50 protein-coding genes and 2 pseudogenes (2 of these 52 only partly in view) are annotated in these 56395 nt (G+C 69.7%); 35 read left to right on the top strand and 17 right to left on the bottom strand.

Annotated features, from left to right (window positions below; genetic code table 11):
- The 5 genes and pseudogenes from NMK44_RS05830 to NMK44_RS05810 form a co-directional block, all read left to right on the top strand.
- A pseudogene (locus tag NMK44_RS05830) lies at positions 1–29 on the top strand (amino acid adenylation domain-containing protein); its annotated part reaches 8977 nt to the left of the window's first position; the annotation flags it as partial.
- 85 nt (positions 30–114) lie between these two features.
- A complete protein-coding gene (locus tag NMK44_RS05825) occupies positions 115–336 on the top strand; it encodes an MbtH family protein (RefSeq protein ID WP_254738969.1) in 222 nt (73 codons plus the stop codon).
- 8 nt (positions 337–344) lie between these two features.
- Positions 345–1859 carry an MFS transporter gene (locus tag NMK44_RS05820; RefSeq protein WP_254738967.1) on the top strand — a complete coding sequence of 505 codons (1515 nt, stop codon included), beginning with the start codon at positions 345–347 and terminating at the stop codon, positions 1857–1859.
- Between the two features lie 58 nt (positions 1860–1917).
- Positions 1918–3000, top strand: coding sequence for a MupA/Atu3671 family FMN-dependent luciferase-like monooxygenase (locus NMK44_RS05815; RefSeq protein WP_254738965.1), 1083 nt, complete (start codon positions 1918–1920; stop codon positions 2998–3000).
- Positions 2997–3554: an NADPH-dependent FMN reductase gene (locus NMK44_RS05810; RefSeq protein WP_254738963.1), complete on the top strand. Its 558-nt coding sequence runs from the start codon at positions 2997–2999 to the stop codon at positions 3552–3554. The genes NMK44_RS05815 and NMK44_RS05810 overlap by 4 nt, the downstream gene beginning before the upstream one ends.
- A gap of 98 nt (positions 3555–3652) precedes the next feature.
- On the opposite strand, the gene NMK44_RS05805 is transcribed toward NMK44_RS05810, so the two are convergent.
- Positions 3653–4135: a VOC family protein gene (locus NMK44_RS05805; protein WP_254738961.1), complete on the bottom strand. Its 483-nt coding sequence runs from the start codon at positions 4133–4135 to the stop codon at positions 3653–3655.
- 83 nt (positions 4136–4218) lie between these two features.
- The gene (locus tag NMK44_RS05800) at positions 4219–5019 is read right to left on the bottom strand and encodes a glycine betaine ABC transporter substrate-binding protein (RefSeq protein WP_254738959.1); all 801 of its coding nucleotides are present in this window, start codon (positions 5017–5019) and stop codon (positions 4219–4221) included.
- 143 nt (positions 5020–5162) lie between these two features.
- On the opposite strand from NMK44_RS05800, the gene NMK44_RS05795 reads away from it, so the two are divergent.
- Positions 5163–6092, top strand: coding sequence for a LysR family transcriptional regulator (locus NMK44_RS05795; protein ID WP_254738957.1), 930 nt, complete (start codon positions 5163–5165; stop codon positions 6090–6092).
- Positions 6093–6135: 43 nt separating this feature from the next.
- Here NMK44_RS05795 and NMK44_RS05790 read toward each other — a convergent pair whose 3' ends face one another.
- Positions 6136–7464, bottom strand: a complete 1329-nt coding sequence (locus tag NMK44_RS05790; RefSeq protein WP_302887835.1) for an MFS transporter — start codon at positions 7462–7464, stop codon at positions 6136–6138.
- Between the two features lie 252 nt (positions 7465–7716).
- Here NMK44_RS05790 and NMK44_RS05785 point away from each other — a divergent pair, with 252 nt between their 5' ends.
- The 5 genes from NMK44_RS05785 to NMK44_RS05765 all read left to right on the top strand — a co-directional run bounded on the left by NMK44_RS05785 (position 7717) and on the right by NMK44_RS05765 (position 12025).
- Positions 7717–9189 (top strand): 2-hydroxymuconic semialdehyde dehydrogenase, encoded by a 1473-nt coding sequence (locus NMK44_RS05785; protein ID WP_254738955.1) that lies wholly within the window; start codon positions 7717–7719, stop codon positions 9187–9189.
- A gap of 87 nt (positions 9190–9276) precedes the next feature.
- On the top strand, positions 9277–10041 hold the full coding sequence (locus tag NMK44_RS05780) for a 2-keto-4-pentenoate hydratase (protein WP_374215237.1): 765 nt from the start codon (positions 9277–9279) through the stop codon (positions 10039–10041).
- Positions 10041–10511: a RidA family protein gene (locus NMK44_RS05775; protein WP_254738953.1), complete on the top strand. Its 471-nt coding sequence runs from the start codon at positions 10041–10043 to the stop codon at positions 10509–10511. Before NMK44_RS05780 ends, NMK44_RS05775 begins: the two co-directional genes overlap by 1 nt.
- Positions 10508–11029 (top strand): 3-hydroxyanthranilate 3,4-dioxygenase, encoded by a 522-nt coding sequence (locus NMK44_RS05770; protein ID WP_254738951.1) that lies wholly within the window; start codon positions 10508–10510, stop codon positions 11027–11029. The genes NMK44_RS05775 and NMK44_RS05770 overlap by 4 nt, the downstream gene beginning before the upstream one ends.
- A 3-nt stretch (positions 11030–11032) precedes the next feature.
- Positions 11033–12025, top strand: a complete 993-nt coding sequence (locus NMK44_RS05765) for an amidohydrolase family protein (protein WP_254738949.1) — start codon at positions 11033–11035, stop codon at positions 12023–12025.
- Here the strand turns inward: NMK44_RS05765 and NMK44_RS05760 are convergent.
- Both NMK44_RS05760 and NMK44_RS05755 read right to left on the bottom strand, forming a co-directional pair.
- On the bottom strand, positions 12010–13035 hold the full coding sequence (locus NMK44_RS05760) for a LysR substrate-binding domain-containing protein (RefSeq protein ID WP_254738947.1): 1026 nt from the start codon (positions 13033–13035) through the stop codon (positions 12010–12012). The genes NMK44_RS05765 and NMK44_RS05760 overlap by 16 nt on opposite strands.
- Before the next feature lie 39 nt (positions 13036–13074).
- Positions 13075–13803 (bottom strand): IclR family transcriptional regulator, encoded by a 729-nt coding sequence (locus NMK44_RS05755; RefSeq protein WP_254739447.1) that lies wholly within the window; start codon positions 13801–13803, stop codon positions 13075–13077.
- A gap of 150 nt (positions 13804–13953) precedes the next feature.
- Between NMK44_RS05755 and NMK44_RS05750 the strand changes: the two genes are divergently transcribed.
- The 8 genes from NMK44_RS05750 to NMK44_RS05715 all read left to right on the top strand — a co-directional run bounded on the left by NMK44_RS05750 (position 13954) and on the right by NMK44_RS05715 (position 23305).
- Positions 13954–14772: a 2-keto-4-pentenoate hydratase gene (locus NMK44_RS05750; RefSeq protein ID WP_254738945.1), complete on the top strand. Its 819-nt coding sequence runs from the start codon at positions 13954–13956 to the stop codon at positions 14770–14772.
- Complete coding sequence (locus NMK44_RS05745) at positions 14769–15731, top strand: acetaldehyde dehydrogenase (acetylating) (RefSeq protein ID WP_254738943.1); 963 nt, start codon at positions 14769–14771, stop codon at positions 15729–15731. The genes NMK44_RS05750 and NMK44_RS05745 overlap by 4 nt, the downstream gene beginning before the upstream one ends.
- Positions 15728–16783 (top strand): 4-hydroxy-2-oxovalerate aldolase, encoded by a 1056-nt coding sequence (gene dmpG / locus NMK44_RS05740; RefSeq protein WP_254738941.1) that lies wholly within the window; start codon positions 15728–15730, stop codon positions 16781–16783. The genes NMK44_RS05745 and dmpG overlap by 4 nt, the downstream gene beginning before the upstream one ends.
- Before the next feature lie 120 nt (positions 16784–16903).
- Positions 16904–17434: an EF-hand domain-containing protein gene (locus NMK44_RS05735; RefSeq protein WP_254738939.1), complete on the top strand. Its 531-nt coding sequence runs from the start codon at positions 16904–16906 to the stop codon at positions 17432–17434.
- Positions 17435–17518: 84 nt separating this feature from the next.
- A complete protein-coding gene (locus NMK44_RS05730) occupies positions 17519–19306 on the top strand; it encodes an acyl-CoA dehydrogenase family protein (protein WP_254739445.1) in 1788 nt (595 codons plus the stop codon).
- Positions 19307–19393: 87 nt separating this feature from the next.
- Positions 19394–20731, top strand: a complete 1338-nt coding sequence (locus NMK44_RS05725) for a cytochrome P450 (protein WP_254738937.1) — start codon at positions 19394–19396, stop codon at positions 20729–20731.
- A 636-nt stretch (positions 20732–21367) separates the two neighbouring features.
- Complete coding sequence (locus NMK44_RS05720; RefSeq protein WP_254738935.1) at positions 21368–22276, top strand: NADP-dependent oxidoreductase; 909 nt, start codon at positions 21368–21370, stop codon at positions 22274–22276.
- A 75-nt stretch (positions 22277–22351) separates the two neighbouring features.
- Positions 22352–23305, top strand: a complete 954-nt coding sequence (locus NMK44_RS05715; RefSeq protein ID WP_254738933.1) for an NAD(P)-dependent alcohol dehydrogenase — start codon at positions 22352–22354, stop codon at positions 23303–23305.
- Between the two features lie 51 nt (positions 23306–23356).
- Here the strand turns inward: NMK44_RS05715 and NMK44_RS05710 are convergent, their stop codons facing one another.
- A complete protein-coding gene (locus NMK44_RS05710; RefSeq protein WP_254738931.1) occupies positions 23357–24172 on the bottom strand; it encodes a DUF899 domain-containing protein in 816 nt (271 codons plus the stop codon).
- Positions 24173–24341: 169 nt separating this feature from the next.
- Here NMK44_RS05710 and NMK44_RS05705 point away from each other — a divergent pair, with 169 nt between their 5' ends.
- Genes NMK44_RS05705 through NMK44_RS05685 form a run of 5 tightly spaced genes read left to right on the top strand, consistent with a single transcriptional unit; the run spans position 24342 to position 27916 of the window.
- Positions 24342–24836, top strand: a complete 495-nt coding sequence (locus tag NMK44_RS05705; RefSeq protein WP_254738929.1) for a MarR family winged helix-turn-helix transcriptional regulator — start codon at positions 24342–24344, stop codon at positions 24834–24836.
- Positions 24833–25300 (top strand): winged helix DNA-binding protein, encoded by a 468-nt coding sequence (locus tag NMK44_RS05700; RefSeq protein WP_254738927.1) that lies wholly within the window; start codon positions 24833–24835, stop codon positions 25298–25300. The genes NMK44_RS05705 and NMK44_RS05700 overlap by 4 nt, the downstream gene beginning before the upstream one ends.
- Before the next feature lie 45 nt (positions 25301–25345).
- The gene (locus tag NMK44_RS05695; RefSeq protein ID WP_254738925.1) at positions 25346–25903 is read left to right on the top strand and encodes a GNAT family N-acetyltransferase; all 558 of its coding nucleotides are present in this window, start codon (positions 25346–25348) and stop codon (positions 25901–25903) included.
- 55 nt (positions 25904–25958) lie between these two features.
- Positions 25959–27158 (top strand): acyl-CoA dehydrogenase family protein, encoded by a 1200-nt coding sequence (locus NMK44_RS05690; RefSeq protein WP_254738923.1) that lies wholly within the window; start codon positions 25959–25961, stop codon positions 27156–27158.
- Positions 27158–27916 carry an SDR family NAD(P)-dependent oxidoreductase gene (locus NMK44_RS05685; protein WP_254738921.1) on the top strand — a complete coding sequence of 253 codons (759 nt, stop codon included), beginning with the start codon at positions 27158–27160 and terminating at the stop codon, positions 27914–27916. Before NMK44_RS05690 ends, NMK44_RS05685 begins: the two co-directional genes overlap by 1 nt.
- Before the next feature lie 31 nt (positions 27917–27947).
- Here the strand turns inward: NMK44_RS05685 and NMK44_RS05680 are convergent, their stop codons facing one another.
- The 3 genes from NMK44_RS05680 to NMK44_RS05670 all read right to left on the bottom strand — a co-directional run bounded on the left by NMK44_RS05680 (position 27948) and on the right by NMK44_RS05670 (position 30444).
- Positions 27948–28520 (bottom strand): TetR/AcrR family transcriptional regulator, encoded by a 573-nt coding sequence (locus NMK44_RS05680; protein WP_254738919.1) that lies wholly within the window; start codon positions 28518–28520, stop codon positions 27948–27950.
- 117 nt (positions 28521–28637) lie between these two features.
- Positions 28638–29600 (bottom strand): electron transfer flavoprotein subunit alpha/FixB family protein, encoded by a 963-nt coding sequence (locus NMK44_RS05675; protein WP_254738917.1) that lies wholly within the window; start codon positions 29598–29600, stop codon positions 28638–28640.
- Positions 29601–29658: 58 nt separating this feature from the next.
- On the bottom strand, positions 29659–30444 hold the full coding sequence (locus NMK44_RS05670; protein ID WP_254738915.1) for an electron transfer flavoprotein subunit beta/FixA family protein: 786 nt from the start codon (positions 30442–30444) through the stop codon (positions 29659–29661).
- A gap of 154 nt (positions 30445–30598) precedes the next feature.
- Here NMK44_RS05670 and NMK44_RS05665 point away from each other — a divergent pair, with 154 nt between their 5' ends.
- From NMK44_RS05665 to NMK44_RS05655, 3 genes are all read left to right on the top strand, one after another.
- On the top strand, positions 30599–31270 hold the full coding sequence (locus NMK44_RS05665; protein WP_254739443.1) for a TetR family transcriptional regulator: 672 nt from the start codon (positions 30599–30601) through the stop codon (positions 31268–31270).
- Between the two features lie 146 nt (positions 31271–31416).
- Positions 31417–31776: a Zn-ribbon domain-containing OB-fold protein gene (locus tag NMK44_RS05660; RefSeq protein ID WP_254738913.1), complete on the top strand. Its 360-nt coding sequence runs from the start codon at positions 31417–31419 to the stop codon at positions 31774–31776.
- Between the two features lie 347 nt (positions 31777–32123).
- Positions 32124–32897: a DeoR/GlpR family DNA-binding transcription regulator gene (locus NMK44_RS05655; RefSeq protein WP_254738911.1), complete on the top strand. Its 774-nt coding sequence runs from the start codon at positions 32124–32126 to the stop codon at positions 32895–32897.
- A gap of 60 nt (positions 32898–32957) precedes the next feature.
- On the opposite strand, the gene NMK44_RS05650 is transcribed toward NMK44_RS05655, so the two are convergent.
- Complete coding sequence (locus NMK44_RS05650) at positions 32958–33806, bottom strand: SDR family NAD(P)-dependent oxidoreductase (RefSeq protein ID WP_308358343.1); 849 nt, start codon at positions 33804–33806, stop codon at positions 32958–32960.
- Positions 33807–33876: 70 nt separating this feature from the next.
- Between NMK44_RS05650 and NMK44_RS05645 the strand changes: the two genes are divergently transcribed.
- The 3 genes from NMK44_RS05645 to NMK44_RS05635 all read left to right on the top strand — a co-directional run bounded on the left by NMK44_RS05645 (position 33877) and on the right by NMK44_RS05635 (position 36666).
- Entirely contained in the window at positions 33877–34470 is a 594-nt protein-coding gene (locus NMK44_RS05645) for a TetR/AcrR family transcriptional regulator (protein WP_254738909.1), read from the top strand.
- Between the two features lie 318 nt (positions 34471–34788).
- Positions 34789–35451 (top strand): hypothetical protein, encoded by a 663-nt coding sequence (locus NMK44_RS05640; RefSeq protein ID WP_254738907.1) that lies wholly within the window; start codon positions 34789–34791, stop codon positions 35449–35451.
- 345 nt (positions 35452–35796) lie between these two features.
- The gene (locus NMK44_RS05635) at positions 35797–36666 is read left to right on the top strand and encodes an NmrA/HSCARG family protein (protein WP_254738905.1); all 870 of its coding nucleotides are present in this window, start codon (positions 35797–35799) and stop codon (positions 36664–36666) included.
- Positions 36667–36709: 43 nt separating this feature from the next.
- Here the strand turns inward: NMK44_RS05635 and NMK44_RS05630 are convergent, their stop codons facing one another.
- On the bottom strand, positions 36710–36997 hold the full coding sequence (locus tag NMK44_RS05630) for a YiaA/YiaB family inner membrane protein (RefSeq protein ID WP_254738903.1): 288 nt from the start codon (positions 36995–36997) through the stop codon (positions 36710–36712).
- A gap of 175 nt (positions 36998–37172) precedes the next feature.
- Here NMK44_RS05630 and NMK44_RS05625 point away from each other — a divergent pair, with 175 nt between their 5' ends.
- On the top strand, positions 37173–37880 hold the full coding sequence (locus NMK44_RS05625) for a GAF and ANTAR domain-containing protein (protein ID WP_254738901.1): 708 nt from the start codon (positions 37173–37175) through the stop codon (positions 37878–37880).
- Positions 37881–37919: 39 nt separating this feature from the next.
- On the opposite strand, the gene NMK44_RS05620 is transcribed toward NMK44_RS05625, so the two are convergent.
- Positions 37920–38432, bottom strand: a complete 513-nt coding sequence (locus NMK44_RS05620) for a hypothetical protein (protein ID WP_254738899.1) — start codon at positions 38430–38432, stop codon at positions 37920–37922.
- A 334-nt stretch (positions 38433–38766) separates the two neighbouring features.
- On the opposite strand from NMK44_RS05620, the gene NMK44_RS05615 reads away from it, so the two are divergent.
- Together NMK44_RS05615 and NMK44_RS05610 are read left to right on the top strand one after the other, a co-directional pair.
- Positions 38767–43068, top strand: a complete 4302-nt coding sequence (locus tag NMK44_RS05615; protein WP_254738897.1) for a LamG-like jellyroll fold domain-containing protein — start codon at positions 38767–38769, stop codon at positions 43066–43068.
- 128 nt (positions 43069–43196) lie between these two features.
- A complete protein-coding gene (locus NMK44_RS05610; RefSeq protein ID WP_254738895.1) occupies positions 43197–50123 on the top strand; it encodes a polymorphic toxin-type HINT domain-containing protein in 6927 nt (2308 codons plus the stop codon).
- A 626-nt stretch (positions 50124–50749) separates the two neighbouring features.
- Here NMK44_RS05610 and NMK44_RS05605 read toward each other — a convergent pair.
- Positions 50750–51367: pseudogene (locus NMK44_RS05605) on the bottom strand (DDE-type integrase/transposase/recombinase); the annotation flags it as partial.
- A 147-nt stretch (positions 51368–51514) separates the two neighbouring features.
- Here NMK44_RS05605 and NMK44_RS05600 point away from each other — a divergent pair.
- Both NMK44_RS05600 and NMK44_RS05590 read left to right on the top strand, forming a co-directional pair.
- A complete protein-coding gene (locus tag NMK44_RS05600) occupies positions 51515–51928 on the top strand; it encodes a hypothetical protein (RefSeq protein ID WP_254738893.1) in 414 nt (137 codons plus the stop codon).
- Between the two features lie 475 nt (positions 51929–52403).
- The gene (locus NMK44_RS05590) at positions 52404–52874 is read left to right on the top strand and encodes a DUF4262 domain-containing protein (protein WP_254738891.1); all 471 of its coding nucleotides are present in this window, start codon (positions 52404–52406) and stop codon (positions 52872–52874) included.
- 82 nt (positions 52875–52956) lie between these two features.
- Here NMK44_RS05590 and NMK44_RS05585 read toward each other — a convergent pair whose 3' ends face one another.
- The 4 genes from NMK44_RS05585 to NMK44_RS05570 form a co-directional block, all read right to left on the bottom strand.
- The gene (locus NMK44_RS05585; protein WP_254738889.1) at positions 52957–53793 is read right to left on the bottom strand and encodes a carbohydrate ABC transporter permease; all 837 of its coding nucleotides are present in this window, start codon (positions 53791–53793) and stop codon (positions 52957–52959) included.
- Positions 53790–54758 carry a carbohydrate ABC transporter permease gene (locus tag NMK44_RS05580; RefSeq protein WP_254738887.1) on the bottom strand — a complete coding sequence of 323 codons (969 nt, stop codon included), beginning with the start codon at positions 54756–54758 and terminating at the stop codon, positions 53790–53792. The genes NMK44_RS05585 and NMK44_RS05580 overlap by 4 nt, the downstream gene beginning before the upstream one ends.
- A gap of 2 nt (positions 54759–54760) precedes the next feature.
- Positions 54761–56062 (bottom strand): ABC transporter substrate-binding protein, encoded by a 1302-nt coding sequence (locus NMK44_RS05575; protein WP_254738885.1) that lies wholly within the window; start codon positions 56060–56062, stop codon positions 54761–54763.
- A gap of 115 nt (positions 56063–56177) precedes the next feature.
- A protein-coding gene (locus NMK44_RS05570) for an aminotransferase class V-fold PLP-dependent enzyme (RefSeq protein WP_254738883.1) crosses the window boundary here: on the bottom strand, positions 56178–56395 show its final stretch. Its footprint extends 1024 nt past the window's final position; 218 of the gene's 1242 nt are visible here — the last part of the coding sequence; the start codon falls outside the window, past its right edge; its stop codon occupies positions 56178–56180.

Raw genomic sequence — 56395 nt, 5'->3', positions numbered from 1 at the left:
TCCTGGCCAAGGCGCTGACCGACGGCTGAGCTCCGCACCGCCCGGGGCCCGCCCGCACGCGGGCCCCGGCACCCACCCGCAGCCACTCCACCCGCACCCATACGAAGGACGGCCATGCAGACCAATCCGTTCGAGGACCCGGAGACCCCCTTCCTCGCCCTGGTGAACGACGAGGGCCAGTACTCCCTGTGGCCCCACACCCTCGAGGCACCCGCGGGGTGGCACACCGCCTTCGGGCCCGCCAGCCGTCAGGATGCCCTCGACCACATCGAGACCCACTGGACCGATATGCGACCGCTCAGCCTGGTCCGCGCCACCGACGCCGCACGCTCCTAGGAGTCCCCATGACCAACAGCCAGGAGCGGACGGACACCCGCGCCGCCGCGCCCGCCGGGCCGCTCGCCACGGCGCGGGAGCGGATGCGCAGGCCGTGGTTCGCGCTGTTCGCGGTCTGCTTCGCGCAGGCCGTCGTACTGCTCGACACCACCGCGGTCAATGTCGCGGTGCCCGCCATCACCACCGGGCTGGACACCGGGCTCACCCAGGTGCTGTGGGTGATCAACGCGTATCTGCTGTCCTTCGCCGTGCTGTTGGTCACCGGCGGGCGCCTCGGCGACCTGTTCGGCTCCCGCCGGGTGTTCCTGGCCGGTCTGCTGCTGTTCACCCTGGCCTCCGCCGCCTGCGGTTTCGCCCAGGACCCCGGACAGGCCATCGCCGCCCGCGCGCTCCAGGGCGTCGGCGGCGCCCTGCTCACCCCGCAGACGCTGGTGATCATCAATCAGATGTTCCCGGCCGAGCGGCGGGGCGCGGCGCTCGGTATCTGGGGCTCCTTCGCGGGCATCGTGGCGGCCGCCGGACCCACCGTCGGCGGCATGCTGGTGGCCTCGCTGAGCTGGCGCTGGATCTTCTACATCAACATCCCGATCGGCCTGATCGGCGGTGCCCTGGTGCTGCTCTCGGTCCCCCGGCTGTCCAGCCGCGGCAGACCGCGGATCGACATCGTGGGATCGGTCCTGCTGTCGGTCGCCATGCTCGCCATCGTCTACGGGCTGCTGGAGGGCGAGTCGCACAACTGGGGCACGGTGTGGGGCCCGGTCACCGTTCCCGCCCTGGTCGTCGCCGGACTGCTGGTGCTCGGGGTGTTCTTCCTGGTCGAGCGGGGCCGCCAGGACAGCGATCCGCTGGTGCCCTTCGCGATGCTGCGCAACCGCAACTTCACCCTGATGTCCGCGGTGGTGTGCGTCCTGCCCTGCGGACTCGGCGGCATGCTGCTGCTGACGGGGCTCTACCTCCAGGAGGTCCAGGACCTGTCCGCGTTCCGCGCCGGGCTGGTGATCGCCGTCGCCCCCCTGGTGTCGGTGTTCCTGGCCCCGTACTCCGGACGGCTCACCGACCGGTTCGGCGGCAAGTACGTGATGATCACCGGGCTGCTCTCGTTCTCCGGGGGCATCGCGCTCATCGCCGCCCTGATCCGGGCCGACTCCGGGCCCGCCGCCGCGCTCCCCGGGCTGGTGTTCGTCGGCGTCGGCATGGGCGTGGCCTTCGCCCCCGCCAGCGTCGTCGCCTTCCAGGACATCGACCCCGCGATGGCCGGGGCGGCATCCGGACTGTTCAACACCACCCGGCTGTGCGGCAGTCTGCTCGGCAGCGCGGCCGTCGGTGCGCTGTTGCAGACCCAGCTCGACCGCACCGATATGACCACCGCCATCCGCATCACCTATCTGCTGCCCGTCGCCATCATGCTGGCCGGTGCCGCCGCCACCCTCGCCGTCCGAGTGCGGCCGGCCGCACGGCCCGCGGAGGAGACGGCGGCCCCGCTGCCCGGCCCGGAGGCGACGTCCGAGGCGGCCGGCGGCTGACCCGCCGCCCCACCCCGCCCCACCCGGAACGCCTCAGTACTTCAGGGAGAAGCATCCGATGGACTTCAGCCTCTTCTACTTCGCGGCCGGCCAGGAGGCCGGTGCCGACGGCTACCAGCTCCTGCTGGACGGCGCGCGCTTCGCCGACCGGCACGGCTTCAGCGCCGTCTGGACGCCCGAACGCCACTTCCACGAGTTCGGCGGCCCCTATCCCAACCCGGCGGTGACCGGCGCCGCCGTGGCCGCCGTCACGTCACGGATCGGCATCCGGGCGGGCAGCGTCGTCGGCCCGCTGCACCACCCGGTGCGCCTGGCCGAGGACTGGTCGGTCGTGGACAACCTCTCCGGAGGCCGGGTCGGGCTCTCGTTCGCCTCCGGCTGGCACGCCAGGGACTTCATCCTCCGCCCGGAGAACTACGCCGACCGCCGCACCGTCCTCACCGACACCATCGGGACCGTCGAGCGCCTGTGGCAGGGGGAGTCCATAACCCTGCCCGACGGCGAGGGGGAACCGGCCGAGGTGCGCACCTTCCCCCGGCCCGTCCAGCCCCGGCTGCCGGTCTGGGTGACCAGCGCCGGAAGCCCGCAGACCTTCCAGGAGGCCGGGCGCCGCGGCTACGGACTGCTGACCCATCTGCTCGGCCAGGAACTGCCCGACCTGGAGAAGAAGATCGCCGAGTACCGGGCGCATCTGCCCGCGGACGAGGGCGCCCGCAACCCCGCGGCGGGCAAGGTGGCGCTGATGCTGCACACCTTCCTCGGCACCGACAAGGACGCGGTCCGCGAGACCGTCCGCGAGCCGTTCAGCGAGTACATCCGCAGCTCCCTCGGCCTGATCATGAAGGCGGCCGGGGACATCCTGCCGGGTGTCGATCCCGAAGACCTCGACCCCGAGGACACGGAGTTCCTCGTCCAGCGGTCGTTCGACCGCTACTTCTCCACCGGCGGTCTCTTCGGCACCGTGGAAGACACCCTTCCGCTGCTGGCGCGGCTGGAGGCCATCGGTGTGGACGAGATCGCCTGCCTGATCGACTTCGGTGTCGAACCCGGGCAGGTACTGGCCGGACTGGACCACCTCGGCGAGCTGCGCGCCGCCTGGGACCGGCAGCGCGGTGGCGACGACGTGCGGAGCGCCCGATGAAACTGTGTCTCATCTCCGGCACCACCGCGGCCGTCTCCGGCTGCCACCGGCTCACCGCGCTCATCCGCGACCGTGCGGAGGGCGTCGGGTTCGACACCCGGGAACTGGACCGCGCCCTGCTCGCGCTGCCCGTGCTGGCGCCCGAGCGCTATGTCTCCGGTGAGCTCTTCGAGGATCTCGACGTCCGCCGGCTGCTGAAGGAGGTGGCGGAGGCCGACGCGGTCGTCCTCACCACACCGGTGCAGCACGGCAGTCTGTCGGGCGCCCTGAAGAACGCGCTGGACCACCTGCCGTCCACCGCGCTGCGCGGCAAACCGGTGCTGCTCGCCTCCGCGGCGGCCAGTCTCTACAACGGCGCCACCGCCTGTGACCACCTGCGATCGGTGGTCCGTGCGCTGGGCGGCTGGTCCGCGCCCACCCAGATCGTGGCCGAGCGGTCCGAACTGGCCCGCCCCGAGGCGGCCGAGGCGCTGCGCGGCCGGATCGACGCCGGGCTGGCCGAACTGCCGCCGCTGATCAGGGCGTTCCGTGAGGCCCCCGCGTCACTGGTGTGACCGCGGCCCCGGGGCGGGCCGCCGCTACGGCGGAAGGGGGCCGGGAACACCTCGTCGGTGTTCCCGGCCCCCGCTCGTACCGCGTGGTGCCGTCCGGGCTACGCGTCGCGCAGCGCGGGCCGCTTGATGAACTCGATGACCTCACCGTCGGGGCCGTGGACGAAGGCGACCTGAAGGGTCATCGGGGTGCTGCCCTTGGCCTCGACCTCGGCCGGTGCCATCAGCGGCCTGGCCCCGGCCTCGACCGCGCGCCGGAACAGCTCGGCGGGGTCAGCGGTGCGCACCGCGAAGTGGACCAGCGCGGCGTGCAGCGCCCGCTCCTCGTCGCTCGGGCGGGCCGCGTCCGGGGAGAGCGGGCCGGCCGATCCGCCGGGCGGGGTGGAGGCGGCATCGAAGATCTCGATGATCCGGTCGTCACCGGCGTCCAGGAACACACAGCGGTGCACACCCGCCTCGGGCGCGGCCCACTCGCTGAGGAACCGGAACCCGAGGGCGTCGGTGTAGAAGCGGACGGTGGCGTCGATGTCGTAGGCGCGCAGGGCGATGTGGTCGAGGCCCTGGTTGAGCGAGTCGGTGGACATGGGTCGGTCTCCTGTGTGCGGTGTGGTGGTGACGGCGGGCCGGGGCCGTGGGGTCCGGTGGCCCGCCGGGGGTCATGAGCCGGTCAGCGGGCCGTGCGCTCGGCGTCCCGCAGATACCGGTCGGCGGCGTCCAGCGGGGTGAGCCCGTCGACGTTGATCAGCTCGTCGATCGCCTCGATACCGTCGTTGCCGAGGCGCAGGGTGCGCAGCCGCTCCAGGGCGGCCGGGGCGATGGTGGTCAGGGCGGTCCTGGTGACGACCGGACGTGCCGCGTCCGTGCCGCCGAGCAGTCCCTTGGGCTCGGCCAGCGGGCGCAGTCCGTGCACGCGGTTCAGATACTGCGGCCGCCAGATCGGGATGACGAACCACTCCCGCTCGGCGATACCGCGTTCCACCCGGTGGATGAAGGACTGCTCGGTGCCGGGCCGGAACGCGTAGCCCGACCGGTCGAGCCCGTACTCCGTGATCATGCGGGCGGAGAAGCGGCTGATACCCGCCCCGGCGTTGATGCCGTCGAGGGTCCGGGTCATCCGGTCGGCGACCTCCGGCCGTGCCAGGTCGGCGACCTCGGCGACCGCCTCGACGGGTACGTACGGGGGCACGGCCCATACGCAGTAGGGCGCGTAGTGCGGGTCCAGTACCTGGACCTCGTCCTCGTACCGGGCCAGATATGTGCCGTGGCTGGCGGGCAGCCAGGCCGAGACGAGCAGATCGATCTCCCCCGCCGCCTGGAGGCCGAAGAGCTGCTCGTGCGGCGCCTCGACACCGTGCACCTCGTGCCCGGCGTCCTCCAGAACCCGGCGCACGACCGCGGCGGCCGCACGGTGGAACGAGAGGGCGATGTTACCCACCGTGAGGGACGGAGGGCGCGACGGTTCGGGCACGACGGCTCCTGTTCGGAGAAGGGGGAGAGGGGGAAGTGCGGCGGGGGCCGCCGTTCCCGGCGTTTCCCGTGTGCCATCAGCCTGCACCACCCGTGGCCCATGCGTCCAAGGACAGGATTTTGTCGGATCGATAAGCTGAGCGCATGGCTACGCTGCGTCAGCTCGAGTACTTCATCGCGATCGCGGACGAGGGGTCGTTCACCCGTGCCGCCACCGGCCTGAACATCACCCAGCCCGGACTGTCGCACCAGTTCCAGGCCCTGGAGAAGGAGGTCGGCGGACGACTGGTGGAACGGCTGCCGCGCGGGGTCCGGCTGACCGCCGCCGGGCGGGCCATGCTGCCCCTGGCGCGCGCGGCCATCGCCGACGCCCGGCGCGCGATGACGGCGGCCCGCCGTGCCACCGGCCTCGCCTCCGGCGATCTCCAGCTGGCCACGCTCTACTCGATCAGCTACGGGGTGCTGCCCAAGGTCCTCACCGTATGGCGCTCCCGCCACCCCGACATGCGCATCACCCTCTTCGAGCACCAGCACATGAACGAACTGGCGGAGGCGATGGGCGCGGGCCAGGCGGACGTCGCCATCGGCCCGCCGCCGCCCGCGTGGCAGGGAACCGTCCGCTACCTCGGCACGGAGGAGTTCTTCCTGGTCACCTCGGCCGACGACCCGCTGGTCGAGCGGGTCTCCGGAACCTCGGTGCGCCTCGCGGACCTCGCCGAGCGCGAATGGGTCCACTTCACCCCCACCAGCGGCCTGGCCGATGTGCTCGATCAGGCGTGCACCGCCGCCGGTTTCCGGCCGCGCGTCGCCGTACGCACCCAACAGGCGCCCTTCGCGGCCAACTTCGCCGCCTCCGGGATGGGACTCTCCCTCGTCCCCGGCAACAACGTCCCCGGTGACTTCACGGGCCGGCTCTTCCGCCCGGATCCGCCGATCCGCAGGACGCTCACCGCGTACACCCACAGCAGCCCGGACTCCGTCACCGGTGCCTTCCTCGACCTCGTCGCGGAGGAGTGCGAGCTGATCCCGGCCCATGTCCGCGCGAGCGTCGACGGCACCGCCCCGCCGGAATGACCGGCCGGCGCCGGATGCCGTGGTGTCAGGACGGGGGCGCCGGTCATGCCTCCGAGGCGAATTCGGGGAGCCGGGCGGTTCCGGCACCCGGCCGTGTCTCGGGGACTGTGCGGAACAGCACCACCGCACCGGCCAGGCTCAGTGCGCAGATGGCCACGAGATACCAGGTGACACCGGCCGAGGAGGCGTCCGGGCCGACCAGGGCGGTGGAGATCATCGGGGCCAGTCCGCCCCCGAGGACGGCTCCCGCCTGGAGGATCAGGGACGAGCCGGAGTAGCGGACCCGGGCGGGGAAGGTATCCGCGATGATGGCGCCCTGGACGCAGTGCGTCACCGGGATGATCAGGCCCATTCCGGCGAGGGCGACCAGCGCGAGTGCGTTGTTCCCGGTGTCGAGCAGCGGGAAGAACACCGCGCACCACACCAGGACGGCGGCCGATCCGGCGAGGAACATGGTGCGCCGTCCGTGCCGGTCGGCGACGGCGGTCCACAGCGGGATGGTGGCGAACCACAGCACGGCGGCCCCGCTCACCCCGAGCACCAGGAACTGCTTGTCGTAGCCCGCGTGCTGGGTGCCGTAGGACAGCGTGAACACCATGAAGACATAGGCGACGGCGGAGTTGGCCACCACCGCGAGCAGGGTCAGTGCCAGCCGGACCACACCCACCTGGAGGGCCGCGGCGAGCGGGAAGCGCGCCACCTCACCCCGCTCCCGCACCTGGGCGAAGGAGGGGGACTCCTCGATCCGCAGCCGTATCACCAGCCCGGCCGCCACCAGCACGACGCTGAACAGGAACGGGATCCGCCACGCCCACGCGGTGAACGCGGCGTCCCCCGCGAGGGAGTTGGTCCCGAGGAAGGCGAGGTTGGCGACGACCAGTCCGGCCGGGGTGCCCATCTGCGGGAAGCCCGCGTACAGATTGCGCCGCCCGGCCGGGGCGTGCTCCATCGACATCAGGGTGGCGCCCGCCCCCTCACCGCCGAGCCCGATGCCCTGCACGACACGCAGCACGACGAGGAGGAAGGGGGCCCACAGCCCGATGGTGTCGTAGGTGGGGACCAGACCGATGAGCGTGGAGCCCAGCCCCATCAGGAGCAGCGAGACGACCAGGGTGGCGCGGCGGCCCACCCGGTCGCCGAAGTGTCCGAAGACCAGTCCGCCCAGTGGCCGGGCGATGAACCCGACGGCGAGCGTGGCGAAGGAGGCGAGGGTACCGGCGGTGGGGCTGAGGGAGGGGAAGAACTGCTGGTTGAAGATGAGGGCGGCGGCGGTTCCGTAGAGGAAGAAGTCATACCACTCCAGTGTGGTGCCGACGAGGGTGGCGATCGCCGTTCTGCTCACGCCCCCGGGGGGCCGTGCTGCGGTGCTCATGGGGAGACCTCTCGCTGGTGGCGGCGGGCGATGGGCTGTGTATCGCTGGATCCTCACGGCACCGCACATGACGCACAAATACCGAAGCGGGGCGCCGCCATAGCGGTTTCGCTATAGCGGGCGGCCAGAAGCCGCCGCCCGGTCCGCCCGGCCGGGAAGCGCCACGCCCCGGACCCGCCATGCAAAAACCGGTATAGCGGACCACGAGAAGGTCATTTGTCAGGCATGACCACGGGTTCCAGGGTGGGAGCCATGACGGCACCCACCCCGCGCTGGATCCGCAACTTCGTCGACGGACACCTCGTCGAACCCGACGAACGCCACGGCTTCGACGCCATCGACCCGGCCACCGGACATGTCCACGCCCGTGTCCACGAGGCCGGTGCCCCTCTGGTGGACCGCGCCGTGACGGCCGCCCGGCGTGCGCTGCCCGGCTGGTCGGCCACTCCGGTGCGGGAGCGCACCGAGGTGCTGCGGCGGGCGGCCGCCCTGATCGAGGAGCGCCGCGAGGAGTTCACCGCGGCCGAGGTCGCGGACACCGGCAAACCCGTCACCCAGGCCCGCGAGCTGGACATGGCCCGCGCCGTCACCAACTTCCGCACCTTCGCGGACCTGGTGGCCGCGGCCGGTCAGGAGTCATCTCTGACCGATCTGCCGGACGGTGGCCGGGCCCTCAACTACGCGGTGCGCAAACCCCTCGGCGTGGTCGCGGTCATCGTCCCGTGGAATCTGCCGCTGCTGCTGCTCACCTGGAAGGTGGCCCCGGCCCTGGCCTGCGGCAACACCGTGGTGGTCAAACCGAGCGAGGAGACGCCGGGCACCGCGGCGCTGCTCGGCGGGGTACTGGCCGAAGCGGGTCTGCCTGCCGGCGCGTACAACGTGGTGCACGGTTTCGGGCCCGGTTCGGCCGGTGAACACCTCACCACCCACCCCGGGATCGACGGCGTCACCTTCACCGGCTCCTCGGCGACCGGCGCCCAGGTCATGCGGACCGTGGCGCCCCGGGTACGGCCGGTCTCCTTCGAACTCGGCGGCAAGAACGCGGCGCTGGTCTTCGCCGACGCCGACCTCGAGGAGACCCTCGACGGGCTGACCCGCTCGGTGTTCTCCAACACCGGGCAGGTCTGCCTCTGCACCGAGCGGGTCTACATCCAGCGGGAGGTGTTCGCCGACATCGCCGACGGACTGGTGGAACGGGCCCGCGCGCTGCGGCTGGGCCGCCCCGCCGACGCGGCGACCACCACCGGACCGCTGATCTCCACGGCCCACCGGGAGAAGGTGCGCGGCTACGCGGAACTGGCCGAACGGGCGGGCGCGACGGTCCTCACCGGCGGTGGCGTTCCCACACTGGGCGACGGCCTGGACGGCGGCTCCTGGTTCGAGCCCACGCTCTGGACGGGTCTTGACCACACCGCCCGGCCGGTGCGCGAGGAGATCTTCGGCCCGGTGGCCGCACTGCTCCCGTTCGACACCGAGGAGGAGGCCGTGGCACTCGCCAATGACACCGAATACGGACTGGCCGCCTCGGTCTGGACACGGGACCTGCGACGCGGCCACCGGGTGGCCCAGGCGATGGACGTCGGCACGGCCTGGGTCAACACCTGGTTCCTGCGCGACCTGCGCGCGCCCTTCGGTGGGACGGGCCTGTCCGGCCTCGGCCGCGAGGGCGGCGACGCCTCGCTCCACTTCTACACCGAGCCCACCAATGTATGCGTCCGGCTGTGATGCCCCGGCGCGTGTCCGCGCCCGGACCCGGCCTGGACCGACGGACCAGCCGCCGCCCCGACGGGCGGGCGGCGAGGAGGAGTGATCGTGGACGCAACAGAGACGACGGCGGCGCTGGCCGACCGGCTGGACACCGCGCGGACCACCCGGACCGCCGTCCCCAGTCTCACCGACACCCACCGGCTGGACGTCGACGGCGCGTACGCCGTCCAACGGGCCCTGGTCGCCCGGCGGCGGGCCCGCGGTGAACGGCTCACCGGGGTCAAACTGGGCTTCACCAGCGAGGCCAAGATGGCGCAGATGGGCGTCAGCGAGGTCATCGTCGGACGGCTCACCGACGCCATGCGGGTGACCGACGACGGGGACCTCGCGCTCGGGGGGCTGATCCACCCCAAGGTCGAACCGGAGATCGCCTACCGGCTCGGCCGCGATGTGGACCCCGGGGACCCGACGGACTTCCTCCTGGCGGCCGTCGACGCGGTGGCTCCCGCGCTGGAGGTCATCGACTCCCGCTACCGTGACTTCCGCTTCACCTACGAGGACGTCATCGCCGACAACACCTCCGCCGCCGCCTACGTCCTGGGCCCCTGGAGCCCGCCGCGGGACCTGCGCGACCTGAAGGTCGTACTGACCAGCGGCATCCAGGAGACCACCGGTTCCACCTCGGCGATCCTCGGCGACCCCGCCCGGGCGCTGCGCGCGCTGCGGGACATCTGCCACCGCCGGGTGATCCCGCTGCGGGCCGGGGACGTGGTCCTCGCCGGAGCGGCCACCGCCGCGGTGCCGCTCACCGCCGGGACCACCCGTGCCGAGGTCGAGGGCCTCGGCGCCGTCACCGTGCGGGGGGTGTGATGGACAGGGCACGCGTCGTCCCCGGGAAGGCCACGCCCCGGGGCCGGTTCCCGCATCTGCGCCGGGCCGGGGAGTTCGTCTATGTCTCCGGCACCAGCTCACGGCGGCCGGACAACACCTTCGCCGGGGTCCGCGCCGATGAGACGGGCACCACCGACCTCGACATCCGGGCGCAGACCGCCGCGGTCATCGAGAACATTCGCGACATCCTCGCCGATGTGGGCGCCGGCCTCTCCGATCTGGTGCAGGTGACCAGCTACCTGGTCTCCATGAACGACTTCGGCGGCTACAACGAGGTGTACGGCCGGTACTTCGACGAAAGTGGTCCCACCCGGACCACCGTCGCCGTGCACCAGCTTCCCCACCCCCATCTGCTCATCGAGATCCAGGCCGTGGCCCATGTGCCGTCCGCCGCCGCCCCGGCCTCCGACACCCCCTCCGACACTTCCTCCGCGAAGGAGTCCCCATGACCCGCATCCCCGAAGTGATCGACTTCCAGGGCTGGATCACCGACCACGCCCATCTGCTCACACCCCCGGTGAACAACCGGACGATGGCGCTCGGCGATGACTTCATCGTGCAGGTCGTCGGCGGCCCCAATCAGCGCACCGACTTCCATATCGACCCGTACGAGGAGTGGTTCTACCAGGTCAAGGGGGATATGCATGTCAACCTGATGACTGAGGACGGTCCGCGCACTGTGCACATCCCCCAGGGCTCGTGCTGGCTGCTCCCGGGCAATGTCCCGCACTCCCCGCAGCGCCCCGACCCGGACTCGGTGGGGCTGGTCATCGAACGGGTCAGGGAAGAGGGCACCCTGGAGAAGTTCCGCTGGTACTGCGTCGCCTGCCATGCACCGGTGCACGAGGTGGAACTCCAGGTCCGGGACATCGTGGCCGATCTGCCGCCGGTCTTCGAGGCGTTCTACCGCGACGAGCGGGCCCGCACCTGCCCCGCCTGCGGCGCCCCGCACCCCGGGAAGGGCTGAGCGGTGGCGGACCTGATCGACGTCCACACCCACTATGTGCCGCACGGCTGGCCGGACCTGTCGGGGGTGGGCGGGCCGGAGGCCCCGTGGCTGCGGATCGAGTCAGAGGCGGAGGCCATGATCATGATGGGCTCGAAGGAGTTCCGCCGGATCGGGGCGGACTGCTGGGACGCCGAGGTCCGGCTGCGCGACATGGACGCCGACGGGGTGGCCACCCAGGTGGTGTCGCCCACCCCGGCGTTCTTCTCCTACGGGCGCGACGGAGCCGAGGCCGCGAAGATCGCCCGGATCTTCAACGACCTGGCGCTGGAGATCGTCGCCCCTGCACCCCAACGGCTGCTGCCGTTCTGTCAGGTGCCCCTCCAGGACCCGGACGCCGCCTGCCGGGAGCTGGAGCGCTGTGTCGCGGCCGGACACCGGGGCGTCGAGATCGGCAACCACGTCGGTGACCGGGACCTGGACAGCGCGGGGGTGGTTACCTTCCTCCAGCACTGCGCCGCACTGGACGTACCGGTCTTCGTGCACCCGTGGGACATGGACAACTCGCCCCGCCTTGACCGGTGGATGGCGCGCTGGCTGACCGCGATGCCCGCCGAGACCCATCTGTCGATCCTGGCCATGGTGCTGGGCGGGGTCTTCGACCGGGTGGACGAGCGGCTGCGGATCTGCTTCGCGCACGGCGGCGGCTCGTTCGCCTTCTGGCTGGGCCGGATGGAGAACGCCTGGTACGGGCGGAACGACGTGATCGGCACCTCACTGCACCCGCCCTCGCACTACCTGGACCGCTTCTACGTCGACTCGGTGGTCTTCGACGACCGGGCGCTGCGGCTGCTGGTGGACACGGTCGGCGAGGACCGGGTGATGATCGGCAGCGACTACCCCTACCCGCTGGGCGAGCGCCCGGTGGGCGCGGTGGTCGGCAAGAGCGGTTTCCTCGGCGAGCGGGCCCGGCGCAAGATCGAGCGCGGTAACGCCCGGCGCTATCTGGGGCTCTGACGTCCCCCCGGCCCGCCGTGCCCCGCCTCGTCCGGCCCGGCTGTCTCCGCGTCCGCACCGGCTGCCTCCCCGTCCTGCGGATGTCCGCCGCCGGACATCCCGGCGGCGGCCTCCTCCAGGCTCCGGACCATCGCCCGCGCCGAGGGGCTCAGCGTACGGGTGGCCGAGGTGGTCACCCCCACGCTGTGCCCGACGGCCTCCAGCGGGACCGGGAGCTGCGCCAGTCTGCCGTCATCACGGACCAGGAGCGCGGGCAGTGCGGCCACCACATCCGTCTCCAGCAGGAGTTGACGCACCGTCAGGAAGGAGGTGGTCTCCACCCGGTTCTCCGGCAGACCGAGTCCGTGCCGGGCGAACAGCCCTTCCACCTCCCCGCGCAGCGCGGTCTGCGGTCCGGGCAGGATCCACGGATAGGCCACCAGATCGGCGAACCGGATCCCGGAGGTGCCGACCAGCGGATGGCCCGCCCGCACCGTCAGTTCGATCGACTCCTCGTAGAGCGGCCGGCGCAGCAGCCCTTCCCCGGAGGGCGCGGTCAGCCGGCCCACCACCAGGTCGATCCGGCCCGCCTCCAGCCCCAGCAGCAGCTCCTCGGGGGTGGACTCGCGCACGATCACGGTCAGATGGGGGTGGTCATGCTTCAGGGCGGCGATCGCGCGCGGCAGCAGGATGTTGGACCCGGCCAGATGGGTGCCGACCACCACCGTCCCGCGGTCCGCCTCGGCCAGCTCCACCACATGCCGCCCGGCCTGGACGAGTTGCGCCAGCACCGCCCGCGCGTGCTGGGTGAACGCCTCGCCGAAGACCGTGGGTGTCACCCCGCGGGGGCCGCGCTCGTACAGCTCCACCCCGAGGATGTCCTCCACCTCGTGCAGGCTGCGGGTGGCGGCGGGCTGGGTCACATGGAGTTCGGCGGCGGCGCTGACGACCGTGCCCTGCCGCGAGAGGGCGTCCACCAGCAGCAGGTGGCGCACCTTGAGCCGGCCGTCGAACAGGCGGGGCATCTCCACGCCACGACAGTAACCGACTCCCCGGCCGGACGGCTCCGGTCAGCCGCCGGGGCCGCCGCGCAGGACCCGGGAGAGGCCCAGCGCGGCCGTCCGGACGGCGGGGGCGAGCCGGGCGGCGCTGAACCGCTCCCGGGGCACGGCCACCGAGAGCGCGGCCACCACCGTGCCCCGGGCGAACACCGGCGCGGCGATACAGCTCACCCCGGGCGCGGCTTCCTCCTCCTCGTAGGCGAGCCCGGCGACCTGCGCCTTCTCCAGGGCCGTGCGCAGCAGCGCCGGATCGGTGATCGAGCGGGGCGTGAGGCTCCGCAGCGGGTGGGCGAGCACCTCGTCGGCCAACTCCGGCCCGGAGAAGGCGAGCAGCGCCTTACCCACCCCGGTGCAGCTCAGCGGCAGGCTGCCACCGATGCGGGAGGGCAGCCGCAGTGCGTCATGGCCGTGTACGCGCTCCACGTACACCACGTCCAGGCCCTCGCGGACGCCGAGGTGGACCGTCTCCCGGGTGGCCTCGAAGAGGTCCTGGAGGAACGGCAGCGCCGCCTCCCGCAGATCCCGGCGCCGGGGCACCCGCGCGCCCAGCTCGAAGAGCTTCGCCCCGAGCCGGTACCGGTGCCCGGTGCGCTCCAGCCACCCCAGCCGGACCAGATCGGCGGCGAGCCGGTGCGCGGTCGGCTTCGGCAGTCCGGTCCGCTCACAGAGTTCCGACAGGCGGTACGACTCCCGCTCCGGAGCGAAGCAGTCCAGGATCAGTCCTGCTTTGTCCAGCATGTTCCCGGCGGCGTTGTTCCGTGTCACGGAACGAACTTTGCCGCGGCGGCCGGGCCCTGTCTATACCGGAACCTCCTCGCCCGGACTCGCGCCCCCCATCGTCCCGGTGTGCACACCACTCCACCGCCGTCCCCTCCCGGAGGCCGTCCCATGCCCGCACCCCCCGTCCGCACCACCTCCGAGGCCGTCAACGAGGCGGCCGACGCCCTCGACCGGGCCGCCCGCACCCTGGTGCCCTGCCCCCCGGTGCGCACCCTCTTCGACGAGGGTGACCTCGCCTCCGCCTACGCCGTGCAGCGGCTCACCGTCCGCCGCGCGCTGGCCGAGGGGCGCCGGACCACCGGCCGCAAGATCGGGCTGACCTCCCCGGCCGTACAGCGCCAGCTCGGCGTGGACCAGCCCGACTTCGGCACCCTCTTCGCCGACATGGCGGTCCCCGGCGGTGTGGTCCCGGCCGGACTGCTGCTCCAGCCCAAGGTGGAGGCCGAGGTCGCGCTGGTCCTCGGACGGGATCTGCCCCAGCACCTGTGCACCCCGCGGGACGTACTGCGCGCGGTGGCGTACGCGCTCCCCGCCCTGGAGATCGTCGACAGCAGGGTGGCGGACTGGGACATCTCCATCGTCGACACCATCGCCGACAACGCCTCCTGCGGCCTCTACGTCCTCGGGGACCGTCCCGTCCCGCTCGGCAGCCTCGACCTGAGCACGGTCACCATGACCCTGGAACGCTCCGGGGCCACCGTCTCCGAAGGGACCGGCGCCGACTGCCTGGGCAGCCCGCTCGCCGCCGCGGCCTGGCTGGCCTCCGCCCTGGCGCAGCGGGGCGACCCGCTGCGCGCCGGGGAGACGCTGCTGACCGGGGCGCTCGGCCCGATGGTCCCCGCCGCCCCCGGCGACACTTTCGAAGCCCGTATATCCCACCTCGGCTCCGTACGGGTCGAGTTCGCCCCCGAAGGGAGCGGACGATGAGCCGGGACACCCCCGCCCCCACCAAGGTCGCCGTCATCGGCTCCGGCAACATCGGCACCGATCTGATGATCAAGGTGCTACGGCTTTCGGAGAGCCTGGAGATCGCCGCCATGGCGGGCATCGACCCCGGCTCCGACGGCCTCGCCCGCGCCCGCCGGCTGGGCGTCGCCACCACCCACGGCGGCGTCGAAGGGCTCGTGGCCATGGACGAGTTCACCGATGTGGGGATCGTCTTCGACGCCACCTCGGCCGGTGCCCACCACCGCCACGACCAGGTGCTCCGCCCCCTGGGCCGGACCCTGGTCGACCTCACCCCCGCCGCGCTCGGCCCCTTCGTGGTCCCCCCGGTCAACGGCACCGACCACCTCGACGCCCCCAACGTCAACATGGTCACCTGCGGCGGCCAGGCCACCATCCCGGTGGTCGCCGCCATCGGGGCCGTCACCCCGGTGCACTACGGCGAGATCGTCGCCTCCATCGCCTCCCGCTCCGCCGGGCCCGGCACCCGCGCCAACATCGACGAGTTCACCGAGACCACCGCGCGCGCCGTCGAACGGGTCGGCGGCGCCGCCCGGGGCAAGGCGATCATCATCCTCAACCCGGCCGAACCCCCGCTCATCATGCGGGACACCGTGCACTGCCTGGTCTCCGCGTGCGCCACCGAGGACATCACCGCCTCCGTCGAGGAGATGGCCGACCGCGTGCGGACCTACGTCCCCGGCTACCGGCTCAAACAGCGGGTGCAGTTCGAACCGGTGGCCCCCGACGACCCGCTGCGCGGGCTGCTCCCGCCCGGCGCCACCGGACCCGCCCTGCGCGTCTCGGTCTTCCTCGAAGTCGAGGGCGCCGCGCACTACCTCCCGGCCTACGCCGGCAACCTCGACATCATGACCTCGGCCGCGCTGCGCACCGCCGAACGCCTCGCCGCCCACCGCACCGCTCAGGGGGAGCCCCGATGACCACCTCCGGCACCGTCCCGTCCGGTCCGCTCCTCGTCCAGGACGTCACCCTGCGGGACGGGATGCACGCCGTCCGGCACCGGTACACCGTCGGCCAAGCCCGCGCCATCGCGGCGGCGCTCGACGCGGCCGGGGTCGGCGCCATCGAGATCGCCCACGGCGACGGGCTCTCCGGCTCCAGCGTCAACTACGGCATCGGCGCCCATACGGACTGGGAGTGGATCGAGGCGGTGACCGACAGCGCCCGGCACGCCGTCCCCACCACGCTGCTGCTCCCCGGTATCGGGACCGTCGCGGACCTGCGCCGCGCCCACGCCCTCGGCATCCGCTCGGTCCGCGTCGCCACCCACTGCACCGAGGCCGATATCTCCGCCCAGCACATCGGCGCCGCCCGTGAGCTGGGCATGGACGTCGCCGGGTTCCTGATGATGTCCCATATGGCCGAACCCGCCGAACTCGCCCGCCAGGCGAAGCTGATGGAGTCCTACGGCGCCCGGTGCGTCTATGTCACGGACTCCGGCGGCCGGCTCACCATGGACGGGGTCCGTGACCGCCTCCGCGCGTACCGCGACATCCTCGACCCGGCCACCGAACTGGGCATCCACGCCCACCACAACCTCACCCTGGGCGTCGCCAACTCCGTCGTCGCCGTGGAGAACGGCGCCGTCCGCGTCGACGCGTCCCTCGCGGGCCAGGGCGCCGGTGCGGGCAACTGCCCCCTGGAGGCGTTCATCGCCGTCGCCGACCTGATGGGCTGGGAGCACGGCTGCGATCTCTTCCCGCTGATGGACGCCGCCGACGATCTGGTCCGCCCGCTCCAGGACCGTGAGGTGCGGGTCGACCGCGAAACCCTCAGCCTCGGCTACGCCGGGGTCTACTCCAGCTTCCTCCGGCACGCCGAGGCCGCCGCTGTCCGCCACGGCCTCGACACCCGCTCCCTCCTCGTCGAGGTGGGCCGCCGGGCCATGGTCGGCGGCCAGGAGGACATGATCACCGATATCGCCCTGGATCTGGTGGCGGGCCGAGCGGAAATCGAACGGCGTCACCTTTGAGATCGGCCTTTCACTCGAAGGGGGATTCCCCGCCGGGTGGATTCATCTGATCGCCCGCCGATATTCTCAATCCGCTTCGGGAGAACCGTTCAGCACGGACCGTCGGCACAGGAGGACCACATGGGCGCGCTGCTGGATCAGAAATACGAGAAGCTCTTCTCCTTACTGGACGCCAACGGCGACGGTGTGATCGCCGAAGACGACTTCACGCTGATGGCCGGCCGGGTCCGCGCCTCCTTCAGCGAGGAGCGCGCGGCGAAGGGGGAGACCTACGCCGACGAGATGATGAACTACTGGCGGGCCCTGCGCGACACGGCCGACGCCGACGGCGACGGCCGGATCGACAGGGATGAGTTCCGCCAGGCCCTGCACCAGGTGAGCGATCGGTTCGACACCCTGATCGGCCCGCTCTACCAGGCGGGATTCCACCTCGCCGACCGGGACGACGACGGTCGGGTCGGCCGTGAGGACTTCATCGCGGTCCTGGTCGCCATCGGTGTCCCGGCGGATGAGGCCGGGGCGACCTTCGACCGGCTGGCCGAGCGGGACGGGGAGCTGACGAAGGACCAGTTGATGACCGCCGCCACCCTGTACTACCGCGACGAGAATCCGGACAACGCCGCGAGTCATCTCTTCTTCGGCGCACTGTGAGGTAATTCCGCGGTGAATCTCCTCGCGGTGGGGGAAACGGGCGCCCCGGTCGACGGCGCTGCCGTCCCGGCGGACCGGGTAACGGTGGCGCAGTTGACCGAGACGCTTTTCGACGGGCGTTTCGGCGATCTGCACGGACCCTGGGCGGAATTCTTCTGCCGGGGCGTCTTCCGGTACCGCGACGGATTGTCGCCCGCGGAGCGCTCCGAACTCGCCTATGAGCGTCTGCGGGTCATCAACGAGGGCATCGACGGCGTCGAGGACATGGTCGCCTCGACGGACCGACTGGTGTCACTGCACGAGTGGCTGGGGGTGGTCGACGGCACCCTGACCACCCTCGCCACCATCCACTACAACCTCTTCCTGGGCAGCCTCCTCCGGCTCGATCCCCACCGCACGGTGGACCGTGAACCGTTCGTCCGGCTGCGGCGGTACGGCACCGTTCTGATCACCGAGCTCGGATACGGCAACAACGCCGCGGAACTGGAGACCACGGCGACCCACCAGCCGGACACCGGCACCTTCGTCCTGCACACCCCTTCATCCGGGGCCCAGAAGTTCATGCCCAACACCGGCCCCGCCGGGGGGAGCAAGAGCGGTCTGGTCGCGGCCCGGCTGATCGTCCGGGGCCAGGACTGCGGTGTGTTCCTCTTCCTCGTACCGCTGCGCGACGAACACGGCCCGCTGCCCGGCATCCGGGTGCGCCTGCTGTCCGAGACACCCGGATCGGCGGTCGACCACGCCATCACCTCGTTCGACCGGGTGGTGCTGCCGCGCACCGCGCTGCTGGCGGGCGACCACGGGGACCTGACCGCCGAGGGGGCCTTCCGCAGCACCATCGGCAGCCGGCGCCGCCGGTTCCTGAGGTCCATCGAACGCGTCACCACGGGCAAGCTCTGTCTGAGCGCCGCGGCGCTGGGCGGTGCCCGCGCGAGCCTCACCGTGGCCGTCCGGTACGCCCATCGGCGGCATACCTTCGCCCCGGCGAGCAGATCCGCCGTCCCGGTCTTCGCCTACCGCTGCCACCAGACCAGACTGCTCGGCGCGGTGGCCCGCGCCTACGCCGCGACGTTCCTGCTGCGCGAGGCCATCCGCGCGACCGGTGCCGAGGCCGGACCGCCCGGGGAGGAGGTCCTCGTCGCGGCGGCGAAGGGCTGGATCACCTGGCAGGCCAGGGACATCGTCACCGAGTGCCGGGAACGTTGCGGTGCTCAGGGGCTGCTGTCGGCCAACCGCATCGTCGACCTGATCACGCCCATCGAGAGCACCATCACGGCCGAAGGGGACAATCTGGTCATCTGGACCAAGGCCGCCGCCGACATGCTGACCGGCCGCGGCTACGCCCCGCCCGCGGCACCCGCCGCGCGGAGCGGTCCGCTGACCGACCGCGCCCTTCTGCTCGACCTGCTCGTCCGTCATGAGCTGCACTGTCTCCATCACGCCCGCGGTCGGCTCAACCTGCCCAGCACCGATCCGATGGACCGCTGGAACCATGTGGTGAACCCGGCCCTGGCCCTCGTCGACGCGTATGCCACCCGGCGGGCCGCCCAGGCGTTCCTGGCCGCCGCCGACAGCATCGCCGACGACGCCACGCGGCAGGTGCTCGAGCGGCTCTTCCGGCTGTTCGTCCTGCAGCGCCTTGCCCCGCACACGGGTCAGCTCTTGGCGGACGGACACCTCACCACCGAAGCGGTCCGTGATCTGGCCCCCGCCGTCGACCGTCTCGGCGCCGCGCTGGCCCCCCACGCGCTCGCCCTCGTGGCGGCGTTCGCCGTGCCGGACGCGCTCCTCCAGGCGCCCATCGCGACCGAGGACTACACCGCCGCCTACGACGACCCGGCGGGCCCCTGGCAGTCGGGGCCGGCCGGCTGAGCCGGACCGGAACCGGCCGTCCGCACCCCGGTCCGCCGTCCGCCGTCCGTCATCCGCCGTCCGCCGACGTGAGGAGGGGCACCGGCCATGAGCGACGCGTTCACCCGGGAGCCGCGGTGGGATCCCCGGCTCTTCCCGCCCGCCGCCCGGGCGCCGCGGGCCGTGCAGACGGTCCGGATGCTCCGGGACCCCCAGGGCTATCCGCGCGCCCTGCGGCGGCGGTTCGGCCCGGTGTTCTCGCTCCGCGCGTACCCCTACCGCGGGGCCCTGGTGTGCGCGGCAGACGCCGCCGCCAACCGGGCGGTGCTGACCGACCACGAGCGCTTCACCGGCGGCGATGCCGCCGCCCTGCTGGCGCCCGCGGTCGGTGCCGGATCGCTGATCTGCACCCCGCCACCGGTGCACCTGGACCACCGCAAGCTCCTGCTGCCCCCGTTCCACGGGGCGCGGATCACCCGCTGGACGGGGCGGGTGCGGGACCTCGTGCACACCGGACTGCCCGGCCTGCTGACCGGCGACGGCGTACCCGTACGGCCGTGGGCGCAGCGGCTGACGCTCGATGTCATCCTCAGGGTCGTCTTCGGTCTGACGGACCCGGCCCGGGTCGCCGCCTTCCGGCACGCGCTGAACGCGTTCGTCGGCACGGCCAACCTCGCCGTGCTGTTCCTGCCCGAACCGCTGCGGCGCGATCTCGGGCCGCTCTCGCCGGGCGGCGGCTTCCACCGCCGCCGCGCGGCCGTACGGGACCTGACGCGTGCGGAGATCGCCGCCCGCCGGGCCGCGCCCGACCGGGCCGACCGCGACGACGTACTGTCCCTGCTGCTCGACGCGCGTGACGAGCACGGGGCCGGACTGGACGACGGCCGGCTCCTCGACGAGCTGACCGGCCTCGTGCTGGCCGGGTACGAGACCACGGCGACCACGATCGCCTGGACGCTGCATCTGCTCGCCCACCACCCCGCCGCCCGCGACGACCTCATCGACGATCTCGACGCGGGTTCGGACCGTCTGCTCAAGGCGGTGATCAAGGAGTCCGGCCGACTGCGTCCCGCCGTCTACAACGCCATGCGCACCGCGGCGCAGGACACGGAGCTCGGTGGCCACCCGGTGCCGCGGCACGCGTTCGTCGCGGCACTGTTCCCGGTCACCCAGCTCGACCCCGAGCTGTGGCCCGCACCGGACGTCTTCCGGCCCGGGCGACATCTGGGCACGGACCAGACGCCGTACGCGCTGACCCCGTTCGGCGGTGGTGTGCGGCGCTGCATCGGGGTGTCGCTGGCCCAGCTCGAGATCGAGACCGTCCTCCGGGAGCTCCTCGCGTTGGCCGTCCCCGAACCGGCCGGTGCCCTGGAACCGGCACGGCTGGTGTCGGTGACGCTCATCCCCGCCCGGGGCGGACGGATCCGGCTCCGTGAGCGGCGGTAGTACCGGTCCGGCCGGGAGATCAGTGGGGGATCGGCAGGGGTTCGCCGGGGGTTCGGCGCCCCGGCGGCCGCGCCGAGGTCGGTTCAGATGAACGAACGGAGACCGTAGGATCGCAGGAACATCAACATGCCTCCACGTAAGCCCACTTCTTGTCGTATATTGAGCAAATGAGCTCACGTGACCTGGAGCCTCGCCCGCCTGTCACACTGGTCGGCAAGATAGACAATGTGCTGGCGATACTCCTCATCATCGGTATGACCTACGGGCTGTTCTGGCTGATCACCAGCCTCGCCTCGTCGTATATCGGGCTGTTCACCTGACGCATCCGGGCACGCCCGGCACCGCCTCCTGAGTGCTGCCGGGAAGAGCCGGGGGTCCATCTGGCCCCCGCCGCCGATGTCGTCCACCCCTGTCGAGCGCTCGCCTTCTCCTGCGGGCGGCTCCAGCCGTGTTTCCGCCCCACCGCCTGGGCGCTGATTCCGCTACTCACCCGGGGTGACCAGGGCGAACGTATGAATCATACGTCATGTGTGATGCGTGTCATCATTCGAATCATCCACCCTGTGTGATACAAAGAAATCACACGCACTGGATGATTAATGCTCCGTGCGGCCCCTCACCCCCAAGGAGTGCCCCATGTCCACCGCGATCACCTTCTCCGCGTACGGCGGACCCGATGTCCTCACTCCCTCGCGGGTCGCCACCCCCGAACCGGGCCCGGGTCAGGTCCGCGTCCGCGTACAGGCCGCCTCCGTCAACCCGATCGATGTGCGCATCCGTGCCGGGCTGATGCGGGGGATCTTCCCGGTCGAGTTCCCGATGGTCCCGGGCTGGGACGTGGCCGGGGTCGTCGACGCGGTGGGGGAGGGCGCTTCCGCCGCGGTCGGCGACGAGGTCTTCGGGGTCGCCGCCACCGGTGGCTACAGCGAGTACGCCCTGCTCGACCGGCCCTTCCCCCGGCCCGAGGGGCTGTCCGCGGAGACCGCGGCCGCGATGATCACGGTCGGCGAGGCCGCCTACCGGGCGCTTGAGCACCTCGGTGCGGAGCCGGGGCGGACCCTGCTGATCCACGGCGCGGGCGGCAGCGTCGGAACCGTCGCGGTGCAGCTTGCCACCGCCCGCGGAATCATGGTAATCGGCACCACCGCCGAGCGGGACGCCGCACGCGTCAACGGGCTCGGGGCCACCGCCGTGCGGTACGGCGAGGGCTGGGCGGAGCGCGTCGGGGCCGTCGCGCCGGACGGTGTGGACTTCGTCCTCGACGCCTCCGGCGCGGGTGTCCTCGCCGATTCCGTCGCGCTGGCCGGTGACCCCAGCAGGGTCATCACCATCGCCGACCCGTCCGCCGCCGAGCACGGGGTGCGGTTCACCGGTACGGACCCGGCCGACCGCTTCCCCGGTGCCCTGCCCGAGCTGGCCGCGCTGATCGCCGCGGGCAGGCTCGACATCCCCGTCTGGCGGACCTACCCGCTCGCCGAGGCCGCCCGCGCGCACGCCGACATCGAAGCCCGCCGCAACCAGGGGAAGATCCTCCTCCTTCCCTGACCCCTCCTTCTCCGATCTCCCCGATCCCCACCGACCCCACCGCCCCGTGCGGAGAACCACCGATAGGAACGTGACATGAAGGCCGCTCAGATCACCGGTTACGGCACCCCCGATGTCCTCCGGATCCACGATGTCGACCGCCCTGCCCCCGGCGCCGGAGAGGTCCTGGTGTCGGTCGAGGCGTCCAGCGTGAACGGACTCGACACCATCGTCCGCGCCGGAGGGATGCGGATCGTCACCGGACGCCGGTTCCCCATCGGTGTGGGACTGGACTTCGCCGGAGTCGTCGCCGCGACGGGCACCGGGGTCCAGCAGTACCGGGCGGGGGACCGGGTGTGGGGCACCGTGCACCCGCTCAAGCGGCACACCACCGCTGGGGCCGCCCAGTACGTCCTGGTCCCCGCGGACCGCCTCGGCCCCGCGCCGGACGGCCTCGAATCGGTGGCGGCCGCTTCCCTGGTGGTCGCGGGAACGACGGCGCTGACCGCGCTGCGGGACACACTGCGGCTCACCGGTGGCGAACGCCTCCTGGTGCGCGGCGCCGCCGGAGGAGTCGGTACGGCCGCCGTGCAGCTCGCCCGCGCGATGGGCGGGCATGTCACCGCGCTGGCCCGGGACCGTCACGCCGGGGTGCTGCGCGAGCTGGGAGCCGACGAGGTCTTCGACTACGGCGTCACCACAGCGGAGCGGATCGGGCCGTTCGACGCCATCCTGGACACGGTCGGCTCGGAGTTGAGCGCGTACCGCCGTCGGCTGACCCGCACGGGCAGGATGGCCACCATCGCCCTGTCGGCCTCCTCCATGGCCGCGATCTGCGCGTCGAGCGTGCACGGCGCCCGCCGCGTACGCATGTTGAGCTCCAATCCCGGCACCGCCGTGCTGCGCGACCTGGCCGCGTATGTGACCTCGGGGGAACTGCGGCCCGTGGTCGACAGCGTGTACCCGCTGGCGGACATCGCCGCGGCGCACCGGGCGTTCGAGCGCGGCGGTGTGGTCGGCAAGCAGGTGGTGGCGGTGTCCGGGACGTAACCGGACCGGGGCGCGCGGCCGGTGGCGGAGGCGCTCGCCGACGACGGCGCGTCAGTGGTGCTCGCCCTGTCGGCCCAGGGTCTCCACGGGGGTCGCCCCGGGGCGGGTCCACTGCGGTACGGGGCGGCTGGTCGGCCCCCAGGTCGCCACACCGTCGGCGTCCGAGCGCCAGTACCAGCAGGCCTGGCGGCCCTCGGCGGGATACCCCTCGCGGACATCGCCGATCACGGGCCGGCCCTCGGGGGTGTCCTCCCATGCCTCGCCGCGGCCGTAGGGCGTCATGTCGAGCAGACCGAGCGATCCGTTGACCGGCTCGTTGCCGCGGCCCGTCGTGGAGTAGGTGAGGAACACACGGTCGCCGTCGCGCAGGAAGCAGATGAGGTGCCCCATCTGCCCGCCGATGGGCGCGTCCACGCCCCGCACCGAGTACCAGGGCTGGGTGTACCCCATGAACGCGACGTAGGAGGCCACCTCGTCCCACCGGCCCGTGGTCAGGACGGCGAACGAGACACCGCGGGCGTTGAGGTAGGCGGCGTCCTTCATATGCCAGGCCGTGGTGGTGCAGCCCTCGCACTGGCCCTGGTGCGGTGCGCCGTCGTACCACATGTGCTGGTAGACCACGAGCTCGTCGCGGCCCTGGAACAGGTCGAGGAACGGGACCGGTCCGTCGGCTCCGACGACCTCCACCGTGCCGTCGAGCTCGACCATCGGCAGCCGCCGCCGGGCCGCGGCGATGGCGTCGCCCTCACGGGTGTGCGCCTTCTCGCGGACCAGCAGCTCCTCGCGCGCCGCCTGCCAGGTGGCCAGGTCGACGACGGGCGGCTTGCCGGGGAGATCGCCGCTCGCGGTGCCGGGCGTGGTCGTCATGGTGTCCTCCGTGGAGTCTCGTACCGGGGGCGTCCGTGCGTGGTCCTGCGACGCCCACCAGTACAGACCCGCGGCCCGGTCGGAACTCATCGCACCACGCCGGGCCGCGCGGTCACCTCGCTTCCAAGAACAGTAGCCATGGACATAGTAGCCATGTACTCTATTTTCCATGAGCAAGGGTTCCCCGGGTCCCACGCCCGGTTTTCTCGTATGGCGGCTCGCCAACAAGTGGCGTGTCGCGGTCGATCGCGCGGTGGCCCCACTGGGTCTGACCCATGCGCAGTACTCACTGGTGGCGTCGCTGTACGGCATGCAGCGCACCGGCGAGCGGCCCAGTCAGCGTCGGCTCGCCGACCACACCGGTCTGGAGGCGCTGTACGTCTCGAAGCTGGCGCGCGCCCTGGAGTCGTCCGGGCTGATCGAGCGCACCCGTGATCCCCGTGATCCGCGCGCCGTACAGCTCGCGCTCACCGAACAGGGCCGGACCGTCACGCGGCAGGCCATCGGGGTGGTCCACGAACTGCTCCAGCAGTTGCTGGAGCCACTCGGCGGCCTCGACGCCGAGCGGACCCACGCGTTCACCGACGAGCTGACGACCCTGCTCGACGCACCTCTCGAGCCATCCGTACCGCACCACGAGAGCACTCAGGGGAGAACACCATGACCACACCCGCGGCCTCCACCGCCACCACCACCGCACCCATCGCCGACGCCCGCGCCCTCGGCCTCGCCCACTACGCCGCCCGCGGTGTCCTGGAGTGGGTCCTGGCCCGGTACGGCACCACGTTCCAGCAGCAGGTCGCCCTGCGCGCCGCCGTCACCGCCGACACCCCGCCGACGCCGGAGCAGCTCATCGCCCAGGTCCAAGGCTTCCTCAAGGCCGATCCGGCCGATATCCGCGCCACGCTCGACGAGTTGCTGGCCCGGGATCTGCTCGTCGCGGACGGTGCGCACCTCCGTCCCACGGAGGCGGGGCGCGAGCTCATCGCCACCCTCGGTGCGGCGACCGCGCCCCTCTCCGCCCGTATCTGGGGCGGCATACCCGCCGAGGACCTGGCCGCCGCCGGCCGTGTCCTCGCCCTGGTCACCGCGCGCGCCGACGCGGAGCTCGCGGCGCTGACCGACTGAGCCGCGTACCACTCCGAGCGGTGGTCCGGTCCGTAGGATCCCCGGATGACGATCACCGGTTACCTCCTGCACGCGCCGCGCGTGGCCATACGGCATGTCCGTCGTACGGATCATGAAGAGCTCACCGCGCTGACCCGGGTCAGCGCGGAGATGCTCCATCGCTGGCTGGGGGCGCGCGAGAACACGGTGGAGGCGTTCGAGAGTTACCTGGAGCGATTCGAGCGGCCCACCCATGAGGGCTTCGTGATCTGCCTGCGCGACACCGGCGCCATCGTCGGCGGTGCCAACATCAACAACATCGTCCGCGGTGCCCTCCAGGGCGGGACGCTCGGTTACACGGCCTACGCCCCGACCACCGGCCGCGGCTATATGACCGAGGGGCTCCGTCTCGTCATCCGGTACGCCTTCGGTGAGCTCGGACTGCACCGGCTGGAGGCGAACATCCAGCCGGACAACAACCCCTCGCTGAACCTCGTCCGGCGCCTGGGCTTCCGGCGGGAGGGCTGCTCGCCCGGCTTCCAGCTCATCAACGGCGTGTGGCGGGACCACGAGCGCTGGGCCCTCACCACCGAGATGGCGGACGCCGCCGCCTCCCTGCGGTAATACGCTCAATGATACTGTGGTGCCGTATTCCGTATCACCCGGATAGGGGGAGACGTTGCCCGCTGACCGCGCGCTGCCCAGTCCCGAGGCCGTCCGCCTCGTCGGCCACCTCCGTGAACTGGCCCAGGAGGCACTCGTACCGCGTGCCGCCCGGGCCGAGGCCGAGGGGGACTTCCCCCGCGACGTCTTCCGGATCCTGGGCCGCACCGGCCTGCTGGGGCTTCCCTATCCGCGGGAGTACGGGGGCGGGGGACAGGACTACGAGGTGTATCTGCAGGCCCTCGAGGAGGTCGCCACCGCGTGGGCCAGTGTGGGCGTCGGGGTCTCGGTGCATGTGATGTCGTGCTTCGCGCTCGCCACCTACGGCACCGAGGAGCAGCGCCGGACCTGGCTGCCCGACATGCTCGGCGGTGAACTGCTCGGCGCGTACTGCCTGTCCGAGCCCGAGGCGGGATCCGATCCGGCGGCGATGCGCACCCGGGCCGTCCTGGACGGCGATCACTATGTGCTCCATGGCGTGAAGGCATGGGCCACCCACGGCGGACACGCGGACTTCTACACGGTGATGGCGCGCACCTCCGACCACCGGTCGCGCGGCATCTCGTGCTTCCTCGTCCCGGCCGACACCCCCGGCCTGTTCGCCGACCCTCCCGAGCGCAAGATGGGGCTCACCGGCTCGGCCACCGCGACCATGCGGTTCGAGGGGGTGCGCGTTCCCGTGGACCGGCTGATCGGCCAGGAGGGCCAGGGACTCCAGATCGCCCTCGCGGCTCTCGACTGCGGACGTATGGGCATCGCCGCGGTGGCCACCGGTCTTGCGCAGGCGGCCCTGGACGACGCCGTCCGCTACGCCCGTGAGCACCAGTTCCTCGGCGAGCTCCTCATCGAGCAGCAGGGCCCGGCGTTCGCCCTGGCCGACATGGCGGCCTCGGTCGCCGCGGCACGGGCCACCACCCTCACCGCCGCCCGCCTGAAGGACCAGGGGCTGGGCTTCGGCCGGGAGGCGTCCATCGCCAAGATGGTCGCCACCGACAACGCCATGAACGTCACCGGCGCGGCGGTGCAACTGCTGGGCGACGAGGGCTACTCGCGCCGCTTCGCCGTCGAGCGCTATATGCGCGAGGCCAAGGTCATGCAGATCTTCGAGGGCACCAACCAGATCCAGCGCCTGGTGATAAGCCGGGCGCTGAAGAAGACCGACGGGGGAGTCCTGACGGCCCTGACCGGCCCCTCCGACCGGCATGAGGAGCATTGATGCACATCGGCCGCACCGCCGCGATCGTCACCGGCGGGGCCTCCGGGCTCGGTGCCGCGACGGTGGAAGCGCTGGCCGCACGCGGTGTGACGGTCTTCGCCCTCGACCTCCCGGACAGCCTCGGGAACGCACCGGCGCGTGAGGGGGTCCACCACATCCCCACCGATGTCACCGACCCCGCCCAGGTGCGGGCCGCCGTGGCCACTGCCGCCTCGTCGGGCGTCCCGCTGCGCACCGTCGTCAACTGCGCCGGAATCGCCCCCTCGATGAGGGTGCTCGGCAAACGCGGCCCGCACGACCTGGAGCTGTTCGCGAAGGTGGTCCAGGTCAATCTGGTCGGCACCTTCCACGTCCTCACGCTCGCCTCGCAGGCCATCGCGGAGACGGCGGCCGATGAGCAGGGTCAGCGCGGTGTCATCGTCAACACCGCGTCCATCGCGGCGTACGAGGGCCAGATCGGCCAGGCCGCCTATGCCTCCTCCAAGGGAGGTGTGGTGGGCCTGACCCTGCCCGCCGCGCGTGACCTCGCCCAGTACGGCATCCGCGTGTGCGCCATCGCGCCGGGCATCGTGGAGACCCCCATGCTCGCCACCGTGTCCGAGGAGTTCCGCACCCAGCTCGCCGCGGGCGTGCCGTTTCCCCGTCGGCTGGCCAGGCCGGACGAATACGCCCAGCTCGTGCTCTCCATCGTCGACCACGACTACCTGAACGGCGAGACCATCCGCATGGACGGGGCTCTCCGGATGTCCCCCCGCTGACCACCTCCGGGGGCCGCCGTGCCGCGGGCCTTCAGGAGGCGACGGCGTGCACGATCAGGGACGCCAGTTCGGCGTAGGCGTCCGCGTCGCCCAGTCCGGTGCGCGCGGTGACCTCACCCCGCTGGATCGCCTCCATGGTGGCGGCGGCGACCTCACCGACGAACGCCGCGTGGACGTCGCGGAAGGCGCCCGCGGCGACCCCCTCGGTGATCAGTTGCCGGATGCGTTCCGCGGCGTGCCGGGTGTTGGCCTCGTACACCTCACGGGTGGTGTCGAAGTCGGCCATGTCATCGAGGAACTGCCGGGACAGCGGGCGGAGCTGCTCCGCGACGGCGGTGAGGTACACCAGCACCCGGTCGGCCGGTGCGGAGGTGTCGGCCACCCGCTTCTCGACCGCGGCGGTCGCGTTCTTGAAATAGTGCTTGACCGCTTCCCGCACCAGCCCCTGTTTGCTGCTGGCGAGCTGGTAGAGCGTGGTCTTCGAGCAGCGCAGCCGTTCCGCCAGCCCGTCGAGGGTGAACGAGGCGAACCCCTCCGCCACGATGAGCGCCACCAGCCGCTCCAGGAGATCGGTCTGGCGGGCGGTGCGACGGGTCGGTGGCATGAGCACAGAGTAGCGACTGGGCGGGGGAGCGGCCGTCCGGCGGACACCGGCTCCAAGCCGATGGCCGGAGCCCCGGCAAGGACGGGGCTCCGGCCATCGGGCGTGTTCTGTGTGGGGTCAGCCCTTGCGGGTCTTGACCTCTTCGGTGAGCTGGGGGACGACCTCGAAGAGGTCGCCGACGACGCCGTAGTCGACGAGGTCGAAGATCGGGGCTTCGGCGTCCTTGTTGACCGCGACGATGGTCTTGGAGGTCTGCATACCCGCGCGGTGCTGGATCGCGCCGGAGATACCCGCGGCGATGTACAGCTGCGGGGAGACCGACTTACCCGTCTGGCCGACCTGGTTGGTGTGCGGGTACCAGCCCGCGTCCACCGCGGCCCGCGAGGCGCCCACCGCAGCACCCAGGGAATCCGCCAGCGCCTCCACCACGGGGAAGTTCTCCGCACCGCCCACACCACGGCCACCGGAGACCACGATCGCGGCCTCGGTCAGCTCCGGACGCCCGGTGGACTCCCGCGGCGTCCGCGAGGTCACCTTCGTACCCTTGGCCTGCTCGGAGAAGGACACCTCCAGCGGCTCCACGGTGCCCGCGGCCGCGGCCGCCTCCGGAGCGGCGGAGTTGGGCTTGACCGTGATGACCGGCGTGCCCTTGGAGACGCGGGACTTGGTGGTGAACGCGGCGGCGAACACCGACTGCGTGGCCACCGGACCCTCATCGCCCGGCTCCAGGTCGACGGCGTCGGTGATGATGCCCGAGCCGATACGGACCGCGAGCCTGGCCGCGATCTCCTTGCCCTCCGCGGAGGAGGGGAACAGCACGGCGGCCGGGGACACCGCCTGGAACGCGGCCTGGACCGCGTCCACCTTCGGCACGACCAGGTAGTCGGCGAACTCCGGCGCATCGGCGGTCAGCACCCGCACCGCACCGTACTCGGCCAGCGTGGCGGCGGTCTCCTGGGCACCGGCACCCACCGCGACGGCGACCGGCTCACCGATCCGGCGGGCCAGGGTCAGCAGCTCCAGGGTGGGCTTGCGGACGGCACCGTCCACGTGGTCGACATAGACGAGGACTTCAGCCATGGGACTTCTTCTCTCCTGCGATGCGAGGCGGCAAAGGGGCGGCAGTGGACAGCGCGGCTCAGATGAACTTCTGACCCGCCAGGAACTCGGCGAGCTGCTTACCGCCCTCGCCCTCGTCCTTCACGATCGTGCCCGCGGTACGGGCCGGGCGCTCATCGGCGCCGTCGACCTTCGTCCAGGCACCCTCCAGACCCACCTCCCCGGCCTCGATGTCCAGGTCGGACAGGTCCCAGGAGGTCACCGGCTTCTTCTTCGCCGCCATGATGCCCTTGAACGACGGGTAACGCGCCTCACCCGACTGGTCGGTCACCGACACCACCGCCGGAAGCGACGCCTGAAGCTGCTCGGTCGCGGTGTCACCATCCCGGCGCCCGGTCACGGTGCCGTCCTCGACCGACACCTCCGACAGCAGCGTCACCTGCGGCACACCCAGCCGCTCGGCCAGCAGCGCCGGAAGCACACCCATCGTGCCGTCCGTGGAAGCCATACCGCAGACGACCAGGTCATACCCGGCCTTCTCCACCGCCTTGGCCAGCACCAGCGACGTGCCCAGCACATCGGTGCCATGCAGATCGTCGTCCTCGACATGCACAGCCTTGTCGGCACCCATCGACAACGCCTTGCGCAACGCGTCCTTGGCATCCTCCGGACCCACGGTCAACACCGTGATCTCCGCGTCATCCGCCTCATCCGCGATCTGCAACGCCTGCTCGACCGCATACTCATCCAGCTCCGAGAGCAGACCGTCCACATCGTCACGGTCGACAGTCAGGTCCTCGGCGAAATGCCGATCACCGGTGGCGTCGGGCACGTACTTCACACAGACAACGATCCTCAAGCTCACGCCGGCTCTCCTCGCTCAGAGTGTCGTAAGGATGCCAACGTATGGCACTCAGTTCCCTCTGTAAAGGTACGTAGTGCCAAAGTGGTCCGCGCGATGCTACGTTCCCGGCATGAGCGAGGCGGGCGAGGTCACCGGAGCACGGAAGAAGGCACCCATGCGGGAGGTGCTGGCCGACGCCGCGTTCCAGCTCTACCTGGAGCGTGGGTTCGAACGGACGACCGTGGACGACATCGTGGCGCGGGCCGGGGTCGGGCGGCGTTCCTTCTTCCGCTACTTCCCGTCCAAGGAGGACGCGGTCTTCCCGGACCACGAGAGCTGCCTGGCCGATATGACCGCGTTCCTCGACGCCGCGAGCGATGAGCGCGACGCCATCGACGTGGTGTGCGACGGCGCCCGGCTGGTCCTGCGGCTGTACGCCGCCGACCCCCAATTCTCGGTCCAGCGCTACCGGTTGACGCGTGAGGTGCCGGGGCTGCGGACGTACGAGCTGTCGGTGGTGCGCCGCTACGAGCGCACGCTCGCCGGGTATCTGCGGCAGCGCTGGAACGGCGCCGAGAACGGAGCGCTGCGCGCGGAGGTCGCCGCCGCCTCGGTGGTGGCCGCGCACAACAACGGGCTCCGCTCCTGGCTGCGCTCGGGCGGCGAGGGCGATGCCGAGGCGGCCGTGGACCAGGCGCTCGATCTGGTGCGCACCATGTGGGCCGCGGCTCCGCAGTCCCCCGCCCCCGGCGCCGAGGACGACGAGGTCGTCGTCATGGTCGCGCCCAAGGGCGCACCCATGTGGCGCGTCATCCAGCGGGTGGAATCGGCCCTGCGGGACGACTGAATCCCCATCGAAGGGTACTCAGTCTCTTCCTTGCGCGGCACTCAGTGCCATATGCTGCGGAGGCGGCGCGGCCACAGCCCGGCATGCGCCGGGCGAGCGCGGGAGGCCGAGGGATGTCGGAGATGTCCGGGAGCGGGATCGGCGTCATGACGCCGACGGAAACCGAAGCGGGATTCGCCTATCAGCGGTGTCGTTGGTGCGCCACCGCCTCGTTCCGGCGACTGTTGTGTCCGGTGTGCGCGTCGAGCGACCTGGAGACGGAGCACAGCGCGGGACCGGGCGTCGTGATGCGGTCCCGGGTCGTCCAGCCCGGCACCGGACCGGCGCGCAACAAGGCCCTGGTCCGCTTCCCCGAGGATTTCGTGGTGTCCTGCCGGGTCATCGGCGCGGCACCCCATCTGGTGTACACGGGCGCCATGGTGCGGCCCGCGCGCGGTGCCCGCGCCGACGCCGGAGAAGTCGTTCTCGAGCTGTGCGATGCGCGGGAGGGCGACGCCCGGCTCTGACGGTGCGAGCGGGCGGAACACGGCCGGTGGTGACAGCACCACCGGCCGCTTCGCGTGTGGTGCCGGACGCGGCGACGGGCCGACGGCGCCCTGGCGCGCTCCCGGTGAACGGCGCAGGGGAACTAGTGGTTTCCCCTGATCCGCTCAGGGGCCCCGGTCTTGCAGGGTGGAGGCCACACCCCACAGAACATTCCATGAGCTTAGGTAACGCGCATTCACCCTCGAACCCGTCGCGCCCGACTGACCCGTCCGCCCCGTCCGACCGGGCTTTCGGCAGCCGCCCGCCCCACACCTTCCCGGGGCGTTCGGTGAGTGAGAACCGGCGCCAGGAACGCATGTGCGTGATCATGAGGCTGCTCACCCGGTACGGGGAGGTCGAGGTCCACACCCTGCCCGGGCTGCTCAAGGTCTCCGGGCCGACGGTCCGCCGCGATCTGGCCCTCATGGAGGAGAAGGGCCTGCTGCTCCGGTCCTACGGAAAGATCGCCGCGGCCCGGCAGGGCGCCGAGATGCCGGTGAGTTTCCGGCACGCCCGGAACACCGAGGCGAAACAGCGCATCGGAGCCCTGGCCTCGTCCCTCATCCCCCGCCGCCCGCTGACCGTGGCGCTGAGCGGTGGCAGCACCGTGCGCTTCGTCGCCCAGCACCTGGCGGGACGGCCGGATCTGACGGTGGTGACGAACGGGCTCGACACGGTGGACTCGCTGCTCTCCCGGCAACTGGTCCAGGTGGTGGTGACCGGCGGACAGGCTCGTCCGCTCTCGAACGATCTCGTCGGCCGGGGTGCCGAACGGACGCTGCGCTCCTACCGGTTCGACTTCGCCGTCATCGGGGTGGACGGCATCAGCCCCGAGAAGGGGCTCACCCGCCACAGTGTCCGGGGCGCGGACGTCGACCGGGCGATGCTGGAACAGGCCGACCACACCATCGTGGTGGCCGACAGTTCCAAGTTCGGCCGGGTGCACCGCGCGAAGATCGTCGATGCCGCGGCGGTGCACACCATCGTGACCGACTCCCATGCCGAGACCACCACGGTGGCGAAGCTGCGGGAGAGCGGTGTGACCACCACCCTGGTCGTCGTTCCACCCCGCGCCCCGGAAACCGGGCCCCGCACCGGCTGACGCCGCGGCGGCGCCACCGGTCCGTGCGCTCAGCGTACGGGCGCCCGCAACGCCCGGCCCTCAGGCCTTGAGCGCGCGGCCCGCGACGGCGAGGGCGACCCGGCGCGGCGCGAACCGGGACGCCACCGCCGACACACGGTTGCCCAGGCCCGCCACCGTGCTCGGCGGGGTGCTGCGGCGCTCCAGGGCGCGGCGGGTCGCCGTGACCACCTGGGCGGGGGTCGCCACGCGTCCGACGGCGGCGTCCTGGTTGCCGACGACGTCGAAGAACTCGGTGTTGACCGGCCCCGGCGACACTGCCAGCACGCGCAGCGAGGACCGGCGGTTCTCGTAGGCGAGCGATTCGGTGAGGCTCAGCACGAACGCCTTGGTGGCGCCGTAGACCGCCATGGCTGGGGTGGGCTGGTAGGCGGCGGTGCTGGCCACCGTCACCAGGGCGCCGCGGCCGTCGGACACCAGATCCGGGAGGAAGGCGCGGGTGATGTCGGCGACCGCGCCGATGTTCACCTGGATCATGCGGCTGATCTGGTCCGGGTCCTGCTCCAGGAAGGCGCCGTGGCTTCCGAATCCGGCGTTGTTGATCAGCGTCTGCACGGTGATGCCGCGCGCGTCCAGCTCCGCCCGCAGGGCCGCTCCGGCCCCGGGCCGGGAGAGGTCGGCGGCGATCGGGGTGGCGGTGATGGAGTGGTTCCGCTCCAGCGTCCCGGCGAGGGTTTCCAGCCGGTCGAGGCGACGGGCGACAAGCACCACATCGGCGCCGCGCTCGGCCCACTGACGGGCGAATTCCTCCCCCAGACCGGCGCTGGCGCCGGTGATCAGGGCCGTGGTTCCCCGGTAGGTCATGGTGGGCATGGTCGGACACTCCGCTTTCTCGGGCTGGGCGACGTACGGGATAATGAATGTAGGCACCTGCCAGCATTGTAGTCAACCGACAACATTGATCGACGGCATCGACCGGCGACAGCGAGGAGAGATCACCGTGGCCGAGGGCTCCTACCATCACGGCAACCTGAGGGCCGCCCTGCTGGAGCGCGCCGAGGCCGTGCTCACCGAGTCCGGCCCCGCCGGGCTCTCCCTGCGCGGTCTCGCCCGTGACCTCGGGGTGAGTCACGCCGCCCCGACCCGGCACTTCCGCGACCGGCAGGCCCTCCTCGACGCCCTCGCGGTCAGTGGATTCACCGAGTTCAACCGGCGTCTGGGCGAGGCCGCGGACGGTCCCGGCGGGGTCGAGCGGCGCCTGGAGGCGCTCGGCAGGGCGTACCTCGGGTTCGCGGTCGAACGTCACGCCCTGCTGCACCTGATGTTCGCCGCGAAGCACGAGGAGCGGTCCAGCGAGGAGCTGCGCCAACTCGGCCATCACTCCCTGGACATCGCGTCCCGGCTGCTCGCGGAGGCGCAGGCGGCCGGCGCCGTCCGCCCCGGCGACCCGGCCCGCCTCGCCCAGGTCGCGTTCTCCACGGTGCACGGACTCGCCGTGCTGGCCGTCGGCGGTCTGCTGGACGAGACCCCGCTCGACGAGGCCAGTGATCTGGCCCTCCGGGTTCTCCTGGCCGGTCTGCGGCCTCCGGCGTAAAGGTGATCAGTTCTCTTCTTTACCGCGGCGTCGATGTTCCTTATTCAATCCTTCATGTACATGCATCGTTGAAGACTTATGCAATGACTCCGCGCTCCGATCGAAATCCCGTCCGGCTTGCTGCGACGCCTTATTGACGATGCGTCAGATGTGAACGCTGCTTCCGCGGTTTACCTGTTTATGGTAGAAACTCTTTTCACGCGGAGGGACTTCTTCCGCGGATTCCATCTTCCCTCTGAGGTCGTACGCCTCCCCCTCGCCGTTCGCCGGTGCGGTCTGTTGGCGTGCCGTCAGACGGCAAGAGAAAGGTGCGTTCACATGGCCCTGCGCCACATGCGGCGGAACGCCGGCCGGATGCTAGTGATATCCCTAGCGACCTGCGGGCTCGCGACGGCCGGGACGGTGGTCGCTTCGGCGGCCGACGAGCCCACGCGTGAGCAGCTGCTGGCGGACTGCGAATCCGGAGAGGGGAAGTGCACCTTCAACTCCCCTCAGATGGGTGAGCCCTACCTCGGCAATTTCCAGCAGGTCTCGGACACCCTCTACAACTGCAGCACCTCGGACAGCACCAAGAAGCTGAGCTGGACGCAGAAGGTCGGTTCCACCGATTCCATCGGCGTTTCCATCACCGTCGGTGCGAAAATCATGGACATCGTCGATCTCAGCGTGACCACGACCTACGGTCACACCTGGACCAGAGAGTCGACGGAGTCCGACGAGCAGAACGTGACGGCGAAGCCCGGGGAAGTCGCGTGGATCTCCCGTGCCCAGCTCATGCGGGATGTCTCCGGTGAATGGCAGACGCATTACGACAGCCCCAAGTGGGACCACTATTACTGGTTCGTGCCGGACACCATCACCAGCCCGGCGGAAAACGGAACAGGCGGAAAGAACAGCTCGGTCGTCGTCCGCAGCCGTCCCATGACCACGGCGGAGAAGGCGTCCTGTGAGGGCAACGGGAAAGCGGTGTTCGCCAAGTAGACCTCGGCGGCACGGCTGATGATGCCGACGACCGGATGACCTCGGTCGGTACGGCACCGGCGGTCAGCAGTCGCCTCGGGAATGACCAGCCCGACGTCTGACGACCGCCTCTGGGGGACAGGGCGGGGGAGACCACCCCGTCATACGGACTTCGACGGTCCGTGCTGAGCGCGATCGCGCCCGACACGGACCGCATCCCCATGTCCGGGCCCGGTGGCGGTGGCGAGGAGAGCCGGGTTTGGCCGACGGGCGGCCGGTGGTACCGATGGACCGTTGCTGCCGGTACGGGCCCGGGCCGCTCATGGAGCGGTCGGCCCCGCTGGATGTGTCGTGAGGTGGGTCCCGATGGCGTCTGATGGGCAAGAGCCGCGCCGCGTGGTGCTGGTGGTGGGAGCCACCGGGCAGCAAGGAGGAGCCGTTGCGCGGCATCTGCTGGCGGCGGACCGGCCGGTGCGGGCGCTGACCCGCAGCCCGGGCAAACCGGCCGCCCGTGCCCTGGCGGACCGGGGCGCACAGGTGGTGGCCGGGGACCTGGGCGACGCGGACTCCTTGCGCGCGGCCCTGGACGGGGTGGCCGCGGTGTTCTGCGTGACGCAGTTCTTCGAGGCCGGTTACGAGGGCGAGGTGCGCCAGGGCAGGCTCATGGTGGACCTGGCGGAGCAGGCGGGGGTGGACCACTTCGTGTTCAGCTCGGTGGGCAGCGCCGACCGGAACACCGGTATTCCGCACTTCGACAGCAAGTACGAGATCGAGCGGCACCTCGCGCGCAGCCGGCTCCCGTACACCGTCCTGCGGCCGGTGTTCCTGATGGAGAACTGGGAGGGCCGCCGGTCCGAGCTCATGGACGGTGTCCTGGAGACACCGCTGTCACCGGACCGGCCCGTACAGCAGGTCAGCGTCGAGGACATCGGCGCCTTCACCCTGCTGGCCCTGAGCCGACCCGCGCAGTGGAAGGGGCGGTCGGTGGATCTGGCCGGTGACGAGCTGTCCATGACGCGGACCGCCGAGGTCTTCGCCCGGGTTCTGCGACGGGCGGTTCAGGTGCGACGCGTCTCCTGGGAGGACTTCCGCGCCCAGCAGGGCGAGGAGATGTACGTGATGAACCGCTGGTTCGAGACCACCGGCTACGCGGCCGACCTCGCGCGGCTGCGGCAGGAGCGCCCCGGGACGCTGTCGCTGGAGGACTATCTGCGCGGGCACCGCTGGGAGGGGTGAGCGGCCCGGGGACGGGCCGGCCGACACCTCCCGGCGGTGGCGCTCACAGCTTCTCGAAGGGGTCGTGCTCGGAGAGCAGCCGCTCCACCCTCGCCTGATCGACCCGGCTGACGATCTGTCCGGCCTCCTGCCGGTCCCGGATCACCTTGGCCAGGGTGAAGGCGGAGGTCACCAGGTAGAGCACGGCGATGGCGAGGAAACCGCGCACCCAGGCGTCGGCCTCCAGCCGGAAGATGCCGACGGCGGTGGCCGCCATGGCGATGGAGAACGACGCGACCGCCTGACCGTAGAACGCGGCCGTACTCTGCTGTTTGACCGGTGTGTCACTCATGCGGACAAGAATCGGGGTATGCGCAGGACCCCGCATCCGTCCGGATACTCAGGACGTACTCAGACCGCCCCGCCCGTGTGACGGGCTGTGGCGTGCCCGGACATGGCCCGCCACGCGGTGTGGAAAGCTGTCCCCGGCCCAGGTGGTGGCGGGAAGACCGGAGTGGGAGACGTTCATGGGAGAGCAGCGCACATGGGAAGAGCTCGCGGTGGCGGTGGCGGAGATGTCACGGACGCTGCTGGCGCAGCCCTCGGTGCAGAGCACTCTCGACGAGATCGTCCGGCACGCCGTGAACCTCGTCGAAGGGTGTGAGAACGCGGGTGTGCTCATCCTGGAGAACCACAAGAGTGTGCGGACAGTGGCGGCCAGCAGCGATCTGGTGCACCAGTCCGACGCGGCGCAGCAGGACGCGGGGGAGGGCCCGTGTTTCGACGCGGCCCGTACCCTGCACGAGGCGTACCGGATCAAGGACATGACCGAGAGCCAGCCGCGCTGGCCCCGCTACGCCCCCAGGGCCCGGGAGTTGGGCGTGGGCAGCATGATGGGGTTCCTCCTGTTCACCGAGGAGGGTTCCCTGGGGGCGCTCGACCTGTACTCCTCACGGCCCGGCGTCTTCACCGCCACCTCCGAGAACGTCGGCTGGATCCTCGCCTCACATGCGGCGGTGGCTTTCTCCAGCGCCCGCAGCACCGCCCAGTTGCACACCGCGATGGAGACCCGTAACGAGATCGGCGAGGCGCTCGGCATCATCATGGAGCGCTTCAAGGTCACGGAGGACCAGGCGTTCGAGGTACTGAAGAAGAGCTCTCAGGACCAGAACATCAAGCTCCGGGACGTCGCCCACATGGTCGTCAAGACCGGGCGGATCCCCGGAGCCCGCTGACCCGGGGCGCTTCCCCGGCCGGGCGTCAGGTGCGTACGGCTACCGCCGCTCCCACGGCGGGTCATCGGCGTGTGCGAGCTGTGTCTCCACGATCAGCGGACTGCTCCGGAGCACCACGGGGGGCGCCGGTTCCTGCGGCCAGGCGGTGACGAGATAGCGCTCGGTGGGCACGGTGTTCGTCCCGCCGGGGTTCGACGCCCGTCCCCGGGCGTGCACCCTGACGCGGTACCAGCCCGGCCCCCGGGGGTTGAGCACCGGAAGTTCGGTGAGAACGGCGTCATGGGCGGAGGCCACCCGCAGATCCCCCTCCACCGACCGCACACTGATCTCGACGACCTCTTCCCACGGCGCCGTCTGTTCGGGTGGCGCCGTATCGGCGGTCTCGGCCCCGATCTTCACGAAGCCGGTGTGGATACCGGTGCGCACCCATGCCCCGTATGCCATGGGTGCGGCCAGCCCGGCCGACCAACAGGCCGTGCCGAAGGGTTCTTCGACATCATCCGCGATACCGAAGACGCCGTCGCTCACAAACATCACCGATGATGCATGCATGAATCGGACTTTATCAAGACGTATCAACGAATACAGGGAGCGTGTGGGAGCGCGCTCCCGCGTCGCCCTCAGGAGGCGCGGCCCGCCTCGGGGACCGTTCCGGTTGCACGTGAAGTGGCCGTGGTAGACCGCGTTGTGGCTCTGTCTGCCGGGTGGCGTGTGGCACATGTCACGTGAAGTTGGTGATGTGATTGCACCTTAAATGGCCGTATGTACTTTTTTTACCCCCTGGACGGGTGTGCGAACTGCTTCGTAGCGTCATCTTCACGATTCCGTCCAGAATCGTTCACAAATAAACATGGGGTCTGGGGAGGCCCTGTGGGGGGAGTCAGTCATGCCTCGGGGCAGATGGCGGCGCACTCGTGTGCCCGGCGCGGTGTTGGCCGCGGCGGTGGTGCTGGGGGTCTTACCGACACACGGTGCGCGGTCCGCCGTCGCACAGGAGCCGACCCGTCGGGCGGCCGCCACCCAGCACGGTACGAAGACGGCCGCTGACGAAGGCCGGGCGCGAGCCCTCGCCGAGCGGGAGGGCGAGGCTGTGGAGATCGCTTCCCTGCGTGGGGAGAGCAGCGAGGTCTTCGCCACTCCCGATGGGAAGCTGGAGGCCAGGGAGTATCTGCGGCCGGTACGGGCTCGTGTGGACGGCGCGTGGAAGCCCATCGACACCACCTTGGCCACCGCGGGGGGCGGGATGGTGGCCCCCAAGGCCACGACCGTCGATCTCGCGTTCTCCGGTGGTGGCGACGAGCCGCTGGTCCGGATGGTGAAGGCCGGACGCAAGCTGGCGCTCTCCTGGCCCGCCGCTCTGCCGACGCCTCGTCTCCAGGGGGACACCGCCACGTACCCGGATGTGTTACCGGGTGTGGATCTGCGGATGGGAGCGCAGGAGGACGGCTTCACACAGCTGCTGGTGGTGAAGTCCGCCGAGGCGGCCTCGAGTCGGGCGCTGGCTGAGTTACGGCTCAAGCTGGACGCCGAGGGGCTCGATGTCCGCAAGGCCGAGTCGGGTGGTGTCGAGGCGAAGGACAAGGGCGCCGGCGGGACGGTGTTCGAGGCGCCGCAGCCGGTGATGTGGGACTCCAGCCCAGGTGCCGCCCCTTCCCAGCGCAAGGACAAGAGCGGTACGAAGGGCCGGACGGGTGAGCGGACACCGCTGAACACCGCCGGTGGGCCGGACCAGGAACCGGGTGCGGGCGAGTCCGGCAAACTGGCTCCGGTGGGGGTCGAAGTCCCCGGCGCCCAGAACGAGATGGTGCTCAGGCCCGACACCGAGGTGCTGAAGGGGAAGGACACCGTCTACCCGGTGTTCATCGATCCGCAGTGGTATTCGCCGAAGGCGACGGCCTGGACGATGGCGTCGAAGTACTGGGCCTCCTCACCGCAGTGGAAGTTCAACGGTGACTCCGACGGCGGTCTCGGCTACTGCGGCTGGAACTACTGCAAGCCCGAGGACACCAAGCGGCTCTTCTACCGGATACCGACCTCGAGGTTCGCGGGGAAGTCCGTGCTGTCCGCGGAGTTCGTGGTGCGCAACACCTGGTCCGCCTCCTGCAGCGACCGTGGGGTGGAGCTGTGGCGCACCAAGGGCATCTCCTCCTCGACCACCTGGAACTCCCAGAACTCCTCCGGCTTCTGGGCCGATCACCTGGCCACGGAGTCGTTCGCCCATGGCTTCGAGGGATGTTCGGCCAAGGACGCGGAGTTCTCGGTGAAGTCTGCGGTGCAGCAGGCCGCGGACAAGAAGTGGCCGACGATGACGTTCGGGCTCAAGGCGTCGAGCGAGAGCGACCCCTACGGCTGGAAGCGCTTCTCCGACGACGCCTATCTGCGGGTGAAGTACAACCGCCCGCCGGGTCAGATCAGGATGTCGCAGCTGACCATGGAGTACGGGGGCGTCTGCAAGAAGCCGGGGGACGCGCCGCGGGTGCGGACGCTGGGCAAGATCTACGCGAACCACATCACCGATCCCGATGGTGACCGGGTCGCGGTCCAGTTCCAAGCCGCCTGGGACAACGGTGACGGCAAGGGTGTCGTCGCACGGTGGAAACCGGGGCTGACGTCATCGAAGAGGTCGGGGTCGGAGTTCCGGGTGTCCCTGCCGTCCTCGATCCCGTCCAACAAGGCCGTGGACTGGTACGTCCGGTCCTACGACGGCGCCCAGTACTCACCGTGGTCCACCGCGGGCGATCCGACCGGCTGCTACTTCATCCACGACACCTCGGTACCGAAGGCACCCGCGATCGGCTCCGGGGAGTACCCGTCCTCCGACCCCGAGGACCCGGATGACCCCTGGCTGGACGGAGTCGGCCAGTACGGCACCTTCACCTTCGACTCCTCCTCGGCCGATGTGACGCGCTACCGGTGGGGCGTCAACAGCGACCCCGTGTCCGCGAACCAGACCGCGACCTCCGGCGGAGCCAGTCGTTCGGTCAAGGTCCTTCCCGCGAAACCGGGGCTGAACTTCCTCACGGCACAGGCCTTCGACCAGGCGGGCAACGGATCGGAGATCCGCACCTACCAGTTCCGGGTGAAGGCCGGCCAGCCCGAGCGCGCCACCTGGCAGCTTGACGAGCCGGCCGGTGCGACGCGGTCCGAGGGATCCACCCCGCCGCGTACCCTCGCCCTGCACGGCGGTGCCGAGACCGGCGCCGAGGGCGTGGCGGGCAAGGGCCTCGCCCTGAACGGCACCGACGGCTACGCCTCCACCGATCTGTCCGTGGTCGACAGCACCCGCGGGTTCTCCGTATCGACCTGGGTGAAGCTCGCCGAGGTGCCGGACCACACCGCGATGGTCGCCTCGCAGATCGGCAACGAGACCGCGGGCTACGAGCTGTACTACTCGGCCACGTACCAGCGCTGGGTGTTCAACACCTTCGCCGACGACAAGGCCGATGCCACGGTCGTGCGTGCGATGGCACCCGCACCGGGTGGTGTCCAGGCCGGGGTTTGGACCCATCTCGTCGGTACCTATGACAGTGTGGACGGCAAGCTCCAGCTCTTCGTCAACGACAAGCTCGTGGGCTCGGCCTCCCACCAGATCGACTGGAACGCGCGCAGAGGGCTGCAACTCGGCGCGGGTGCGTCGCAGGGCAAGCCCAAGAACTTCCTCCCCGGCACCATCGACGAGACACAGGTCTTCGACAAGCCGGTCGCCCAGGACGAGGTCCACACGCTCTACACCCGGCAGACCGTGGGCGACCCCGGCCGCCCGGCCCTGGCCGTCTTCCCCCTCGACGAGGACACCGGAGCCACCGAGGTCCGGGGCCACGGCGGAGTGATCCCGGCGACGTACTCCGGCGGTGTGACCACCGGCGCCGCCGGGGTGGCGGGCAAGGCCGCCCACTTCAACGGCACCGACGGCTACGCCAGGATCGGCCGGGACCGGGCCCCGCATATCAACTCCTCCCGCAGCTTCACCGTCTCGGCGTGGGCCAAGCTGGACCGCACACCGGACGGCACGGCCGTCATCACGGCCCAGGGCGGTGAACACGCTCCGGGCTTCGAGCTGTACTACTCCAAGACCTACGACCGATGGGCGGTCAACCAGTACTCCGCGGACACCACGAACGCGAACCCCATCCGCGCGATGCAGCCGGACGGCACCACGGCGCGCGCGGGGGAATGGGTGCACCTGGCCGGTGTGCACGACACCGTCGCCGACACGCTCACCCTGTACGTCAACGGAACACGCGCCGGATCCACCCGGCTGGCCGGAGCGTTCTACGCGGACCGGGCCATGACCATCGGCGCCGGCACCTATGACGGAAACGTCGGCAACCACTTCCCGGGCACCATCGACGACGTCCGGCTCTTCGACCGCCCGGTCTCGGCCGGTGAGGTGCAGCAACTCTTCAAGCAGCGCGCCCTGGTCAAGGGCCGCTGGACCTTCGAGAAGACATCCGGCACATCCGGCTCACCGCTCACCACACCGGATGCCTCCGCCTCGGGCAACACCATGACACTCCACGGCGGCGCGAAGGTCGGACCGGGCTGGGTCGACGGCGGAGTGTCGCTCGACGGCATCGACGACCACGCCACGACGTCCACCGTGCCGGTGGACACCAGCGCCAGCTTCACCGTCACCGCATGGGCACAGGCCGCGGCCGTACCCAAGAACGGCGTGACACTGCTGAGTGCGCCGGGGGCGCAGCAGAGCGCGTTCGCGGTGCGGTACGCGCCCAGCGCGAACCCGGATATGGATCCTGGGCGGTGGCAGATCTCGATGGCAGGCACGGACAGCAAGGACGCCACGGTCGCTCAGGTCGAGAACGGCCAGTTCCACGGCCCCACCGACTGGACCCATCTGGCACTCGTCTACGACGGGTTCGCCAGGGAACTCCGGCTTTACGTCAACGGAGAGCTGGAGGAGGTCGCCTGTGGGGACACCGACGAGGACGGTGTCCCGGATGACACAGGTTGCGCCGACCGGATCTCCCAGGCGGAGAACGTGCTGTCCTTCAAGGCCACGCAGCCCCTGCAACTGGGCCGGGCCAAGACCGGGATCAACTGGGGCGAGTACTGGCCCGGTGCCGTCTCGGACGTATGGGCCTTCCAGGGCGCACTGACGGACCCGCAGATCTCCCAGCTCGCCGTGGGCATGCCGGGCATGCCCACGAACGTACCGGGCGGTGGCTGACCTTCCTTATGGGCCGCGGCTGAACGACTTCCGGCCGCGCGACCACTGGCACCTCCGATGAGCGGCTTTCTCTTCACCCCGGGGCGTACGCGTCCGGCGGTGCACACAGTGAGGGATGAAGGACAGGGATGAACGGCAGATCGAGCAAACGGGGCCGTGTGCTGCGACCTCGTGTCGCGCTGGCCTCGGCCGTGTTCATGGTGGCGACCCTGCTGCAGGGAGTGGCGCAGCCCCTTGCCGCCGCGGACGACGGGAAGGGTCGCCCGGCCCGTCCCCACAGCGAGCAGCCGGTATCCGGCACGATCGGCAAGGTCAAACCGCGCACACTCATGAAAGGACCCCGTACGCCGGAGGCCGCCCCGCGCGCCAGTTGGCCGAGGGCCGCGTCAGCGGTGGTGACGCTGCCCGTAGCCCTGACGAAGGCCGGGCCGGGGCCGAAGCCGGTTCGCGGATTGCCGCTGGCGCTGGACGCGCAGGTGGAAGGGGGTGTCGGAGCCCACGGCCAGGTCACCGCCCGGGTGCTGGATCGCGCGGCTTCGCGAAAGGCAGGGGTCAACGGCCCGCTGTTCAGCCTGCAGGCCGGCACCGGACGGAAGGGCGCGAAGAGCGCCGCGGTGGGCCGGGTGCGGGCGCGAGTCGACTACTCGTCCTTCGCCGGGGCCTACGGCGGTGGCTACGCGTCCCGGCTGACACTGGCCGAACTGCCCGCGTGCGTACTGAAGACACCGGCCAAGCGGTCGTGCCGCACGGCCAAGAGGGTCGAGGTCGTCAACGACACCGAGAAGCGGACCCTCACCGCCCGAGGAGTGCCGCTGCGCGCCGGGCAGCCGACGGTGCTGGCCACGGTGGCGGAGGGGAAGGGGGACAAGGGGGACTTCAAGGCCACCTCGCTGTCTCCCTCGGCGACCTGGGAGACCAACCTCAACACCGGTGACTTCACCTGGTCGTACGGCATGCAGGTACCGGACGTGCCGGGCGGACTCACACCCAACGTGGGGGTGTCCTACTCCTCGGGCGGAGTCGACGGCCGCACCGCGAACACCAACAACCAGTCCTCCTGGGTGGGCGACGGATTCGATCTGTGGCCCGGTTATATCGAGCGTCAGTACAAGACGTGTGCAGACGACGGGGTGAAGCACGCGGACGGCGGTAAGCCGGGTGACCTGTGCTGGTTCTACGACAACGCGTTCATCTCCTTCAACGGCAAGAGCGGTGAGTTGGTACCGAACGGCACCAACTCCTGGAAACTGAAAAGCGATGACGGCACGAAGGTCGATCGTCTCTACGGATCCGCCGACAACGTGCGCGGCAACGGTGCCAGGAACGACGAGTACTGGCGGGTCACGACATCTGACGGCACCCGCTATTACTTCGGCTACAACCGGCTGCCGGGATGGGCCGACGGCAAGGAGACCACCGACTCCGCTTGGACGGCACCGGTGTTCGGTAATGGTGACGGCGAACCCTGTCACGGTGCGACGTTCGCGGACTCCTGGTGCCAGCAGGCGTGGCGATGGAACCTGGACTACGTCGTCGATCCTCATGGCAATGCCATCGCCTACTACTACGACAAGGAAACGAACTCCTACGGCCGTAACCTGAAGGCCAAGGACAACACCCGCTATGTGCGCGGGGGCGATCTGGACCGGATCGAGTACGGCCTGAAGTCGTCCTCGATGTATGCCACCAAGGCTCTGGCGAAGGTCGATTTCACGAGTGGGGAACGCTGTCTGCCCGACTCCAACACCGACTGCGAGTCCATCAAGAAGGACGCGTTCTACTGGTACGACACCCCCTGGGACCTGAACTGCGCGGCGGACGAGGACTGCGATGACGGTCGTCTCTCCCCGGTGTTCTTCACTCGTAAGCGACTGACGCGGATCACCACGCAGGCCCTCGACGGCAGTGCCTACAAGGACGTCGACTCCTGGGCGTTCGGCCACCGCTGGGGCAAGGCCGACACCGACTACCAGTTGGAGCTGGAGTCCCTCCAACGCACCGGTCGCAGTGCCGACCCGGCCGTCACGCTGCCGAAGACGACCTTCGCCTACGCCCAGATGGCCAATCGACTGGACAAGACCGGCGATGGCTATGCACCGTTCATCAAGGACCGCCTGGCCACGGTCGCCGACGAGTCCGGCGGGCAGATTGACGTCAACTACTCCGGCGAGGAATGCAACTGGGCCACACTGCCGACCCCGCAAACGAACACCACGCGCTGCTTTCCGCAGTACATCGGCGGCAGCGGGAGCGACGACCCCGAGCGGCAGTGGTTCAACAAGTACGTGGTCACCTCCGTGACACAGACCGACCGCACCGGTGGCGCGCCCGACCAGGTCACCGCGTACGACTACAAGGGCGGTGCGGCCTGGCACTACGACGATGACGACGGCCTGACGAAGGAGAAGTTCAAGACCTGGTCACAGTGGCGTGGCTACGGGCAGGTACGGGTCCAGACCGGGGGCCAAGGCGGCGCCAGCGCCATGAAGTCGCAGCAGGACACCTACTTCCTGCGCGGTATGGACGGCGACCGTAAGGACGCTACGGGCGGCTCGAAGAGCGTCACCGTCCCGCTTGACGACGACGAAGGTGACCCGATCACCGACCACGAGTCGACCGCGGGCTTCGTCTACAAGACCGTCAGCTACTCCGCTCCGGGCGGGAAGGTCCTGACCAAGACGGTGAACCGTCCTTGGAGGCATGAGACCGCGAAGAAGGTCCGCGACTGGGGGACGGTCACGGCGAACCTCACCGGGACCGGTCACACCAAGACTTTCACCTCACTTGATGACGGCGCCGGTACCAGATGGCGGACCACGTCTACGGCCACCAGCTTCGACACGGTGGCTGGCCGCGTCAGACAGGTCGACGACTTCGGTGACAACGACACCGCCGACGACAACATCTGCACCCGTTCCACATACGCCACCAACACCGACAAGAACATCCTCACTCTGCCCTCCCGTGTAGAGGCCGTCGCCACGGCATGTGACACGACCGCCGACCGACCGGGCGACGTCATCTCCGACGCCCGGACCGCCTACGACGGCGGCAGCTACGGCGACTCCCCGACGAAGGGCGATGCCACCGCGACCGCACTGCTGAAGAAATACGACGGAGCCACCGCCGTCTATGTGGAGTCCGGCGCCACGTACGACCCCTACGGGCGCGGACTCACCAGCACCGACGTGACTGCCGACGTCACCGTCAACGCGTCCGGAACGGTCAAGCGGACCGCCCGGACCGACGGCCGTACCACCACGACCGCCTACACCCCCACCACCGGGTTTCCCACCAGCGCGAAGGTGACCTCACCGCCCGCCAAGAGTGGTGACACGACCACCGCGCAGACCACAACCACCACCCGTGATGCGCTGCGCGGCCTGCCGCTGACCCAGACCGACACCAACGGCAAGGTCACCGCCTACGCCTACGACGGCCTGGGCCGCTCCACCAAGGTGTGGCTGGCCGACCGGCTGACGGGCCAGACCCCCACCTACGAGTTCACCTACACGGTCAATGACCGTCAGCCGGTGGCGGTCGGCACCAAGACGCTCGGGAACAACGGTGCTCAGCACACCTCCTACACCCTCTACGACGGCCTGCTGCGCGAACGGCAGACACAGGCTCCCGGACCGGGCGGCGGACGACTGCTGACCGACGTCTTCTACGACGAACGCGGCCTGAAGGCGAAGGACTTCGCCACCTACTACGCCGACGGCAAGCCGAGCGGAACCCTGTTCACACCTGACGACGCGCTGAACGTCGAAACGCAGAACCGCTACGGCTATGACGGCATGGGCCGGCAGACCGAGGAGCGGCAGATCGCCGGGAACGGCGACGGCGGCACGGTGCTGGGCGTCACCAAGACGATCTACGGTGGGGATCGCACCACAGTCATCCCGCCCACCGGTGGCACCGCCACCACCACGCTGACCGACGCACGCGGCAAGATCACCGAACTGCGCCAGCACCATCAGCGCACGGCCGATGCCGCCTACGACACCACCACGTACACCTACACACCCCACGGTGATCTGAGAACGGTCACCGATCCCGCGAAGAACATCTGGCGGTACGACTACGACCTGCTCGGCCAGCTCACCGAGGCCAAGGACCCGGACAAGGGAACCACTCTCAGCGCCTACGACGACCGCGGTCAGCTGATCTCCACCACCGACGGGCGCAAGACCACCCTCGCCTACGTCTACGACGGTCTCGGTCGGCGTACCGAGATCCACAAGGACTCGTCCGGTGGCCAGCTGCGCGCGAAGTGGGTCTACGACACGATCAGCGGGGCCAAGGGGCAGCTCGCCGAGTCCACTCGCTACGAAGGCGGCCAGGCGTACACGTCCAAGGTCGTGGCCTATGACCGTCTCTACCGCGTACAGCGCTCCTCCGTCACCATTCCTGCCTCCGAAGGGGCACTTCAGGGCACCTATCTTTCGGCGACCGCGTACAAGGTCTTCGACGCGGTGGAAAGTGTCGGCTACCCCAAGGCGGGTTCTCTGCCGGCGGCAAGCGTGGCCTTCACTTATGAGGACGCGACCCTGCGGCGGGTGGCCGTCGACGGCAGTCAGGGAGTGAAGTCCAGCGCTCTGTTCAGCCTTACGGGCAAGCCGCTGCAGTACGAACTCTCGAGCGGCGGCAGCAAGAAGACCTGGGCCACCAATACCTACGAGTGGGGCACACAGCGTCTGGCCACGGCGCGGGTGGACCGGCAGGACGTGGCGGGCGTCGACCAGTACAGCAGTTACCGGTACGACGAGATGGGCAACGTGCTGTCGGTCTCGGACGTCTCCCGATCCGGAACCGACAACCAGTGCTTCAACTACGACCACCTGCGGCGACTGACCGAAGCCTGGACCCAGGGCACGAAGGACTGCGCCACCAGCCCGAGCGGCGGTGTACTGGGTGGTCCGGCTCCCTACTGGACCTCCTACACCTACGACAAGGTCGGCAACCGCAGCTCCGAAACCCTCCACGACCTCTCGGGCGACGCTGCCAAGAGCACCAGACGCAGCTATGGCTATCCCGCTCCGGGCAGTCCGCGGCCGCACGCCCTGACCTCCGTCGAGGCCACGGGGCCCAGCGGAACGGCGGAAGACACCTTCGGCTACGACGAGAGTGGCAACAACACCAGCCGAAGGCTGGGCGGCGACACCCAGACCCTCTCCTGGGATGCCGAGGGACACCTGTCGAAGGTGACCGAACCGGTCGAGGGCGGTGCCGACAAGGTCACCGAATACCTCTACGACGCCGACGGTAACCGGCTCATCGGGCGAACCCCCACCGAGACCACGCTCTACCTGGGCACCACCGAGATCACACTGCCCAAGGGCTCCTCCACGCCGCGGGCCACCCGCTACATCGACCTCGGCGACGGCCACCAGGCGGTACAGCAGGACGACGGCAGTGTGTCCTTCACACTCGCCGACCATCACGGCACGGCGCAACTCGCCATCGACGCGGCCTCGCAGAAACTCACCCAGCGACGCACTCTGCCGTTCGGTGACCTTCGTGGTGAAGAACCCGCGGTCTGGCCCGGGACCAAGGGGTTCGTCGGCGGGACCGACGACACCAAGGCCACCGGCCTCACCCATCTCGGCGCGCGCGAATACGACCCCACCACCGGCCGCTTCCTGTCGGTCGACCCGGTCATGGATCTGACCGACCCCCAGCAGATCAACGGCTACGCCTACGCCAACAACAATCCGGTCACCGGCTCCGATCCCACCGGACTCTTCTGCGACGGCTGCAGCGCCGACGGCGCCAACAACCGGTGGACCCCGAGCCACGGACCGGGCTGCACCACGGAAGGCTGTTACAACACCAGGGGCCGCATCATCTCCCGCGTCAATGACGCCCCTTCCCGAGGCCGTCCCAGTGGTGGCAGCTCCTACCACCCCGGCCGGACGATCAACATTACGCAGAAGAAGAGTGATCTGTTCCTGGAGGGCATCCGGATTCCGGGCGCTCGAGAACTGGGGAAACGCTTCCCTGGATACGAGGGTGAAGAGCAGCTCGAGAGGTGGGCTCAGCAGACCTGTTATTCGGCGCAACACAAGCCGAAGGCCTTCTGTTCGGCCGCCGAGGCGATCGGACTGGTGAACTATGACCAGGACCCGTTCGCGAGGGCGGTCACCGGGGTCGCGATCAGCCTGGCCTCCCCGGACATCGGGGCGTGGAAGAGCTGTCTGAGCGGTAAGAGCACCAAGGCCTGCGGCGAGGCCGCCCTGGATCTGCCCTGGGCGCGGGTCTTCAAGGGGGTCAAAGTCCTCAAAGCCTGCAACAGCTTCACACCAGGCACCGAAGTGCTGATGGCCGACGGCACGACGAAACCCATCGAGGACGTCGAGATCGGCGATGAGGTCGTCGCCACCGATCCCGAGACCGGCAAGACCACTACCAAGACGGTCACGGCCGAGATCAAGGGCAAGGGCCTCAAACACCTCGTCAGGATCACCCTCGACCTCGACGGCAAGAAGGGCGACAAGACCGCCTCCGTCACCGCGACCGACGGCCACCCCTTCTGGGTCCCCGCACTCCACGCCTGGATCGACGCCACCGACCTCCACCGCGGCCAGTGGCTCCGCACCTCGTCCGGCACCCACATTCAGATCACGGCGGTCAAGCGCTGGACCCAGCAGGCCACGGTCCGTAACCTCACAGTCTCGGATCTCCACACGTACTATGTGCTGGCGGGCGAGACTCCGGTACTCGTTCACAATGCAACGCCAAGCCAGAAGTGCGATCTGACGCTGGGTGCTGGTCCGAATGCTCGAGAGGGAGTGGGGCTGGAGAACGGTGACATTGAAGCGGATGGTGTTCGAGATCTGATCAATGAATCCGGAAACAAGTACGGCTGCCACACTTGCGGTGCCACGACCCCTGGCACCAAGGACGGGGATTGGATTCCCGATCATCAGCCGCCGTCTAGTCTCGTCGCTCCCGGATCTCCTCAGACGGCGTATCCTCACTGTCTGCCCTGCGCTAGGCGGCAGGGTGGGGTTGTCTCACAACTTTCACAAGGAAAGAGTAAGAAGGAATGGTAGCTAATAGCCCTGTGGTTGCATTCCTGGCAAAAATCGAGCATGGCTGTCTGATCTTGCAGGATGCGGGAAGTGACGACGACGTCAGCGACTGGGATCCGGCGTCAAGCAGCTGGTATCGAGAGGGCAGTTCACTCATCTTCGGCGTCCAGGCCAGTGTGGACGGTCCTGTCGAATGCGAGGTATGGAAGTCGACTCCGCCCGCGGTGCTTCCTGCGAACCACTTCGAGGTGTCACTCCCATGTCCGTCTGGGTGGCTTGTATTGCACGACCCGAACGAACATGCCCGATTGCAATTCTCGGGGTTCCGTGACTCTGTGATCTGTTCGGTAATGGTGGATGATCCGCAATTTCCGTCAAAGGTTCAGATCTTGCTGAGGGAGGAAGGCGAGTAGCTCCTTGAAACTCGCAGGAGCGGGCGAGGCTCCATTCGTGGGCCTCTTCTGTTTCTCGCACGTGGCGTGAGGGCGTCGTTCCGACCGGAGGATGCCGACCTTCCCGCACGATTCCGAACTGCGAAGTGAAGCCCCGTCAGGTGGGTCCTGGCGGGGCTTCTGCGGGGGGTGACGGCAGTAGTTGACGGCGACTTCAGCGGACGAGGGCTCCGCACAGTGGCGGGTCGTTGCCGTCGTCGTGGTCGGCGACGCCGGCTGGGTGAGACGATGCGCGATCCCGTTCTCCCGACAGATCCGGTCGAACAGCACCTCACCGCCCTGCCCGAACCGGTCGGTGAACTGCCCTCCGTTGTCGGTCAGCACCTCCTCCGGCACCCCGAACGTCTGCAAGGCCTGGGCGAACGCCGCGCAGACCGCCCGCCCGGTCGCCCGCTCGACCACCGACGCGATCACGCAGTACCGGGAATGGTCATCCACACCGGTCACGACCTTGACCTCGGGCAACTCACCCGTCACCGGGTCGACCAGCATCACACCGCCGACGACGTCCATCTGCCACAGCTGCATCGGCCGATCTCGCTGCCAGCGCTTGTAATCCGACCGCTTCCTCCGCCGCGCCCCCGGCTCCACCAGGCCATGCCGGACCAGGATCCGATACACGGTCATCCGCGACGGCACCGGACTCACCGCCCCGGACCGCTCCAGCACATGAGCGATCCGCCGCGGACCCCACCGCGGATGCTCAAGCCGCAGCTCGCACACCGCCGCATCCACCTCGGCAGACGCCTGATGCGGACACGACGCCGGCCTGCGCGAACGATCAGCCAACCCGGCCAGACCGGAGGCTCGCCAGGTATATAGGTCGTCTTCGGTCGCTGGGCGTTCTCAGGGGGATCGAGTCTTCCTGCGGGGATCGGCGAATGGGCTTGAAGTTGAGATGTGGGTGAACAAAGAGACACGTATGATTGAGACCGCCTACCCGGTTTGGAGGTGAGGTCGATGGATTTCGAACTGTTCTGCGACGTGGAATCTCTCGATCTCGCCAGATCAGGTTCCATTTGGGGTAACGTCTGGATCGATGTCGCCGGATGCCCCTTTCCAGAATCGAACTGGAACGACATGCCAGTCGCGTTCCTTGCGGAACTACTCGACGCCTTTGCCTTCGTCCGCCACGCTGAGGGAGGACGCAGGAGGGTAAGGTTCTTCGATGGCCCGTTCTGGATCGATCTGGTCGGTCAGGGCGGTGGCGCCGTGAGCGTTTCACTCAATGCCCACGGCGCAGGCAAGCAGGCGACGGTCAGCGCTCGCGACATGGCTCGATCGCTGGGGGCGGTTCGGATGGACTTGGTCCGCGTGTGCCTGGAGCACGGATGGGGTGAGCAGATGGACGTCCGCCGTTTGCAAGCCCAGTAACAGACGCCCGACGGGAGTCTGGAGACTTCACAACTACATATCGGAAGCCCCGCCAGGTGTGTCCTGGCGGGGCTTCCGCGCGGGGTGATGACAGTCGTAGAGGGCAACGTCAGCGGACGAGGGCGCGCAGGCTGGTGGTTCGTCGCCGTCAGCTCGGTCAGTCTTGGCTCTTCATGCCCGTCGAGCGCCGTGCAGAGGGAGCCGATGGCGTCGCGTTGGAGTGTCGTCCGACGTGGGCGTAGACGGTGGCGGTGACACGGATGTTGGCGTGGCCGAGGAGTTCTTTGATCGCCACGAGGCCGACGCCATGCTCGAGAGCCAGGGTTGCCGTCGAGCGGGGGCAGGTCATGGAAGCGGATGCGGTGCAACCGTGCGTGGTCGATTGGGCTCGGAACCGCCTCTGGTGGCTCTCTAATGGTCAGGTCTTGTGCCGGGTCTGCAACAGGGAAACTCGGATAACTGAAGGGTGTTGCCTGTGAGTGATGAACTGGACGGGGCGGACCGCAGCTCGATCCAGCGGAAGGTCCAGAGCGATGTGGCAGCGCAGGGATGGAGCTGGATCTGGGTATTCGACCCTGACGCCAAACACTCCCCCTTTGCCTACAGCATCGGGTTCGGAAGCAGTTTTGGTCATCCCGAAGTGGTCGTGGTCGGGCTGCCGGAGGAGGTGTCGGGGGACGTACTGAGGTCTGTCCAGACCGTGCTCGCCGAAGGGCGCGAGTATGGGGATGGCGACATCTCGGGTGAAATCCTTGAGGGATCTCGTGTGCAGTTCCGAGCGGTGCCTCAAGATCTGCTGGTCGCCAACCTGGTGCAGGCTTCGACGTTCTACGGGGAGACACCCTTCGGAGCCCTTCAGTTGGTCTGGCCGGACAGGGACGGTAACTTTCCCGGCGAAGAGAACGCTCCTGCCTGGCTCAGTGACCGGCAAGCCCTGTCGGCGTAGCCAAGGGTGAGGGCCTCCCACGGCGGGCGGCTGTATCAGCGATGTGCACGAGGGGCGGCGCCTGGTCGAGCGGGAGCGATCCTCATCCCTTCACCGCCCCCGACGTCAGCCCCTGCACGATATGGCGACTCGCGAAGGCGAACAGGAGCATCGTGGGGAGGATGGTGAAGACGGCCGCCGCCGACATCGAGCCCCAGTCGATGTTGAAGCTGGAGATGAAGCCGTTGAGGGCGGTGGGGACGGTTTTGTTGCTGTCGCTGTTCAGCAGGGTCACGGACAGGAAGAGTTCGTTCCAGCAGTTGACGAAGTTGAAGATGAAGGCGGCGATGATGCCCGGCTTCATCACCGGGAGCAGCACCCGGAAGAGGGCTCCGAAGCGGGAGAGGCCGTCGATCATGGCGGCCTCCTCCAGGGCGTCCGGGATGTTCTCGAAGAAGCCGCGGAGCATCACCGTGCAGAACGGGATGCACACGGCGATGTAGACGAGGATCAGCCCGAGGCGGTTGTCGACCAGTTGGAGGTCGGTCATCAGGAGGTAGAGCGGGCCCAGGGCGATGAAGGAGGGGATCATCTGGGTGACCAGGGCGGCCATCAGCAGTGCGGACTTGGTGCGGAACTCGAAGCGCGCCAGGACGTACGCGGACAGCATCGAGATGGCGGTGGCGACGGCGCCGGCGACCGTCGCGACGAGGAGGCTGTTGGTGACGTAGGTCCCGAAGTCGGCTTTGCCGAAGAGCGCGCGGTAGTTCTCCAGGGAGAGGTGCTCGGGCCAGTAGGCGATCGGGAAGGCGAAGATGTCGCCGGGGGCCTTCAGCGAGGTGATCGTGATCCAGTAGAGCGGGAACACGGTGAACACCAGCCACAGCCCCAGGAAGGCGAACCGTGCGGTCCGGCCGGCTGCGGTCGCTTTGCCGATCATCGCTTCACCCCTCGCTTCTCACGCGTGGCCAGCAGGAAGAAGACGGCGAACACCAGCAGTGTGGCGACGACGAGGAGACCGAGCGCGGAGGCCCTGCCGTAGTCGCCCTGCTGGGTGATCTTGATCATCCAGGTGGTCACGATCTGTGTCTCGTTGTTGGGCCCGCCACCGGTCATGCCGAAGATCAGGTCGGGGAAGTTGAAGATCCAGATGATCCGCAGCAGCACGGTGAGGGCGAGGGTGGTGCGGATGTAGGGGATGGTGATCTGGAAGAGGGTGCGTGTCCGGCTCGCGCCGTCCAGGGCCGCCGCCTCGTACAGCTCGTCGGGGATCGACTGCAGCGCGGCCAGGATCATGATGGCGAAGAAGGTGACGCCGTACCAGATGTTGGCGATCAGTACGGCGATCATCGCCATCTTGGGATCGGCCAGCCAGGCGATGGGTTCGTCGATGAGACCGGCCTTCTGCAGCAGGTCGTTGACGACGCCGAACTCGCTGTTGAACATCCAGCGGAACAGGATGCCGATGAGGAACCCGGAGATCGCCCAGGGGAAGAAGACCAGCGCCTGGTAGAGGCCGCGGAAGCGGAACCGGCGGCGCAGCCAGAGGGCGAGTGCGAAGCCGATCACCAGCTGGGGCACGATCGAACCGAACACCCAGAGGGCCGAGTTGCTCAGCACCGTGCCCCAGATGGGGTCGCCGAAGACATCGCCGAAGTTCTTCAGCCCCACCCAGGAGGTGTCGGTCAGATCCGCCAGCTTCCAGTTGCGGAAGGCCATCTGGCTGCCGGCGACCATCGGGTAGTAGGTGAACACCGCCACGAAGACGGCGGCCGGGGCCATGAAGGCGGCGATCAGCAGACCACGGCGGGTGGTGAACTCCGGGCGTTGACGGCCGCGTCCCGCCCCAGGGACGGGCGGGCCGCCTCTGGGGCGGGACGAGCGCTGCGACACCTTCGCGGGCATCCTCACTTCTCCCGCTGCCACTTCGCGGTCCAGTACGCGTCCCAGCCCGCCAGCAGCTCCTTGGGCGTCATCTTGCCGAGCACCATCTTCTGCACATCGGCGTCGGCCTTCTGCTCCCATTCGGTCCACCAGGCCACCCCGCGCGGCTGGCTCACATTGAGGTACGTGTCCGGGTGCTCGGTCATGGTGACGTAGGAGGACCAGGGACCCGTCTTGTAGAAGGGGTCGTCGATCGCCGTCCTGAGGATCGGGACCAGGCTGTTCTTCTTGGTGAAGGAGGTGGACGCCTTGCCCTCGGAGAGGAACTTCACCAGCTTCACCGCCGCCGCCTTGTGGTCGCTGCCGTCCGCGACCCCCCATCCGGCGGTGGCCAGCGGCTGGACGGTCTTGCCGCCGGGGCCGGCCATCAGCGGGGCGGTGTCCCACTGGTCCTTCGCGACCGACTTGGACTCCGAGACGGTGGCGATCACTTCGGGGTCCTGGAGCAGGAAGCCGGTGGAGCCGTTGGAGAACCCCTCGACCATCTCCGGATAGCCCCAGGAGACGGAGGACTTGGGGGATGCCTCCTTGAAGAGCTTCAGATACGTCTTCAGGGCGTCCTGCGCCTCGGGCGCGGAGAAGATGGTCCTGCCGCTGGCGAGTTTGTAGCCGTTGCTGGTGTCGATCTTGTCGGCGACATACGCCTCGATCACGGCGGTGGCGTTGCTGTTGGCGTTGGCCCCGCCCCGGAACGCGTAGCCGTAGCGCCGCTTCGAGGGATCGTGGATGGCGGTGGCCTGCTCCAGCAGTTCGTCCCAGGTGGTGGGAGGCTTGCTGAAGCCCGCCTCCTTGATCAGGTCGGTGCGGTAGAAGAGGCTCAGCCCGTAGAAGCCGTACGGGACGAAGTAGGTCCGGCCCTTGGTGTCCTCGGCGGCCTTGACGGCGTTCTCCGTCATGGCCTTCCAGCCCTTCCAGCCCCCCAGGCCCTTCTTCATGTCGTACAGCCACCCGTTGTTCGACCACGGGCCGACGGTGATGTCCCGCACCTCGAGGACATCGACACCGCTGCCGGACTGGAGCATCTGCCGGATCTTCTGGTCGGCCTGCTCGGTGGGCGGCGAGATCAGATTGACCTTGATCTTGGGGTTCCGCTCTTCGAAGTCGGCTATGAGCTCCTTGAGCAGGTCGCTCCGGGCCGGGTTCGTCAGGCTCTCGACCATGTTGAGGGTGACCGTTCCGCTCTCACCGGGGCTCATGGTGGAACAGCCGGTGAGGATCATTGTGGCGGCTGTGGCGAGGGCGAGAGCCGCCGTCCTTCTCTTCATCGTGCCGACCTCTTCCTGGGACTACCTGGGACTACCTGGGGTTCCTGGGACTTCCGGGGGTGAACGCCGCGTTGGCAGCGGCTTCGGGACGCAGGGGATGGGGCGCGGCGCGGAGCTACGGCGCGCGGTGGCGTGCGCGGGCCGCGGAGGCCCATGCGCCGAGGACGGGAACGCACGACTCGGCGAAGTACTCGTAGTCGGCCGCCGTGTTGTAGACATGTGCGGACAGCCGCAGGTATCCGACGCCGCCGAAGCTGGTGAAGGCCGTCTCCACGCCCAGTTCCCCGGCCACCCGGTCGCGCAGGGCGTCGGCCTCCTCGCGGGTGGCGGCCA

Source organism: Streptomyces cucumeris, assembly GCF_024295805.1.
GTDB lineage: Bacteria > Actinomycetota > Actinomycetes > Streptomycetales > Streptomycetaceae > Streptomyces > Streptomyces cucumeris.
This window is presented reverse-complemented; position numbering and strand designations above follow the sequence as displayed.

What these genes read in the sequence shown, in the direction of transcription:
- NMK44_RS05825 (WP_254738969.1), top strand. Translation starts at nt 115, where the DNA reads ATGCAGACCAATCCGTTCGAGGACCCGGAGACCCCCTTCCTCGCCCTG.
- NMK44_RS05820 (WP_254738967.1), top strand. Translation starts at nt 345, where the DNA reads ATGACCAACAGCCAGGAGCGGACGGACACCCGCGCCGCCGCGCCCGCC.
- NMK44_RS05815 (WP_254738965.1), top strand. Translation starts at nt 1,918, where the DNA reads ATGGACTTCAGCCTCTTCTACTTCGCGGCCGGCCAGGAGGCCGGTGCC.
- NMK44_RS05810 (WP_254738963.1), top strand. Translation starts at nt 2,997, where the DNA reads ATGAAACTGTGTCTCATCTCCGGCACCACCGCGGCCGTCTCCGGCTGC.
- NMK44_RS05805 (WP_254738961.1), bottom strand. Translation starts at nt 4,135, where the DNA reads ATGTCCACCGACTCGCTCAACCAGGGCCTCGACCACATCGCCCTGCGC.
- NMK44_RS05795 (WP_254738957.1), top strand. Translation starts at nt 5,163, where the DNA reads ATGGCTACGCTGCGTCAGCTCGAGTACTTCATCGCGATCGCGGACGAG.
- NMK44_RS05790 (WP_302887835.1), bottom strand. Translation starts at nt 7,464, where the DNA reads ATGAGCACCGCAGCACGGCCCCCCGGGGGCGTGAGCAGAACGGCGATC.
- NMK44_RS05785 (WP_254738955.1), top strand. Translation starts at nt 7,717, where the DNA reads ATGACGGCACCCACCCCGCGCTGGATCCGCAACTTCGTCGACGGACAC.
- NMK44_RS05775 (WP_254738953.1), top strand. Translation starts at nt 10,041, where the DNA reads ATGGACAGGGCACGCGTCGTCCCCGGGAAGGCCACGCCCCGGGGCCGG.
- NMK44_RS05770 (WP_254738951.1), top strand. Translation starts at nt 10,508, where the DNA reads ATGACCCGCATCCCCGAAGTGATCGACTTCCAGGGCTGGATCACCGAC.
- NMK44_RS05755 (WP_254739447.1), bottom strand. Translation starts at nt 13,803, where the DNA reads ATGCTGGACAAAGCAGGACTGATCCTGGACTGCTTCGCTCCGGAGCGG.
- NMK44_RS05750 (WP_254738945.1), top strand. Translation starts at nt 13,954, where the DNA reads ATGCCCGCACCCCCCGTCCGCACCACCTCCGAGGCCGTCAACGAGGCG.
- NMK44_RS05745 (WP_254738943.1), top strand. Translation starts at nt 14,769, where the DNA reads ATGAGCCGGGACACCCCCGCCCCCACCAAGGTCGCCGTCATCGGCTCC.
- dmpG (WP_254738941.1), top strand. Translation starts at nt 15,728, where the DNA reads ATGACCACCTCCGGCACCGTCCCGTCCGGTCCGCTCCTCGTCCAGGAC.
- NMK44_RS05735 (WP_254738939.1), top strand. Translation starts at nt 16,904, where the DNA reads ATGGGCGCGCTGCTGGATCAGAAATACGAGAAGCTCTTCTCCTTACTG.
- NMK44_RS05725 (WP_254738937.1), top strand. Translation starts at nt 19,394, where the DNA reads ATGAGCGACGCGTTCACCCGGGAGCCGCGGTGGGATCCCCGGCTCTTC.
- NMK44_RS05720 (WP_254738935.1), top strand. Translation starts at nt 21,368, where the DNA reads ATGTCCACCGCGATCACCTTCTCCGCGTACGGCGGACCCGATGTCCTC.
- NMK44_RS05715 (WP_254738933.1), top strand. Translation starts at nt 22,352, where the DNA reads ATGAAGGCCGCTCAGATCACCGGTTACGGCACCCCCGATGTCCTCCGG.
- NMK44_RS05710 (WP_254738931.1), bottom strand. Translation starts at nt 24,172, where the DNA reads ATGACGACCACGCCCGGCACCGCGAGCGGCGATCTCCCCGGCAAGCCG.
- NMK44_RS05705 (WP_254738929.1), top strand. Translation starts at nt 24,342, where the DNA reads ATGAGCAAGGGTTCCCCGGGTCCCACGCCCGGTTTTCTCGTATGGCGG.
- NMK44_RS05700 (WP_254738927.1), top strand. Translation starts at nt 24,833, where the DNA reads ATGACCACACCCGCGGCCTCCACCGCCACCACCACCGCACCCATCGCC.
- NMK44_RS05695 (WP_254738925.1), top strand. Translation starts at nt 25,346, where the DNA reads ATGACGATCACCGGTTACCTCCTGCACGCGCCGCGCGTGGCCATACGG.
- NMK44_RS05685 (WP_254738921.1), top strand. Translation starts at nt 27,158, where the DNA reads ATGCACATCGGCCGCACCGCCGCGATCGTCACCGGCGGGGCCTCCGGG.
- NMK44_RS05680 (WP_254738919.1), bottom strand. Translation starts at nt 28,520, where the DNA reads ATGCCACCGACCCGTCGCACCGCCCGCCAGACCGATCTCCTGGAGCGG.
- NMK44_RS05675 (WP_254738917.1), bottom strand. Translation starts at nt 29,600, where the DNA reads ATGGCTGAAGTCCTCGTCTATGTCGACCACGTGGACGGTGCCGTCCGC.
- NMK44_RS05665 (WP_254739443.1), top strand. Translation starts at nt 30,599, where the DNA reads ATGCGGGAGGTGCTGGCCGACGCCGCGTTCCAGCTCTACCTGGAGCGT.
- NMK44_RS05660 (WP_254738913.1), top strand. Translation starts at nt 31,417, where the DNA reads ATGACGCCGACGGAAACCGAAGCGGGATTCGCCTATCAGCGGTGTCGT.
- NMK44_RS05655 (WP_254738911.1), top strand. Translation starts at nt 32,124, where the DNA reads ATGAGGCTGCTCACCCGGTACGGGGAGGTCGAGGTCCACACCCTGCCC.
- NMK44_RS05640 (WP_254738907.1), top strand. Translation starts at nt 34,789, where the DNA reads ATGGCCCTGCGCCACATGCGGCGGAACGCCGGCCGGATGCTAGTGATA.
- NMK44_RS05635 (WP_254738905.1), top strand. Translation starts at nt 35,797, where the DNA reads ATGGCGTCTGATGGGCAAGAGCCGCGCCGCGTGGTGCTGGTGGTGGGA.
- NMK44_RS05630 (WP_254738903.1), bottom strand. Translation starts at nt 36,997, where the DNA reads ATGAGTGACACACCGGTCAAACAGCAGAGTACGGCCGCGTTCTACGGT.
- NMK44_RS05625 (WP_254738901.1), top strand. Translation starts at nt 37,173, where the DNA reads ATGGGAGAGCAGCGCACATGGGAAGAGCTCGCGGTGGCGGTGGCGGAG.
- NMK44_RS05620 (WP_254738899.1), bottom strand. Translation starts at nt 38,432, where the DNA reads ATGCATGCATCATCGGTGATGTTTGTGAGCGACGGCGTCTTCGGTATC.
- NMK44_RS05615 (WP_254738897.1), top strand. Translation starts at nt 38,767, where the DNA reads ATGCCTCGGGGCAGATGGCGGCGCACTCGTGTGCCCGGCGCGGTGTTG.
- NMK44_RS05610 (WP_254738895.1), top strand. Translation starts at nt 43,197, where the DNA reads ATGAACGGCAGATCGAGCAAACGGGGCCGTGTGCTGCGACCTCGTGTC.
- NMK44_RS05600 (WP_254738893.1), top strand. Translation starts at nt 51,515, where the DNA reads ATGGATTTCGAACTGTTCTGCGACGTGGAATCTCTCGATCTCGCCAGA.
- NMK44_RS05585 (WP_254738889.1), bottom strand. Translation starts at nt 53,793, where the DNA reads ATGATCGGCAAAGCGACCGCAGCCGGCCGGACCGCACGGTTCGCCTTC.
- NMK44_RS05580 (WP_254738887.1), bottom strand. Translation starts at nt 54,758, where the DNA reads ATGCCCGCGAAGGTGTCGCAGCGCTCGTCCCGCCCCAGAGGCGGCCCG.
- NMK44_RS05575 (WP_254738885.1), bottom strand. Translation starts at nt 56,062, where the DNA reads ATGAAGAGAAGGACGGCGGCTCTCGCCCTCGCCACAGCCGCCACAATG.